Source organism: Bradyrhizobium sp. SZCCHNRI3043 (genome assembly GCF_032377735.1).
Taxonomy (GTDB): domain Bacteria; phylum Pseudomonadota; class Alphaproteobacteria; order Rhizobiales; family Xanthobacteraceae; genus Bradyrhizobium.
Map to the genome: position 1 here is coordinate 56221 of NZ_JAUHID010000007.1, position 55772 is coordinate 111992.

A 55772-nucleotide genomic window follows, 5' to 3' on the forward strand; every position below is an offset into this window, starting at 1 on the left:
TCAGGGTCGCCGCGGCCGCCTCGACCTTCTGGGCGATCTCGGCCTTCGGCAGCCCGGCCATCTTCAAGCCAAAGGCGATGTTGCCGCGCACGCTCATATGCGGATAGAGCGCATAGGATTGGAACACCATCGACAGCCCGCGCTTGGCCGGCGGCACATCGACGACATTGTTGCCGTCGATCAGGATGCGGCCGCCCGAGACGTCCTCCAGTCCTGCGATCAGCCGCAGCAGCGTGGTCTTGCCGCAGCCGGAGGGGCCGACGAACACCACGAACGCGCCGTCGGGAATGTCGAGATCGGCGCCCTTGATGATGTGGACCGGCCCGAACGATTTCTGCACACCTTCCAGCGTGATCCGTCCCATGATCCCAGCCTTTCGTTACTTCACTGCGCCGAAGGTCAGCCCGCGCACGAGCTGCTTCTGGCTGAACCAGCCGATGATCAGGATCGGCGCGATCGCGAGCGTGGAGGCCGCCGACAACCGCGCCCAGAACAGGCCTTCCGGGCTCGAATAGGAGGCGATGAAGGTCGTCAGCGGCGCCGCATTCAGGGTCGACAGGTTCAAGGTCCAGAACGCCTCGTTCCAGGCGAGGATGAGATTGAGCAGCAGCGTCGAGGCGAGGCCTGGGATCGCCATCGGCGTCAGCACGTAGATCAGCTCGCGCCCGATCGTGGCGCCGTCCATCCGCGCCGCTTCCAGGATGTCCTTCGGGATCTCCTTGAAGTAGGTGAACAGCATCCAGATCACGATCGGCAGGTTGCCGAGGCAGAGGATGAAGACCAGCCCGGTGCGGGTGTCGAGCAGACCGAAGTTCTTGTAGATCAGGTAGATCGGCACGAGCACGCCGACCGGCGGCATCATCTTGGTCGAGAGCATCCAGAGCAGGATGTCCTTGGTGCGCTTGGTCGGCGCAAACGCCATCGACCACGCCGCGGGAATGGCGATCAGCATCGCGATCAAGGTCGAGCCGCCGGCGATGATCAGCGAGTTCAGCGCGTGGTGCAGATAGTCGCTGCGCTCCTGCACCGTGGCGTAGTTTTCGGTTGTCCAGTGGAAGAACAGGAACGACGGCGGCGTCGCGAACGCCTCCAGCTCGGTCTTGAAGCTCGCCAGCACCATCCACAGGATCGGGAAGAAGATCACGAACCCGGCGAGCCATGCGGCCACGGTGGAGATTGCGACATGACGTCCGGTGACCTTGCGCGCCATGGTGTCACGCCTCCAGATTGCGGCCGACGATGCGGACCAGGAAGAAGGCGACGATGTTGGCGATGACCACGGCGACCAGGCCGCCGGCCGAGGCGGTTCCGACATCGAACTGGATCAGCGCCTGAGAATAGACCAGGAAGGCGATGTTGGTGGTCTGCAGGCCCGGTCCGCCGCCGGTGGTGACGAAGATCTCTGCGAACACCGTGAGCAGGAAGATGGTCTCGATCAGGATCACCACCGTGATCGGGCGCGCCAGGTGCGGCACAGTGAGATAAATGAAGCGCGACACCGCGCCGGCGCCGTCCATCTCGGCGGCCTCCTTCTGCTCCTCGTCGAGCGACTGTAGCGCGGTCAGCAGGATCAGGGTCGCGAATGGCAGCCACTGCCAGGCGACGATGAAGATGACCGCGAGCAGCGGCGCATCGGTGAACCAGTCGATCGGCGTCATCCCGAGCGAGGTCGCGATCCAGGCGAACAGGCCGGACACCGGATGCATCAAGAGGTTCTTCCACACCAGCGCGCTCACCGTCGGCATCACGAAGAACGGCGCGATCACCATCAGGCGGATGATGTTGCGGCCAATCACCGGCTGGTCGAGCAGCAGCGCGAGGGGAATGCCGAGACCGATGGTCAGCAGCAGCACCGAGCCGACCAGGACCAGCGTGTTCTGCAGCGAGGCGAGGAAGGCGGGGTCGGTGAGGAAATATTCGAAGTTTTCGAGGCCGACGAAGCGCTCGGAGCCGGGATCGAGCAGGCTGTAATGCAGCGTGGAGAAATAGACTGTCAGCGCCAGCGGCACGATCATCCAGATGAACAGCAGGATGACCGCGGGCGACATCAGCGCGCGGGCCAGGATTTGCGTCTGTCTGGTGGCCATGACCGCCGTTCCTTGTTCGCTCGACAGATATTGCCGTCATTGCGAGCGAAGCGAAGCAATCCCGAACACGGGCGGGACTCTGGATTGCTTCGTCGCCTTCGGCTCCTCGCAATGACGAGCTGATGGCTAGTCGTAGGGTGGGCAAAGGCGCGGAGCGCCGTGCCCACCGTCTTCACGGTTCGCGGCCCGACGGTGGGCACGCTTCGCTTTGCCCACCCTACGGGTCTCGCATGTCGCGTTCGAGCAGAGAAAAAATGCGGCCATCCCTGTGGGGAGGGATGGCCGCCAGTGATCAGCTCGGGAGGAGTTTTGGCTTCGAGCTGATGGACGTGGCGCGCCTATTTGATGTAGCCGGCGCGCTTCATCTCGCGTTCGGTGGATGATTGCGCCGCCGCGAGCGCCGCGTCGACCGTCATCGAGCCGGCCAGCGCAGCCGAGAACTGCTGTCCGACTGCGGTGCCGATGCCCTGGAATTCAGGGATGGCGGCGTATTGCACGCCGACATACGGCACCGGCTTCACCGTCGGCTTGTTCGGATCGGCGGCATCGATCGAGGCCAGCGTCAGCTTGGCGAACGGCGCGACCTTCAGATACTCCTCGTTCTTGTAGAGCGAGGTGCGCGTGCCCGGCGGCACGTTGGCCCAGCCGTCCTTGGACGCCACCAGCTTCAGATAATCTTTGCTGGTGGCCCAGGCGATGAACTTCTCGGCCGCCTCGACCTTCTGTGAGCCGGCGGGCACCGCGAGGCTCCACGCCCACAGCCAGTTGGCGTTCTTGCCGAGGCCGGTGTTCGGCGCCAGCGCGAAGCCGACCTTGTCGGCGACCTTCGACTCCTTCGGGTTGGTCACGAACGAGGCCGCCACGGTGGCATCGATCCACATCGCGCATTTGCCGGAGTTGAACAGCGCGAGGTTCTCGTTGAAGCCATTCGAGCTGGCGCCGGGAGGGCCGGCCTCCTTCATCAGCTCGACATAGGTCGACAGCGTCTTCTTCCATTCCGGCGTGTTGAACTGCGGCTGCCATTTCTCGTCGAACCAGCGCGCGCCGAACGAGTTCGACATCGCGGTCAGGAACGCCATGTTCTCGCCCCAGCCGGCCTTGCCGCGCAGGCAGATGCCGAACACGCCGCCCTGCTTGTCGGTGAGCTTCTTGGCGGCATCGATGACGAAGTCCCAGGTCGGGCTCTCCGGCATCTTCAGCCCGGCCTTGTCGAACAGGTCGGTGCGGTACATCACCATCGAGCTCTCGCCGTAGAACGGCGCGGCGTAGAGCTTGCCGTCGACGGAGACCGCATCCTTGATCTTGGGCAGGATGTCGTTCGCGTCGTAGTCGGCGCCGAGCTTGTCGAGCGGCACCAGCCAGTTCTTCTTGGCCCAGATCGGCACCTCGTAGGTGCCGATGGTGAGGATGTCGAACTGGCCGCCCTTGGTAGCGATGTCGGTGGTGACGCGCTGGCGCAGCACGTTCTCCTCCAGCGTCACCCATTTCACGGAGATGTCGGGATTGGCCTTGGTGAATTCGCTGGTGAGGCCCTGCATCCGGATCATGTCACCGTTGTTGACGGTGGCGATGGTCAGACTTGTCTCCGCCAGTACGGGCGCATTTGTCAGCAGCGCGGCGGCGCCCATCAGGGCGGCAAGCGTGCTCGTCCGAGTGAAGATGGTCTTCACGGTCTCCTCCCTTCCCGTGTCTTTTGAACATATGCTCACGGGCTGGGCTGATGTTCACTATACGGATCAGACTTTGTCAAGCATGCGCCGGCGCGCACAGGTTGTGCGGCGCGACAGGGATCCGACCTTTGATAGAAGACTGCGCAGCAGCGCCTAAGGCTGTCACGCCAGGACGGCGCGCGCCGTGGCCTCGTCGGTGATCAGGCCGTTGATCAGCCGCCCCTTGAGCGCAGCGCGGATCGCCGGGACCTTCGCCGGACCGAGCGCCGCCGCGATGGTCATGGCGCGCGCCGGCACCTCGGGTGGAATGCTGGTGAGCCTGCGGTTGGTGCCGCCGGCGATCAGCTTGCCCTTGGCGTCATAGGCCCAGCCGGTGATCTCGCCGATGGCGCCGAGCCGCATCATCTCGGTGAGCTCGTCGCGGGTGACGAAGCCGTCGACATGCATCTGCGCCTTCTGGTCCATCTGGCCGATGCCGACCAGCTTGAGATCGGCCTTGTCGGCCACCGCCTTGACCTTGGCGATGGCATCGAGCCGGACCATGCGGTCGCGCTCGTCCTCGGTGCCCATCAGGAACGGCAGCGGCATCGGATAATGCCGCGCACCGGTGCGGTCGGCGAGCCGGCCGACGGTGTCGAAGAAGCTCGCCGAGCCGTCGGCCAGGATGTTGCCGACCAGCGAGACGATCTGGTGCTCGGGGCGGTCGATCGGCGTGACGCGCTCGACCGCGGCCCGCACCGCCCGCCCCGTTCCGAGCGCGATGATGACCGGCGTCTCGGCCCGCAACGTCGTCTCCAGCAGGTTGGCGCAGCGTTCGGCGATTCCTGCAGACCCGGTGGGCGCAGCCGGGTCGGTCGGCACCACCTCGCAATGCACCAGCGCAAACCGCTCCTTGAGCTGGGCGGCGAGCGCCATGCAGGACGCGATGGGGTGCTCGAGCCGGAAGGTGATCAGTCGCTCGGCGAGGCACAGCGACACCAGCCGCTGCGCGGAGGCGCGCGACACCTGCAGCATCCGCGCGATCTCGTCCTGGGTATGGCCGGCGATGAAATACAGCCAGCCGGCGCGGGCGGCGTCGTCCAGCCGTGATTTGTCGCTGTCGCTGCCCGCCATGACGCCGCGCGGTCTCCTTCCAGTCGCTGCTACCCCGGCCAAGCAGAGGCTCGACGCGGATCGGCCAGCACTATGGCATGGCGGCCGCGGCGCCGGGAACCGAAGCCCGCCGCCATCCCCAGGCGGGCGCAGCAGCCTCGCCCAGACCAGATCATATGCTCGGACCATGGGCAATAGCCCAACCTCGGCAGGTTGCGGCGCAACGACCGGCGCGCTGGCCCCGGAACCTCGCCGGCCGCACGACGGCTCCCCATCAGGGATGCGGCGTCTCGGGAGGCCGCTTAGCTGGGAGGCCTGGCTGTCCCTCCCCTCGTCCGCCCCAACCGCGCCGCGCCGGTGCTCGTCTGCCGCAAATGCCTGAAGCGCAGCGATGACCCCAAGGCCACCAAGAAGGCCATCAAGAAGGCGATCAAGCATGCGCTGACATCAGAGCGTGAGCGCGGCAGTGGCGCTCGCGAGAAGCCCGCGCGCGTCGTCATGACGAGCTGCTTCGGCCTGTGCCCGAAGCGGGCGGTCGTCGTCACCGGCGGCGTCCGCGCGGCGCGCGGCGAATATGTGCTCGTCTCCGCCGCGGACGACGCGGCGGGCACCCTGGCGCTGCTGCGTGACGATCAGAACAGATCGTCCTGAGCGTCGTCGGCCGCCGCTGGCGACCGGCCGATGGTCAACGAAACCTTGCCGCGGACGATCGAATGTCGCGGCCGATGTTGACGCTTGCTTGGCACGCGCAGGGCTTAGCTGCGGGGATCATCGTCGTCGGCAAGTGTCCCATGAGCCCCACCGCAACCATCGCAGTTTCCGGCATGAACGCGGCTTCGCGCCGCCTCGAGGTGTCCGCCTCGAACGTCGCCAATGCACGGAGCACCGGCGCGCTGCCCAATGCCGACGGCACGCTGCCGGCGGGCGCCCCGAAAGCCTATGTGCCGCTCGATCTGGTGCAGAGCGACGTCGCCGGCGGCGGCACGCAGACGACCATCACCCGTGCAGGCTCCGGGACCACAGCGAGCTACGATCCCTCGGCGCCGTTCGCCAACAAGGACGGCCTGGTCGCGGCGCCCAATGTCGATCTCGCGCAGGAGATGATCAGCCAGCTCGTCGCCAAATACAGCTTTGCCGCGAATGCAAAAGTGCTGAAGGCGAGCGACGAGATGAGCCGGACCGTGATCGACATGAAGGTGTAGACCGGCCTCGGCGGCTCGCGCCGCGTCAGCGCGAGAGTGCGGCGACCAGCCAGTGGATCAGCGTGGCACCGCCGATCGGCGCGACCATAAGCAGCATCATGTTGAAGCCGATCAGCACCAGCAGCAGCCTTTCACGCCGCGGCGACAGCCGCCGCTTCGGCGGCTCCGGTTTCGGATCATGCGGCCAGCCACCGGGCAAGTCGACGAACATTGCGGCCTCACCTGTCGCAGCAGAACGCCGGAGCAGGCGCATCGGATGCCCCGCTCCGGACGAGCATCGTAGCACGGCGGGATCATGGAGACGATCGGCGGCGCGTCCTGCGCCGTGCTCACGCGGTGTCCTTGCCCAGCTCGGCCAGCACCTGCGGCTCGACCAGCAGCCCCTGCCGCTCGTATCGCCCACGCGTCCGGCTGAAGCGCACCACGACCGCATGGCGCTTGCTCTTCGCCTTGGCCCGCCGCGACAGCAGCGCGTTGCCCGCGGGCAGAAAGACGAGATCGCCGAGACCAACGCATGAGAGGCATGCCGGACCACCGTCCTCCATCATCAGGAAATCGCCGGTCCCGCCGCAGCGATGACAGCTCCAACCGTCCCGCGTCGGCAGGATCGCCACCAGCTCCGGCACCCGGCTCGCCTTCGCTGCCACACGCTCGCGCTTCTTCTCGGAGAGCGCCGGCGAGACCCAGTGCGTCCGGAACAGCTCTTCAAGTTGCGGATCATTGCTGCGGCTGAACCGCAGCGGCTGCCGGCGTGGCGTCTGTGCGACATAGGCGGTCTCGCTCGGGCTCAGCCCCTTGGCGAGCGCCCAGGCACGAACATGCGTCATCGCCTCCTTGATGCGCGGGAGACCGGAGCGCGTGACCTCCTCCAGCGAGCCGACCTGCCCGCGCCGCCACTGCTCCAGCAAGCTCGCATCGAGCCAGCCGAGGCCACAGAACAGGTCGGCGATGCTGACGTAGTGCTGCTCGGCCAGCAGCGCCTCGGCCGCCCTAGCGACGCGATCGGACACCGGCTCCTTGTTCCCCCGGCTCATCACCGCACCTGCAAGATCGTGAACGCTGACAAGGCGCGCATTATCCAACAGAGCCGGCGGCGATCAAGAGCGGCGCGACCGCGGCATCGGCCGTGACGCGGCCCGATCCAACCGCGTGAGGAGATCTTCCTAGGCGCTTTTCGCGACCGCGCCCTGCCCCGTCCGCTCGCCGGTCACCTCGCCGGCCGGCTCCGGGCTCAGCCAGCGATAGATGAAGCCGCCGGCCGCGCCGCCGAGCAGCGGCGCCACCCAGAACAGCCAGAGCTGCGCCAGCGCCCAGCCGCCGACGAACAGCGCCGGCCCGGTGCTACGCGCCGGGTTCACCGAGGTGTTGGTGACGTGGATGCTGATCAGGTGAATGAGCGTCAGCGCAAGCCCGATCGCCAGCGGCGCAAATCCCACCGGCGCCTTGCCATGGGTCGCGCCCATGATCACGAACAGGAACATCATCGTCAGCACGAACTCGCTGAGCAGGCAGGCCCCTAACCCATATTTGCCGGGCGAATGCTCCGCATAGCCATTGGCGGCAAAGCCGCTCGCCGTGCTGAAGTCCGGCGCGCCGCTCGCGATCGCGTACAGCACGGCAGCAGCAACGATGGCGCCGACCACCTGCGCGACGATGTAGGGCACAATCAGCCCGGTCGGGAACCGCCCGCCGCAGGCCAGCCCCACCGTGACAGCCGGATTGAGATGACAGCCCGAGATGTGCCCGATCGCATAGGCCATGGTCACCACGGTGAGCCCGAACGCCAGCGACACGCCGAGCATGCCGATCCCGACATTCGGCACGCCCGCCGCGATCACCGCACTGCCGCAACCGCCGAACGTGAGCCAGAACGTCCCGATCGCCTCCGCCACGAGCTTGTTGTTGTTGCCGTTCATCATCGCCTCCCTGGGTGCGTGTGATTGGCCCACATTGATCGCCCCGCCATCAGGTGCAGATCATCACTTCTACAACCCAGAGTCAAAGACGCAGTCGCGGCTGCGGTGAGGGAGTTCCCTGCCCGGGGCATGGGCCTCAACACGACGAATGGCCGCGCCAGCGCGTTTAATCCGACGCGCGCTCTGCCTGTGGCTCGCGACACGCCGGCGAGAGCATCGGCACGTTCGCCCACGGCCAATTGTGCCAGCGCCCGTCTTCGTCGACGCAAGCGGAGGATGTCGGGGGCGGGCTCGTTGTCGCATCCGCGGATGCTTCAAGCGCGGCAAATCGGTGGTCGACATAGGTCGTGGACAGGCATCCCGCGACGGTCACCACCAGGACGACCGCAAATCCCTTGGCTGAGTCACTCCAGCGCATGTCATCAAATCCCTTGTTCGGCGTGCGAGGAAACACATGGGACGACCTTGCCGCGCAGTCGCGCGGCGCGGCTGTGAGATAGGTCACATCGGCAACTAGCCGATATTTCAGCTCCTGATCGGCCGGCCTGTTTGCGGGGATGGGCCTCGGCTTGTCCGCATGCCTCGGCGCCCCTGGCGGAGTTAGTATAGCGTTACTGTAATTCCCCAATCGAGCAAGCAGCATGGCGTGGATAGCGTGTGGTCGTGCAATCGCACATGCTATATAGTAGCAGCACATGGAAAATCCTGCTGTTATCAGCCCGCGCGTCTTCAAGCGACATCGCGTCATTATCAAGAAAGCATCTCGCAAACTGAAAGTGAGCGAAGCCGAAGTGGTTCGCCGCGCGCTCGAAGCATTTTCTTTCTAGGGGGAACCGGTGGCAATTTCGATCAATTCGTTTTGGACCCGTAGGGCATTTGCCATTGCCTGCTCGGCTTTGACTATGGTGTTCACCGTCCTGGCCGTCATCGGGTGGTTCGAGCCGCAATACTCCTTCATGTTCTCATTGATCTTCAGCTTCTTCGCTTGGCTCTTTCTGTTCCACGCCGTATTCGGATTCGCCAATCTGTTGTCAGCCGCGCAGGCCCGCGCCATAGACTATGTGTACCTTGGTGTTGCGGCCGTTGGTGTCTTTGTATTGGCTTTCAATTACGAGGGCCGACGGCAAGACTACGACTTCAGCGACAGGAGAGAGCAGTTGCAAAACAAACTTCTGTCTGCGAGCGGAGACGTCAGCCTGCAGCTCGCAAGGATAGATTCCGCTGTCTGCGGGAGGTCATCTAGAGACAAGCCCCCCTTCTCGTCCCATTGCGAGTTGATCGAAAAGCTGGATTGGGAGAAATTGAAAATTGGGAGCATTCCCGAGAACGGAAAGATATCGCTCGAAGAGTTCATGCGACAATTTCCAGTAGCTCCCAGCGGACAGGAGGTAGCGTTTGAGCGTGCGCAACGGAACTTCGATATCTTAAAGGAGGCAAGAGAAAGGGAGTTTGCGGCGGCGGACGACCTCCGATTTCACGAGTCACGAGCAAGGACGGACCGAGACGTTCGCGAGGAAGGCCACGGCCTTTTCACTTGGCCATTTATTCTTGCGTTCGCTTTTGCGTTACGGCTGACTCGCACGACTATTGAAGTGTTCGAGTGGACGCGCCGGCCATTGCCTGCGACACAAACGAGCTGAAGGCGTTATGTCCAGGAATGTGTCCTCCGTACCTCGCCAGCACCTCGGCGTCTTCATAGGTGCATCCCACAGCCTCCGTTTCCATGAGCAGGCACATCTGCCGGAGCTTTTCGTCGAGCTTTGAGAGTGTGTAGACGCCGGCCATGAGCCGGTGTTCTCGGATTAAACGGGTGTGGAATGGGCGGGCATAAAAGCCGAAATCCTCAATGACAATTGGCCCCTTGAATTCGGATATGAGGATACTGGCAATGAGCCGGGCATCCTCGTCTCCGATTTCCTTCCGATTGAGCCGCACCATGAATGGTGGCGCCAGAATAAAACCAGCGCGGGATCGGCTTCTGCAGCGCCGTCCTCAGCAAGGGTGACAGCAGGAGACCCTCCACCACTCCCCTCGCCTCTTGGTCGTCGTCACCCCGGGTGTAAGTCAGTTTGTCCTGGCGGGCGGCATTCATCACCAGACGGGTGAGCGCCCGGGGGCCGTCGGGGTAGGTCATCAGATCCTTGTCGGGAAAGACTGCGGCGGCAAACTCGCGAGCCTCCCGGTATTGCATGGGAAGAACATTCAAGCCGTGCTTGGCGGGGGTCATAAACTTTCGCACCCCGCTTCGAAATGGACTCGTCGGTAATCACGAGCGAGCCCTTTGGATATTCAAATATCTTATCGGCAAGGCCGATTTTCAGGAGTTTCATGGCCGGCAGTCACGGCAGACCTAGTCTCCGTGCCGTGACAGGACAAAGCCTGCGGGACCGCCGACCGGAAATAGAACTGCCAAGCTCTATTGTAACGCGTCGCGTACCATCTCCCCGGCTTTCGCCAGCCCCTTCTTGATGACCTTCCCACCAATCAGCGCGCCGGCAACCGCCAACGCTGCCGGTGTGTTCGCTCCCATCAGTGCCAGAACACCAGCCGACGAAACGAATAGGGCCGATTTAGCTGTGGTTGTGAGGAGACTGTCGTGGCGCTTTTCCCACCATCCGTTCAGACTATCTTTGAACGTCTTGACCGATTTGACAACTTCCCTTTCCGGGGCTTTCCCCTTGGTGAAGGCGGTAACGAGCTCGCGGATTCGTTCGAGCTCGGCCCTCATGCGTTCAAGATCGGAAATCTCTTCAGCTGCATTCGCCTTCGCATCTTCAGAGTTCGGCCTCTCTTCTTTCAACTTGTCAAGCTTGTCGTCGATCTGAAGCATTAGCCCGGCGATGGCGAGCATGATTTCTTTATCGTTCGCCTGGACCGCTTTTCCTACGGTCGTCTTCGCGGTGCCCTTTTTCTTCTTCGGCGGTTGCGGTTTTTGAGGTGTGACCCGCGCGAGCATTCGCTCCAGTTCTTTCATCGCAAATGCACGTACGCTCTCGAACCGGCGTCTTCGCTTGCGGTCGCCAGCCAGATGCGGATACGAAAGGTTCGAGACCAGCCAATATTCGTCGAAGTCCCTGCCTTTTTGCCGTTCGGCAAATTCCTGCAAAGTGTCGAGCGCATCCACCAACCGATTCGCATCAGAGACAATCACCACGTCAATCGCGTATCTGCGGTACCGGCCGAACTCTTCTCGCTCGGCTACCAAGTCCGGCTTTACAGATTTCCCGAGATCGAGCTGGTGCTGAACATTGAAATTGGCGGCTGTCAGCATGTCCGACAGCCGCCAGACCATCTGCTGCTCTTCAGTCCGTCCCCGCGCCTTTTTCGCCATTTCCGCCCCCAAACTGGGTCAAATACACACGCAGAACGACAAATTGGCAATCCCCACAATTCACAGGACTGCCACTGACCGAATCAGGGTACTTTCTCCGTGTGGGGCTAACGGAAGGATCGCTGATGCTTCTGCTCATCCGCCTGCTGAATATGTCACCGAAGATCGCGCGGGCGTTTCGCGACTTCGCCATTGGCTTCGCGGCGTGGACCCATGCGGACCTCGACGCGCTCAAAAAATGGTTCGATAGTACGCCAAAGCAGCAGCAACAAATGCTGCAAGAACAGTCGACGCTGAACCAGAACATCGAGGCGGTGTTTGCTTCGTATCAAAAACACGTCGATACCCAGCATGAAATCTTGGCCCTCAAACGGGAGATAGGAAAGATGCCCGCTCTACCAGACGAGGGATATTGACGGCTCACGTGACGCCGCCGGCATATTGGACGGCTCTGCCGTTCCAATATCGACGCTGGTGTTCGTGAGGCGGGAGCCTGGGCGAGCGGAGCGAGCTCCGTTTTTGGACGTCCATTGCCGTGCTTTACGCAGGCGTCCGATAAGCGGATTGGTTGGACTTACGGTGACGCTACACGTTTCTCCATCCTCGGCGGACTCCAATTTGAAGTGCAACACCCCATATAAGGGGGTGAGCATGGGACGTCACTACAGTCAGTTGAACGCGACGGAGCGCAACGATCTTCATAGCCGGATGCTGAACGGCGAGAGCCTGCGTTCAATTGCCCGGAGTCTCGGTCGAGCACCTTCGACGCTCTCACGGGAGATTTCGGGATTACGGTGACGCTGCAGTTTTCTCGCCACGCGTTTTGTGGCGAGCGCCAAGCGATGATTCGGCGCGCTCGGGAAGCAGGTCGTCATCAATGGTGAGTTTGATGGCGGCCAACTCATGTGATCAACTGATGCGGCACGACAGCGGCGCAAGCCATAAATTCTGAATACCAGAATATTTATTGACACCACCTCCAAATCAGTGATTTTATTCCCGCCATCCTGCTTCGCCGAGAGGGGCGTATCGCGATCGTCACGGCACGTGAGGCGGGGATGCGGTGGCCGCGGCTTCGTCAGGCGCTTTTGCGCGACGACTGATGAGCTGCGGACGGCGAAGTCGCGTGGTCCTGGCGCCCCGATGCTGGCGTCAAGGTCGCGGCGCTCATGACGAGCGCAGCGGGCGACGGGGGCAAGACAGCCGGTCCCCGGGGAGATCGCGTATAAGCCGTAAAGCCATCGCGCGGGGAAGGCCGGATGTTCGGCCGTACCTGTGGTTCTGCCGCGTGCTTTTTTGCTGCACGCGGACCGCGGGTGCGACCAGCACCCGGCCTTCCCCGCGCCCTCTCGTCTGACGAGGACGCCAACTGCAGCAGAGCTCGGGCCGACACGGCCGCGGGATCGCGGCGGCATGACCGTGAGCAAGGCTGCGGCGAGCGACAGGCTGTTTGACAGAGTTGATTGGGATTAGAGAGCGCGGCTCAGTCGAGACGCGCGACGCTCGTGGATACGAAGATGCCGAGATGCCCGACATGCGGGTTGATGAGATAGACGATGCGCTGGCCCGCCCGCTTCAGGTCGTCCGTGTCGGAGTAAACACTCGGAATCCAGCCGAGCGCCTGATGGGGCGGCGTGATGTTGTCGCCAGGCCACACGCCGATGGCGGCCGTCGGAGCGGCACCGGCGGCCGGCTCGGAAGAATCCGCCAATGGCCTGACCACTGGACCAGCCTGCGATCTGTGTTCGCGGAGGGTCTCAGGGAGGAAAGCGTGGGCCATGGCAGCCCTCCAATGGGCGAGTCGGAGCCTTACCGTCCCTGACCCTGCGTCATCATTCCCGGTTGCATCTGGCCGGACGGCATCATGCGCGCCATCGCGTTCATGCCCATATGTGGCGCCAGGAGTTCGTCGGCGGTTTTCTTCTGTTCGTCGGAAAGGGTGCCGACGAGGTTTGTCAGCGCCGACTTCATCGCGCGGGTGCCTTCCAGGCGCGCAGCCAGCCACTTCTCCTGCAGCGCAAGACGATCGACCAAGCCTTGCTGCCCAGCCCCCGTCTGCGGCATCATCGAGGCGCGCACCTCGCCAAGGCTCTTTGCGTTGGTGCGGAGTGCGTCGGCGAAGGCATTCCAGGCGGCGTCCTGCGCATCGGTGATCTTGAGCTCGGTCTTCAGGAAGGCGATCCGGCCCTCGACCCGGTCGATGGTGGCCAACCCGCTCATGCCAGCGCAGCCCCCTTCAGCGCCCGATTGCCCCATCATCCCCATCATGTTCGCCATGGGCATGTTGCCGCCCATCATGCCCCTGCCACCCATCATGCCTTGTCCCATCATTCCGGGCTGGCCGGCAGGCGACTGAGGTTGTGCGGCGGCGGGCGCCCCCTTCTGGTCAGGATGGTGCGCTTCGTGATCGGCGGCCGATTGCGCCCAGGACGTTGTGCTCGCCGTTGCAAGCAGCAATGCGACAGGCAGTGCCAGACGTTTCATGGAACCCTCCCGCTGATCAGTTGATTGGTCGCAATGAGTGCCGATTTTTACCGGCTACCGATTGATGCAAGTCAATCTCAGAAGCGATCCCAACTCTAAATTGCTTCCTGCGCGGTTTCTTATCGTCAGCGATCCGTTCGCTGATGTGGATTTTTTCACAGCGCAAACGAGCTTCGTCTGGGATCTTCACGCAAGACCGCGACCCGACATCTGTCGTCCAAGTTTCACAATGGAGAAGCCAATATGACCCTTCCCAAAATTCTTGCCGCTGCCGCGGCCCTGTCGCTCATTGCGTTGCCAGCGATGGCGCAGACCGGATCATCCGACACCGAAAAGAACGGCCATCACTATCAGGGAGGGCCGAAGACCGAAGTCCCCCACCATATGGGCAAGAAGGAGACGGTCGGCGTCTCCACCAAGACCCAGGGCACCGGCGGTCATCACTACCGCGGCGGCCCCGCGACGTCGACGCCGCATCACATGGGCGACAAGGAGCGGTGAGCTTCGAGGTTGAGTAGGTGCGACGCCCCTGCGGGTCGCCGCACCCAATCAGCCGATATTGATTCCGACTGACACCAAGTCAGGCGCGAGCCATTTTTGAGCCTACGCCATCAGATGTCAGCAAATGTCGAAATCATCCAAAAGACGACCCGCACAACACGAAAGCGGCAAGACTTATCGCGCCGCGCTGCACGACCTACAGGTCGAGCTCATCAAAGTGCAGCGGCACGTCACGCACCTCGCACTCGCCGCGCCTCCAGCAATGGATTATAGGCGGCTGACTTCGCGATGGTCGGATCGAACAGCAAGACCCGGCCGTGTTGGGCTCGGAAGCCCGAGGTCAGGGTCCAGTTCTCGCCCTTGATGTCGTGAACGATGCAGCTGCCCGGCCAGGTCAGCAGCGTTGGCACCACCGGACCGACGCCTTTACCGGACCTGGTCGGCGCGAAGCACAGCACATGTTCCGGTCCATCATGACGCAGGTAATTTTGCTCGAAACGCCCGAGCACGACACCATCAGGGCCGGTAAGGCCGGCAGCCCGAATCTCCTGATGCGTCGCCCAGCGAGCTGAACCGTAGGTCGCGGCAGTCTTGGCTTCGCGCGCCCGCCATACCGACATGCCAACGGCAACCGTGATCGAGATGAATCCGCCAGACGACGCGATGTAAGCCCCCTCTACGAAGACCTGCGGCGCATACGCGTCATAGGCGTACCACCACCAGAAGAATGCTGGCGGGAAGTAGATGGGTACTCCCGAGATCAGCTCGAACCATGGTTGTCCAAGCTGAGGTTGGTAACCGAGCCTCCAAGCCACCCACTGCGTGGCCGCCCACTTCGATCTCGCCGCCGGTCGCGTAGGTCGGGAGACGCCGTCATCACGACAGCGCCGCAAGCTCCCTCACGCCAACAGGAGACTTGGTTCGCCAACCGACCATGAATGCCCGCTCTGCGAGGCCGTTCCGAACGCGAGCGATCTGAGTCCGCTCTCTGACGAGTCGCGATCGCAGCAGGGGATCGTGAGTTCCCGATGCAATCAGGCATTTGTTGATTACCCAGCCGAATGGCTCAATGCAGGCGCGCCGCAAGTCCTCCTGAAGAGCAGCGGCCTCTGAAACCGGAGTCGTCTCCGGCAGCGTCACCAGGATCACCCTTGTGTAGGTGGGGTCTTGCAGCCTCATTAGCGGGGTGACGATACGCCCGGCTCCGCTTGGCGCAAGTTGGCTTGTCATCTGGCGATGATAGGCCCCGGTCGCATCCAGCAGGAGTAGCGTGTGGCCTGTGGGCGCCGTATCGAGCACGACGAAGTCGCTACGCGCCTCCGCAACAATGTGCGAGAAGGCATGGAAGACGGCGACTTCCTCGGTACATGGCGAAGCGAGGTCCTCGAGCAGCAGAGCTTTGCCTTGCTCGTCCAGATCACGACCCCGACTTGCCAGGATTTTCGCGACATACCGCTCCGTCTCGACCCGAGGGTCGATCCGGTCAACGGTGAGGTCAGGCATGGCGCCATCGACCACGAAAGCGACATGAGCTGCGGGATCGGTGGTGCTGAGGTGGACGGCATGACCCCGCTTGGCCAATCCCACGGCAATGGCGGCAGCAATCGTCGTCTTTCCGACGCCGCCCTTGCCCATGACCATGATGAGGCCGTGCTTATCCCGCGCGATGTCATCGACCAACCGGTCCAGGCCCGGCAGGTCAACCGGTTCCAGGTTCGGCATGCTCGCAGCTACTGAAGGCTGGCTGGAGGACGGCAGAAGCGCCCTCAGAGCCGTCAGACCCACGATGTCGAAACCAAGCAACGGGATTTCGTCTCGCGGAAGTTTCGTGAGCGACGCAGGCATTGCCGCTAGTGCCTCGTCCTGATCCCGCTCAAGGGCAGTCGCGACGACATCAGTTCGATCCGCCGCGTGGAAGCGCCCGTTCACCATGAGGAGCTGGTTCGAGAGATTGAGCGCATCGAGTTCGCCCGATGTTCTGGCCGCCTCACGGATGGCCCCCTTGTCGGCGCGGGTGACGAGAACGATAGTGGTCCGCTCGGAATCGCCCAAGGCCTGGAGCGCCTTGCGAAAGCGGTCCTCCTGCATCTTCAAGCCTGAATGCGGCCCGAGGCAGGACGCTCCTCGGTCATTGTCCTTGAGAAAGCCGGTCCATGCCTTTGGCAGGCTGAGCAGCCGTAGAGTGTGGCCAGTCGGGGCCGTATCGAATATGATGTGATCGAATCCTGCCATATCGCCGTCCAGCAGTCCCACGAACTCGTCGAAGGCGGCTATTTCGGTGGTGCAAGCTCCGGAGAGCTGCTCGCGCACAGTCGACCGCTCACCGGCGGTGACTTCCGGTCCGAGCTGTTCGAGGACCCGGGTGCGATAGCTCTCGGCAGCAGCTTCGGGATCGATATTCATCGCCGAAAGTCCGGCCACGTTTGCCACCGGCGCTGGGCGATCAGTCAAAGTGACTTCGAGCATCTCGTCCAGGTTCGACGCCGGGTCGGTACTGACGAGAAGAACGCGTAGTCCACGGTCGGCGAGGCCAACAGCGGTGGCACATGCAAGCGACGTCTTACCGACACCACCCTTCCCGGTGAAAAACAGATACGGCGTCGGGGCGTTCAGCGCGCGAAAGTGAGACATAATAAGCTGTCCTGCAGACGCAGCAGTCATGCAATTGCCGTCAGTCCGATGGGTGCGACGAGCGTTGCGTTCAAAATGACCGCATCGTTGCATCGCTTTGCGATGGGATACCTGCGGAGATTCAATAGCAACGCCGCGAGCTCCTCTGTTGCGATGGAATCAACGAATGGGAGTGACCAACGGGCTACGAGGCAACAACAAAATAGGTATCGATGGTGTGTTCTGGGCACGCCTGAGGCCGGCCCTCTGGCGCTTAAGCCGTCGGACACTGCGCCCCGCATCGCCTTCGACCGAGCGATCTAATGCGGTCGTTGTACCGGCTCATCTGGGCTCGATGACCTCGCCATCCTCCTTGACGAACCGCCCGAACGGGCCGTTAAGGAGATCGATGACCGCTTCCGACGGTCTGCACAACCGGACGCCCTTCGGCGTGACGACGATCGGGCGATTGATTAGGATCGGGTGCGCGATCATGAAATCCAGCAGTTCGTCGTCGGTCCACTTCGGATCGCCGAGGCCAAGTTCTTTGTAGGGCGTTCCCTTCTCGCGCAACAGGTCGCGAACCGGAATTCCCATGGTGGTGATGAGCTCCTGGAGCTTATCGCGCGACGGCGGCGTCTTGAGGTACTCGATGATCTCAGGCTCGATGCCGCTTTGCCGGATCATAGCGAGCGTGTTGCGGGACGTACCGCAATCTGGATTGTGGTAGATTGTAATGGTCATCTGTGAGCCTCCATCGCGGGCTTGGCCGCATTCGCTCCGGATTCATACCAGCCGCGAGTCGCCTTCACGATGCGGACCACCGACAGCATCACGGGCACTTCGACCAGCACGCCCACCACGGTCGCAAGCGCAGCTCCGGAGTCGAGTCCGAACAGGCTGATGGCAGCAGCAACCGCGAGCTCGAAAAAGTTGCTGGCGCCGATCAGCGCCGCAGGTGCAGCGACACACCAGGCGACGCCGAAGCGCCGGCTCAGCCAGTAGGCGAGACCGGCGTTGAGATAGACCTGGATCAGAATCGGCACGGCGAGGATCGCGATCACGACCGGCTGCTTGACGATCTGCTCACCCTGGAAACCGAACAGCAGAACTAGCGTCGCCAGCAGAGCAACAAGCGACAATGGCTGCAGCCTCCGCATGGTCCGCTCGAAGGCGCCACCGCCAGCGGCGAGAAGGGACGTCCTCCAGGCCTGCGCTACGACGACCGGCACAACGATGTACAGGACGACCGAGAGCAGAAGCGTCGCCCAGGGAACGCTGATGGAGGCTACACCGAGCAGAAGCCCCACCAGCGGCGCGAACAGGAAGACCATGATCACGTCATTCAATGCGACCTGGCTGAGCGTGTAGTGAGGCTCCCCTTCGCACAGGTTCGACCAGACGAACACCATCGCGGTGCAAGGAGCGGCTGCGAGCAGGATCAGACCCGCGATGTAGGATGGGATCTGCGCGGACGGCAGCATCGGCGCGAACACGTTGCCGATGAAGAAGGAGCCGAGAAGCGCCATCGAGAACGGTTTGACGGCCCAATTGATGAACAGGGTAACCCCCACGCCGCGCCAGTGCTCTCGGACCTGGCTCAAAGCACCGAAGTCGATCTTCAGCAGCATCGGCACGATCATCAGCCAGATCAGGACTGCCACCGGCAAATTGACCTTGGCCACTTCCGCGGCTGCAACCACTCCGAAGAAGCTAGGCATGAAGTGGCCGAGCACGACGCCGGCGACGATGCAGAGGGCAACCCAAAGTGTGAGGTAACGTTCGAAGATGCTCATGTGTCAGGCCACGTCGTTGCGGGATGAACTCGCGCCTTCCGACCGGCCGATCTCGCGCAACTTGGTGCCGAGCGACAGTTTGTCGATGCTGCGCAGAGGAAGATTGGTGAAGGTACCGATGCGATTCTTCAGGTACCGGAAGGCGGTCACGAATGCCGCCTCCTTCTGGAGATCAGTACCTTCGACTGCGGCGGGATCCTCGATGCCCCAGTGAGCGGTCATCGGCTGTCCAGGCCACACCGGACAGGTCTCACCGGCGGCGTTGTCGCAGACCGTGAAGACGAAATCCATGACGGGTGCATCGGGGGCGGCGAACTCGAGCCAGCTCTTCGAGCGCAAGCCGTCGGTCGGATAGTCCAGGCTTTGGAGAGTGCGTAGCGCCAGCGGGTTGACCGCGCCCTTCGGCGTGCTGCCTGCCGAGAACGCCCGGAAGCGGCCGCCGGCATCCTTTCGCAGGATCGATTCCGCCATGATTGAACGGGCAGAGTTGCCGGTGCAGAGGAAGAGAACGTTGTAGAGGTGATCAGACACGGCTTCGCTCCCTTTTCTTTTTCGGAGGACAGCAAGGCGCAAGGCTTTCAATCAATGGTGCGCAGACTTCGGGCCGGCCGCCGCAGCAGTCCTGCAGCAGAAACAGCGCCACCTTCTGGAATTCGGCAAGATTCGCGCGATAGATGATCGACCGGCTGTGTCGCTCCGAGGTGACGAGGTCCGCCCTTGAAAGGATCGAAAGGTGCGCCGAGAGCGTGTTCTGGGGGACTTCCAGGGCGCGAGCAAGCTCTCCGGCCGACAGACCCTCCGGCTCATGACTTGCCAGAATACGAAATGCGTTCAGCCGAGTGGGCTGAGCGAGCGCGGCGAGCGCCAAGACCGCTTCTTCATTATCCATATTTCTAGACTTATGGATATTACAGTACTCTGTCAACCACAGAGTGGCGCTGAGCTCCCGCAGGTCCTTGAGACGCGCGCCGGTGAGCTGTTGCTTGAGCTATCTCAATACCTCACTGTCACATGCCTGTCATATTCGTTGCCGCGCCAGACGCCATTCGATACTCTCTAAGAAAAAAGGGGCGACGATGCTCTAGGAGGGATCGCCATGGGTTTGCGTCAAAGGCAGGCCCCTGCATCACATGCGAATAGAACGCGAGTCACGAGGCGCGCAGTCCTATCCGGACTAGCGGCGAGTACGATTGCTCTTAAGGGCAGACGCGCCGTAGCGGCTGATCCGCGGCCGGTGCAGATTGGGCTCACGCCCGTGCTTCTGACTTCCGACCTGGAGCTGTTGGCGACACTTCGCTCTTATCTTGAGCGCATTTGGAGCAGGGAAGTCCAGATCCTCACGCGCCGAACTTACCAGGAAATCACGCTTCTTCTGGTGAACGGACAAATCGATGCGGCCTGGATCTGCGGCTATCCCTACGTTCAGTTCCGCGAGCAGCTCGAACTTGTCGCGGTCCCGGTGTGGAATGGCCGGCCGCTGTACCAGTCCTACGTGATCGTCGATGCCCGCCGTAAGGCCGAGTCCTTTCCCGATCTGAAAGGCGACACGCACGCGTTCTCCGATCCCGACAGCAATTCCGGCTTCCTCGTCACTCGCGCCCTTCTGACCGATATGCACACCAAGCCGGAGGATTTCTTCAGGCATCACTTCTTCACCTATGGTCATCGCAACGTCGTCCGCGCAGTCGCCTCCGGGCTGGCGGATAGCGGATCCGTCGATGGCTACGTGTGGGAAGTCCTCAGCATCGTAGAGCCCGATTTGACGGCTCCAACTCGCGTGTTGCGACAATCGGAATGGCTAGGATTTCCGCCGGTGGCGTGCGGAAAGAACCGCCCGAGCGGGCTTTCGGTCGATGACCTGGCCGCCGCATTCGTCGGGATGTCCTCCGATCCAGAAGCCCGTCGAGTGCTGCAGATGCTGCATCTCGATGGATTCACGAGAAGCGATCCATCCCTGTTCGACACAATTGCGGCGAAGATGAACTATGTTCGGAGCCTCGGATGAGCGCTCGCTTCGACCTGAGATCGAATCTGCCGGTCGTGATCAAGGTCCCTGCGCTTGTGGCGCTGCTCATGATCGCCATCGGGGTGGTGCTCACAGATCAGGTGCTCAAGAGGCTCGCCGAAACCCAGGATCGCCATTTCCGGGAATTGACCGCCGCCTACCTGGACGGGCTTTCGTCGTCGGTGATGCCTGCGGTGATCCGTGGGGACGCCTGGGAGACGTTCGACAATCTCGACCGCGCTCGTTCACTGTACCGCGGCTTGACGATTCTCGAGACGGTGGTGGCGGAACCCGACGGCATCGTCCTGGCTTCCTTCGATCCCCGTACCGTGCCGGCCTTTGCACCCGTGCCGAAGTCGATCGTCGATCGGTTTGCGGACGCAAACGATAGCTGGCTTGACGAGCAGGCCGAGCGTGCCGGCGTCCGCCGCGTGCTGCTCGATCAGGGGCGTCGCATCGGGGTGATCTACACCCAATTCGACGTCGGCGCTCGATTCAAGGAGCGGCGGGACGTGCTCTGGACGTTGGTCGCGACCAATATCGCCATCACTATGCTGGTCGCGGCGGTCGGCTTCATCGCAGTGCGCAGAATGCTGCGACCGGTGCAGCTCTTGACCACGCATTTCAGGCGGGGGCAGTCCGGCGAACTGCTGTGCATCGCAGATGAGGATGTCGGACCGCCCAGTTCGGAGTTCGGTCGCCTATTCAGACACTACAACATGATGGTGCGATCATGGAACGAGCGTGAGGCGCTGGCTGCTCGCGTCGCGGAAGAGCAACGCCTCACTAGCCTCGGCCGTCTTGCCTCCGGGATGGCCCACGAAATCAACAATCCCCTGGGAGGCATGTTCAACGCGATCGAGACGCTTCGGCGACATGGCCATCAGCTCGGGGTTCGGGAGCGTGCACTCTCTCTTCTCGAGCGGGGGCTCGCGGGCATCCGCGACGTCGTGAGGTCCGCATTGGTGACCCACCGTGTCGACACCGCGATGCGTCCGCTCAAGCCAAGCGACATCGAGGATCTGCGTCTTCTGATCGGTCCCGAGCTCGATCGCAGAAACCTTTCGCTGTCGTGGGCGAACGAGCTTCCCGGCGAGATTCCCGTCAGAGCGAATGCCGTCCGTCAGGCCGCGCTTAATCTGCTGCTCAACGCGTGCCAAGCAAGCGCGCCCGCCGGCCGTATCGCATTCGAAGCGGGACTGGTGGACGGCAGCCTAGTCCTGACAGTGAGCGACGAAGGCGCCGGACTCGACCAGGATAGGGTCAGCTACCTCGAAAGCCGTGAAGCGGATGCCGCGCCGCGGCCCGGAGAGCCCGGCCTTGGCCTTTGGATCATTCGGCGTCTCGTTCTGGAAGTCGGCGGCTCCATCCGAGTCGAGCATCCGGCCGGCGGCGGAACGGCGATCTCCATAGCGATACCCGATGGCTCGGGGGAGGAGCAGCGCAATGTTGCCTGAGTCAGTGTCCATCGCTGTGATCGAAGACGATCCGATCATGGGAGAATCCCTCAACCAGTACCTGGAGCTGGAAGGCTGCAAGGTCGAGTGGTGGCGCAGCGGCCAGGAAGCTCTCGCGGGCCTGAGGCGAGGTGCCCCCGATCTTGTCATCTGTGACATCCGTTTGCCGGACATGTCGGGTGAGGACATCTTCCGGAAAGTGAGCGGCGAAAGTGCCGCCCCGCCGTTTCTGTTCATGACCGCATACGGCCAGATCGACCATGCGGTGGCTCTCATCAGGGCCGGCGCGGGCGACTACGTGACCAAGCCATTCGAACTCGACGATCTGATATCGCGCGCCCGCGCTCTGATCGGCCGTAGGCCGGCGGTTCCGGACGGCGTATTGGGACTGTCGCAGCAGATGCGCCGCATCGAGGAACTGCTCGCCCGCATGGCCGGCCGCAATACGCCTGTGCTGTTCACCGGCGAGACCGGCTCTGGCAAGGAGGTCTGCGCACGCCACCTCCACAACATTTCGGATGCCGCTTCCCGGCCATTCGTGGCAGTCAACTGCGCCGCCATCCCGGACAGTCTGCTCGAGAGCGAGGTCTTCGGACACGAGAAGGGCGCCTTCACGGGGGCCAACAGCAGGCACCTCGGGTATGCGGAGCGTGCCCAATCCGGGACCCTCTTTCTCGACGAGGTCGCCGAGCTGCCACTGCAACTTCAGGCAAAGTTGCTTCGGCTGCTTGACGAGCGCCGCTTCTACCGCCTGGGCGGCGAAGCCATCGTCCCGTTCCGGGCGCGCGTCGTTTGCGCCACCAACCGGGATCTCGCGGCGGAAGTCGCTGCGGGGCGATTTCGCGAAGACCTGTACTACCGCATCAACGTCGTCGCGGTCGCTATTCCGCCGCTTCGCGAGCGGCCCGAAGACATTCAGCTTCTCATGCATCGCTTCTTCACCGAACTTGCCAGCGCAAATCCGGACCTGCGCGGACTGAGTAGCGGCGCCGAAAGTGCCGCTCTGGCTCACCCCTGGCCCGGCAACGTGCGCGAGCTGCGGAATCGGCTCGACAGGGCGGTCGCGTTGGCGACGGGCCCATGGCTTATGCCGGTCGATCTGTTTCCCGAGACGATGCGCAGCGCGAGCCAGCCGTCCGGAAGATCGCTCGCCGAGGCGCGTGACGCCGCGGAACAACAGGAGATCGAGCGCGCGCTCAAGGATACGGGCGGGCAGATCGCCGAAGCGGCGAAGCTGCTCGGTGTCTCGCGAACCACGCTGTGGGATCGCATGCGCCGTTTCGGCATCAACGCGGCCTGAGACGTTTAGTTTTCTGAACATCTCGTTTGTGGATGTTCGGAGAATTGGACAGCTTGCTGCAGTGCGTCCTAGAGACTTCAAGAGCTTAGAGCGTCAACGCTTCTGGCCCGGGAATTGGACTCCAGAGATGAACGGATCAGCCCAATGATCCGCGCATCACCCGGGAGAAGCCCTCATGAAAAAATGCGATCTGATGGTCGACGCCGGCAGGCGCCGATTTCTAAGCGGCGCAACGGTGGCCGCCGCCGGCGCCGTGGCCGCGAGCGCGATGTCGACGCCCGCTCAGGCTGCCCCGTCCCAAGCCCGCGTCGCATATCCATCGAGCCGCCTGGCCAACGTGTCTCAGCTCAAAACGAATGAGCCCATGGACGTGGCGTATCCGGATGCGGACGCGCCGGGCGTGCTGATCAAGCTCGGCACCCGCGTCGAGGGCGGAATTGGTCCCGACGGCGATATCGTTGGGTTCTCGACCGTGTGCCCGCACAAGGGCTTCCCTCTGAGCTACTCGAAGGAGGATAGGTCGCTGAGCTGCCCCGGTCACTATGGACGCTACGACGTCGAAAAGGGAGGACAGCAGATCTGGGGTCACGCCACCCAGAACCTCGCGCAATACCAGCTCCGGATCGACGGCAAGGGCGACATCTACGCCGACGGTGTGGACGAGCTCCTGTACGGCCGGCTTTCCAACGTTCTGTGAGGGAGGGACAACATGACCTATAAGCGCCAGACCGACCGCCTCCCGATCATCCCGGCGGATGCCAAGGAGCACAACGTCACCTGCCACTACTGTATCGTCGGATGCGGCTACAAAGCCTACACCTGGGCGATCAACAAGCAGGGTGGCTTCGATCCGAAGTCCAACAAATTCGGCGTCGACCTGTCCAAGCAGCAGGGCGCGGAGACCGCGGCCTGGTATTCGCCGTCCATGTACAACATCGTCAAGCAGGACGGTAAGGACGTTCACCTCGTCATCAAGCCGGACACGGACTGTGTCGTGAACTCCGGTCTCGGTTCGATCCGCGGCGCGCGGATGGCCGAGAACCACACCTCCCAGCAACGGAACACCCAGCTGCAGCGTCTGACCGACCCGATGGTCTGGCGCTATGGCTCGATGCAGCCGACGAGCTGGGATGACGCGCTCGATCTGGTGGCACGCGTCACGGCAGCTGTGATCAACGAACAGGGCGAAGACGGCCTCTTCGTGTCGATGTTCGACCACGGCGGATCGGCCGGAGGATACGAGAACACCTGGGGTACCGGAAAGCTCTACTTCGGCGCCATGAAGATCAAGAACGTCCGCATTCACAATCGGCCCGCCTACAATTCCGAGGTGCATGCGACGCGCGACATGGGCGTCGGCGAGCTCAACAACTGCTACGAGGACGCCGAGCTTGCGGACACGATCGTGGCGATCGGCACCAATCCGCTCGAGACCCAGACCAACTACTTCCTCAACCATTGGATACCGAACCTGCGCGGCACCACGATGGACAAGAGGAAGAAGGAATTCCCCGGCGAACCCGTCGAGGCCAGCCGGATCATCATCATCGATCCACGCCGCACTGCGACTACGGCTGCCTGCGAAGCCGAGGGCGGGAAGGATCGCGTCCTCCACCTCGCGCTTGAGCCTGGCACGGACCTCGTGCTGTTCAACGCGCTTCTGACCTACGTGGCCGACAAGGGGTGGATCGACAAGGAGTTCATCGCGGCAAGCACGTTGCCCTCGGGTCAGGCCGCCGGCCTGATCTCCCGTCCGGGCGGCACGCCGGCCGATCAACCGTTGACCGATTTCGCGTCGGCCTTGGCTGCGAACCGCACGTCGATCGAGGACGCGGCGAAGATCACCGGGCTCCGCGGAGAGGACATCGTCAAGGCAGCCCAGTGGATCGCGGAGCCGAAGGCCGGCGGCAAGCGCCGGCGGACGATGTTCGGATACGAGAAGGGCATCATCTGGGGCAACGACAACTACCGCACCAACGGCGCCATCGTGAACCTCGCGCTCGCGACCGGCAACGTCGGCCGGCCGGGCGGCGGAGTCGTGCGCCTGGGCGGCCACCAGGAAGGCTACTCGCGTCCATCCGACGCCCATGTCGGGCGGCCGGCCGCCTACGTCGACAAGCTCCTCATCGAGGGGCGCGGCGGCATCCATCACATCTGGGCCTGCGACCACTACAAGACGACGCTCAACGCGTTCAAGTTCAAGCAGGTGTACAAGCGCCGGACGGACATGGTGAAGGACGCCATGAACACCGTGCCCTGGGGCGACCGCAAGGCCATGGTCGACGCCATCATGGTCGCGATCCGGCAGGGCGGCCTGTTCTCGGTCGACGTCGACATCGTGCCGACCCAGATCGGACAAGCCTCCCACGTCTGGTTGCCTGCAGCCATCTCCGGCGAGATGAACCTGACATCCATGAACGGCGAACGACGAATGCGGCTGACCGAGCGCTACATGGATCCGCCCGGCAACGCGATGCCGGACTGCCTCATCGCCGCCCGGTTTGCGAACACGATGGAGCGCGTGCTGCGCGAGCAGGGCAATGCCTCCTACGCCGATCAGTTCAAAGGGTTCGATTGGAAGACGGAGGAAGACGCCTTCAACGACGGCTACCGCAAGCACGAGAAAGGCGGCGAGAACGTCACGTATGCACGCCTCCGCGCGATGGGCACGAACGGCTTCCAGGAGCCATCTGTCGGCTTCGCCGACAACAAGATCCAGGGAACCAAGCGACTGTACACGGACGGAAAGTTCTCGACCAAGGACGGCAAGGCATTCTTCATGGCCGCGCCCTGGCGCGGGCTTCAGGCCGCGGGCAAGGCCGAGCAGAAGGCCAAGTACAAGTTCCTGGTCAACAACGGACGGACCAACCTCGTTTGGCAGAATGCGTTCATGGATGCCCAGAACGACTTCGTCATGGACCGGACGCCGTACCCCTTCATCGAGATGAACCCGAACGACATGAAGGAACTCGGCCTGGGCGAAGGCGATCTGGTCGAGGTCTATAATGATGCCGGTTCGACCCAAGCGATGGTCCAGCCAACGCCGTCGGCGAAGCCAAAGCAGACGTTTATGCTCTTTGGGTTCCCGACCGGCGTGCAGGGCAACGTCGTCAACGCCGGAGTGAACGAGCTCATCATTCCCAACTACAAGCAGACGTGGGCGGACATCCGCAAGATCGCTTCGGCTCCCGAGACGACGAAACGGCTATCGTTCAAGTCGCCCCACTACAAGGCGTAGAGAACCGGGACCGGGCGGCGTGAGCCGCCCGGCCCCGATTCAAGTGTGTTGATCTCGGTCATGTCGCTGCCGGTCAGCCGAGGTCAACATGGTGCCGGGCTCGGCAAAATGCCGGATGCTCGACCTGTTGGACCTTCGCACCGGGGAGCGGGCGAGGATCACCCAGGATCGCGGAAGCGAGTCTCGCGGCTGCAAGCTGGACGAACAGGCCCTGCTCTCGATGGCGCATTGCATAGAATCCGCGATCAGGGATGCAGTGGATCTCGTCGTCATCAGTCGGTTTGGCAGAGCCGAGGCCGCAGGACACGGGCTGCTCGCTTCCTGCGCGGACGTCGTCTGCGCGGGAACCCCCGCTCCTGACAGCGGTGCGGGAGCCCTACGTGGAACGCTGGCGCCAGTTTCACGGCGGCTTGGGAGCTGAGCTCCCCTGTTCGGCCGAGGCCGTTCTTGCCTGGTTCGACGCGATCCATCGCACTCCACAACACCGGGAGCAGAGCGTGCACGCTGAACCCGCCGGATAGAGGTGCAATCGATGCCGCCCCGCTAAACCTGCGCCGGCTCTAGGTCTTGAAAGGCGAGAGGGCTATAATCGGCGGCCCGGAACGCCCGTCAGACCGCCATGTCGCGTACTCCATCGCTGTACGACCCGATTAACGAATACAAGCCCTTCGCGCCAGGAATCGGGGTCGTCGACGGGCCATTCGAGTACCTGACGATGGCTGGCGTGACGCTGCCACTGCCGTTTTCGACGCGCATGACCGTCGTGCAGCTTCAGAATGGTGAACTATTCCTCCATTCACCCATCGCGCTCGATCTCGAACTCGCGCGCCACCTACGATCGATCGGTTCGATCAGCCATCTCGTATCACCAAACCAATTTCACTATGCTCACATCGGGGAGTGGTCGCGAGCATTCCCCGATGCCACTACGTGGGGGTCTCCGGGCGCACGCCGACGCGCACGGGCGCGAGGAATTGACGTGCGGTTCGATGATGAGCTTACGTCGACGCCGCCGCCGGCGTGGGGAGGTGAAATCGACCAAACTGCCATCCCAGGAGGCATTTTCGGAGAAATCGTCTTCTTTCACAAGGCGTCCAGAACGCTCATTCTCACCGATACAATCATCAACCTTGAGCTGGACAAGATTAGCGAGCCCTGGCGCTCGGCTGCGCGCCTCACGGGAATGTACCATCCCAATGGCCAGATCTTTTTCGGAATGCGCTTGCCACTCTTGTTGCACCGAAGAAGAGCCCGAGCCGCAATTGACAGAGTCTTGTCTTGGGACCCCGAGCGCATAATCGTGAGTCACGGGCGGTGCTTCGAGGCGAATGGCCGTCAAGTTCTCGATCGCTTCTTCGCCTGGTATGCCTGAGAGAACCAGAGCACGCGTTATTTCGACATTTCTAGAAATACCGTTGACTCTTCCTGCGCGCCGGCGCATATTTGCTACATGAAGATCGAAGACGTCGCAGCGCGCCTGGAAGCGCTTGGAAACCGGACCAGGCTCCAGATCTATCGGGCCCTCGTGAGAGCCGGCAGGGCCGGTCTGCCGGTCGGCCGGCTCCAGGAAAAGCTCAAGATTCCTGCGTCCACGCTGTCGCATCACATCAAGACGCTGGTTTCCGTCGGCCTGATCACGCAGGTCCGCGAATCCACCACGCTCGTTTGCCACGCCAACTACGAGATCATGCGCGGGTTGGTCGACTTCATGGCGGCCGAGTGCTGCGCCGACGAAGTGGAGTGCCGGAGCAAGAAGTCGGCGGCTTGATTTCTGATCGATCAATATTCGATAATTCTAGAAGGATAGGAGACGATCATGACGGAGAAGAAGAAGGTGGCGATCGTGGGGGCAGGCCCCGTCGGTCTCGCCGCGGCTGCGCACGTTCTCGAGCGTGGAATGGAGCCGATCGTGCTCGAGGCCGGACCCGAAGCGGCACATGCCGTTCGCCAGTGGCAGCATGTCCAGCTCTTTTCGCCCTGGGAGTACAACGTGGACAAAGCCGCGCAGCGTCTGCTCGCGCCGACCGGATGGAACTCTCCGGACCCTCAATCCTACCCCACCGGCGGCGAGCTCATCGACCGCTACCTGGAGCCGTTGGCGACGAGAACCGCGCTCCGCGAGTCGATACGCACCTCGAGCCGCGTGACCGCGATCAGCCGGGTCGGATTCGACAAAGCCAAGACCAAGGGTCGCGAGGGCGCTCCTTTCGAGATCCGCTATCAGAACGGCAAGGGGCCCGAGGTGCTGCGGGCTGATGCCGTCATCGACGTGTCTGGCACCTGGTTCTCTCCCAATCCCGCGGGCGCAAACGGTCTGCCCGCCCTCGGAGAACGGGAGTACGGGGGCAAGATCGCCTACGGCATGCCGGACGTCCGCGGCGCCGAGCGAGCCAGATACGCTGGGAAGGCGGTCGCCGTCCTCGGCGCCGGCCATTCGGCCGTCGGTACACTCATCGACCTCGCCCACCTCGCCGAAACGGCACCTGGCACTGAGCCGGTCTGGCTCTTGCGCGGCGCCGACCCTGCGAAGGCGTTCGGCGGCGGCCGCAACGACAAGCTCGCGGCACGCGGCGAGCTAGGCGCCGCCTTCGCCGCGCTCGTCGCCTCCGGCAAGGTCCGGGTCGAAGCCGAATTCGGCGTCACGCATATCTCGGAAGTTGAAGGCCGGCTACGGATCGCGACCGGCGCGTGCTGCGGGGCGCGCAGCGTGGTCGCCGATGAACTGATCGTCTCGACGGGCTTCCGTCCCGACCTGTCGTTCCTGTCCGAACTGCGCCTAAAACTCGATCCGGCCATCGAGGCGCCCGTCGCTCTCGCTCCCCTCATCGATCCGAACGAGCATAGCTGCGGAACGGTACGCCCCCATGGTGCGCGCGAACTCGCACACGACGAGCCCGGTTTCTACGTGGCCGGCATGAAGTCCTACGGCCGCGCCCCCACCTTCCTCATGATGACCGGCTACGAACAGGTCCGCTCGATCGCAGCCGACCTTGCGGGCGACAAGGCCGCCGCGGCGAGGGTCGAGCTCGTGCTGCCGGAGACCGGCGTCTGCACGCGTGGAAGCGTCGCGGCGGCCACGCTCGCGACGGCCTGCTGCGGCGGCCCTCCCAAGGAGGATGCATCGGCCTGCTGCGGCGCCGACGAGGCGGCCAAGAAGACGGGAGCTTCGGGCTGCGGGTGCTCATGAATCGAATTCCTGCGGGCCAGGCTGCAGGTCCGGTCGCGGTCGTCGTTGCACTCGGCACCACGCAAACCATTGCGTGGGCCTCGAGCTATTACCTTCCGGCCATCCTCGCAGCGCCAATCGCGCGGGATTTGGGTCTTGCACCCACCCATGTCTTGGCGGCGCTCTCGGGCGCCCTCGTGATCGCGGGACTTCTGGGGCCACGGGTGGGGCATGCCATCGACACGTTCGGAGGCCGAGGCCTGCTCGCGGCCTCGAACCTTGTTCTGTCGGGCGGCTTGTTCGTGCTCTCGATCGCAGAGGGGCCAGCACTCCTGGTCGTATCCTGGGTGCTGCTCGGGATCGGCATGGGAATGGGCCTCTACGAGGCGGCGTTCGCAACGCTCGCGCGCATCTACGGCAGCAAGGCGCGACGCTCCATCACCGGCATCACGCTGATCGCCGGGTTTGCCAGCTCCGTCGGCTGGCCCTTGTCGACGTGGCTGGATGCCCAATACGGCTGGCGAGTGGCGTGCCAGGCTTGGGTGCTGATCCATTTGGTCCTGGCGCTTCCTCTCAATCTCTACTTGCCGCGTGCCGCGCCCCTACGACAGGAAGCCGGGACGGTGGATCATCCTCAACTCCCCTCGCGTGAAAGCGAAACGTTCGCGATCGTGGTGCTGGCCTACTTGTTCGCCGCCGTCGGGTTCGTCAGCTCGGGGTTTTCGGCCATCCTGCCGACGATGCTGGTGTCCCTGGGTGCCTCACCGGCTGCCGCGTTGTTCGCAGGAACGTTGGTGGGGCCCGCCCAAGTTGGTGCCCGGCTTCTCGAAGCGGGTTGGCTCGGTCGCTTCCGCCCGCTGCTCTCGGCGAGACTTGCTACACTGATGAATCCAATCGGCGTCATCACGCTGATCCTGGGAGGTCCTCTGTTCGCGTCTGCCTATGCGGTCCTGTACGGCGCTGGCAACGGGATCATCACCATCGCGCGCGGCACGCTGCCGCTGGCTCTGTTCGGACCCGCCGGCTTCGGGAGACGGGTCGGCATGATTTCGCTTCCGGCACGGGCAACGGGAGCCGTCGCACCGCTCGCGATGGGGCTCATGGTAGAACATGTCGGTAGCGTCGCGCTTTGGGTCAGCGCTCTCGCATCGCTGTCTGCCTTCGTCGCGCTGCTGCTCCTGCAGCCTGGGCGAGCCGCATGAATGCCCACAAACTCGAGGGGAGGCGAGCATCCGCAACTTGACCGGCCGGCCGCTGATCACGGTGATGTGTCTCGGACAGGTGGGCAACCTGCTGCCGCACGTGACCCTTTCGGCAAATCTGGCTCAACACCTGATGCCGGCATGGGGGCTCAGTGCCGCCGAAGGCGGCTTGATGGCAAGCGGCTACGCCTTCGGCTACATGCTCGCGGTGCCCCTACTGACGACGCTGACGGACCGTATCGACGCGCGCTTGGTGCTCCTCTGCGGATCGGTCGTGAGCGGACTTGCGACCATCGCCTTCGGCTTGTTTGCGCAAGGATTCTGGTCGGGCACAATCATCTGGTCGATCGCCGGACTCGGCTTTGCGGGGGCGTACATGCCGGGCCTGAAGGCGCTCACCGACCGGCTCCCGGCAGGAGACAGTTCGCGTGCGGTCACGCTGTACACATCGAGCTTCTCGTTCGGGGTGGGCATCTCTTTTCTGGTGGCGCAGGTGACGGCGGACAAATGGGGCTGGCCTGCTGCGTTCGTGATCACCGGAATCGGACCCATTGCAATGGTGATGGCGTGCGCGCTGATGGTAGCTCGCCGACCGGCGTCCAAGACGGGGCGTCTTTTGAACTTCAAGCCGGTGTTCGCCAACCGAGAGGCCCTCGGCTACATTTTCGGCTACGGTGCCCACTGTTTCGAACTCTACGGCATCCGTACCTGGCTCGTAGGTTTCTGGACGTTCGTGGTTGCGCACCAGGACGCGCCATCATGGCTGTCGCCAGTCGTAGTGAGCTTCTTCTTTGCAATCATCTCGATGCCCGCCAGCATTTTGGGCAACGAAGCCGCGCTGAAGTTCGGGCGGCACCGTGCGATTATCGCGGTGATGATCACGTCCGCCTGCGTGGCGACCATCATCGCCTTCAACGCAACCGCCCCGGCCTGGGCGCTGGTGCTGCTGCTGCTGATCTACGGCGTAACGGTCCCTGCCGACTCTGGAGCGTTGACCGCGGGAATGAGCGCAGCGGCCGACCCCAATTATCGGGGAGCCACGTTGGCGCTGCACTCCACTGTGGGCTTCGGGTTGTCGGCCCTCGGAGCCTGGGGCACGGGCGTGGCCCTCGACGCGGCGGGAGGACCCCAGAGCGCCGGCGGGTGGTGGCTTGCCTTTATGATGCTGGCCGTCGGGATTCTCATGGGTCCGCTTGCGCTGCTCCTGTCCCGGGCGGCTCGACCGAAGAGGCACGTCCCTGCGCAATAGGGCGAAGCACCTCGAGCGCCCTGGGCTTCTAACGATTTTGATCACCTCCACCAGTGTGATCAGGGAGAGTTCCTTGTGCTCCGGTCTCGTATCTACATCGCGCTCGCGCGCATTTGTCGCGAGTCGGCGCTGACGCGCGGAGACACGAACCAGATCCAAGCCACGACCTGGAGCGCGAGATTGAGAGCAAAGGCTGTCCGATAGGCGATTTCGGGATAGTGTCCCGCTTGAGGTGTCCAATACTGAAGTACAACGCCGGTCGCGTATTGCACAACGAAGGCCGCGGCAATGTGGAACAGATTCAGCGCGCCGTTGGCCCTTCCGGCGAGCTGTTTCGGGAAATACTCGGCCAGAGTCGCGAAGCTCAGCACTGTAGCCGCGCCGACGGCCGCTACAACGGCCCACTGCAAATATGACGGCAAGGGCAAGCGCAGGATCAATGCGAACTGAGTTGCAATAAAGACAGCCGCAACAAGCCCCAGGAGCACCTCCGGTCCAACACCGCGCCTTCGCAGCCGATCGGTAGCGACCCCAAGCAGAATCGCACCCAGGCTGAGCGCGGCCGCCATCGCAAACAAATGAAATACCACGCTCGCACGATCGAGGCCCTCAACGTCCTTGAGCCACTGCGCCGCCCAGAGCCCTTGGAGAGCCCAGGCCGTTCCAATGCAGGATGCCGAGAGCGGCGCAACGCGCCAGAATCGCGGATCGGCATAGACCTCTTTCAAACCGGCTGCGATCGCGCCGCCCGGAACTGCAGTCCTCTCGGGCACGATCAGATAAATCGTGACCGCACTGGCGACAGTCAGCCCAGCGAGCAGACCAAATAGTTCACGTCAACCAATCCACTCCAGCAACAGGTCGGCCGGCAATGTCGCCGTGACCGCACCCAGCGCGCCCAGCATCACCATCAAGCCGTTCGGGAGCGGGACGCGATCCCCGGGAAACCAGAGAACGAGTGGCACGGGGATTTTTGGCCGCTTCTGCCAACCGCGCAGCCATGCCCTCGGAGAGGTAAACGCCAACTCTGGGTTTCATGAGAGAGACTTGCTCTGAGAGCGACTAGAGAGTCGTTAGTCGTGCAAACAAATCACGCTGGCATCAGCGGTCTGGTGCCGCGGCCGACGAAGGTCAGGATTTCGTAGGGCGTTGCCGCCATCAGACGGGACGTCTTCAGTCCGCCATCGCGAGCTTCAACGATTTGCGAAGCAGCCCAGATCAGGACGTCGGCGTCCCAAATAGTCGCCATGCCGTGCTCCGGAACGGCTTCGACACGAATGCTGATCTCGCCGGCGCGGAAGAGCACCAATCCATGGGATGAAGTTGCCGCGTGATTAAATGGACTCGCAGTGACCACTCTGCGTATCAAGTACGTATACGAGGACATGGATCGACACGGTAATGTGCGCCGGTATTTCCAGCGCAATCGAGGACCCAAGATCCGTCTTCGTGCCGTGCCAGGTACCGACGAATTCGGGAGAGAGTACCAGGCCGCTCTGAATGGCAAGATCGAGGCCAGAGAGACCGAACAACCGCAGGGCTCGCGCGCGAAGAATGGGTCGCTGCGATGGCTGATTGAGCAATACTACGCCTCGGCGGAATTCACGAGACTCGACACCAGCATCAAGTCAGCCCGACGCGGCATTCTCGATAATTTGTGTAGCGAACCGGTCTCGGACGAGAATTCAAATTTGATCGGTTCCTTGCCCTACGCCTCGATGCCGAGCAGCAAGGTGCGCGCGCTGCGCGATCGCAAAGCGGAATTTCCCGAGGCTGCCAACGGTCACATCAAGGCGCTGCGCCAAGTCGTCAAGTATGCAATCGCGGCGGAGCATCCCGGCGCCGAGCGAAATCCGGCCCGGGATGTGCCGTACATGAAGACCGGATCGCAGGGCTTCCACACTTGGACGATTGCTGAAGTGCTGCAATATACCAAGAAGCATCCAATCGGCACCAAGGCGCATCTCGCACTCGCGCTATTCTGTTCACCGGTCAGCGAAGATCGGACGTCGTTAAATTTGGCCGACAACACATCAAGAATGGCTGGCTTACGTTTACGGGCGCATGCATTGCGGCCGAGAACGGCGCGGCCGAGAAGCAGCTGATGGCGATCTTCGGATGGCAGACGATGAAGGAGGCCGCGCACTATACCAAGATGGCCAACAAAAACGTCTCGCCGCGAGCGCGATACCGCTCCTGTCCCTCGATCAAACCGCGAACAATAGTCTCCCACTTTTGGGCCCGGTTGAAGAAAGTGGGAGTAAAAGGGGAAAAAACCGAGGAAGATCAAAGCCTGATTTGAGACATGGTGCCCAGGGGCGGAATCGAACCACCGACACTGCGATTTTCAGTCGCATGCTCTACCAACTGAGCTACCTGGGCAGGTCTCTTGCGGGCAAAAAAGCCCGGCGAGCCGGCGGGTTATAGTGGGACCGGACCGCGCTGTCTACCGCCCTGAGGGCAAGTTTTCACATTCCTTGTGCGGTTGCGCGGCGGCGCGGGACGCCCGTCCCGACCGGCCGGCACCGCAGGGGCAAGATGATGAAAACACGGCGCTATTCGACGTCGTCCTCGTCGCCTTCGGCGGCCGGGATGACATAGGAGCCGCTGAGCCAGCGATGCAGGTCGACGTCGCGGCAGCGCGGCGAGCAGAACGGGCGGACGGCCTCGGCCGCGGGCCGGTTGCAGATCGGGCAGCGGCGGATGGGCTTGGCGGATTTCGAAGCGGGGGCGCTCCGGTTGGGCGATTCGTCTGACATCGGCGGCTATTTAATGGGCTGGACGCGCGGATGCACCCCCGCACGCGAATGGTCAGACGCCGACCGTGTTGAGCCAGCCGAAGCGGATCGGGAAGCCCTCGCCGGCGAGCAGGGTCGTGGTCTCGTAGAGCGGCAGGCCGACGACGTTGGTGTAGGAGCCGACCATCTTGACCACGAACGAGCCGGCGATGCCCTGCACGGCATAGCCGCCGGCCTTCCCCCGCCATTCGCCGGAACCGATATAGGCCTGGATGTCGTCCTCGCTGAGCCGCTTGAAGCGGACGCGGGTCTCGACCAGGCGCTGGCGGAACGCCTCCTTCGGCGTGACCAGGGTGATCGCGGTGTAGACGCGATGGTTGCGGCCCGACAGCAGCCGCAGGCACTGCGAGGCCTCGTCGACCAGATTGGCCTTCGGCAGAATGCGGCGGCCGACCGCGACCACCGTGTCGGCGGAGATGATGAACGACCCGCGCAGCTCGTCGTCGAGCTGGACGGATTTGAGCGCGGCATCGGCCTTGGCGCGGGCGAGGCGATTGGCGCAGGCGCGCGGCAGCTCGCCGCGCCTCGGCGTCTCGTCGACATCGGCCGGGCGCAGCGCGTCGGGCTCGATGCCGGCCTGGTTGAGCAGCGCCAGACGCCTGGGCGAACCGGATGCAAGAACGATTTTGGGACGGCCGAGCATGCTGATTTCGCTAGGGGATTCGGAAGCTGTGGGGCGGGCGCGCGGAACCTATCGGAAGGGCTGCCATTCCACAACCCGCGAGGCGTGCGACAAGGCCGAGACGGGCCTGCTCTACGGCCTCAGTTTGAGCGGCGGACGACGTTGGTATTTCGGTTCGATGACACCTGTGCAGGAACCGGGACCCTACAAGCCCGCCGGCCCGGGCTTGCCGAAACGCTTGCGGATCCGCGTGAACAGGCCGTCGCAGACTTCGCGATAGGCGGCGAGCTTCTGCTCGCGGTTGCCGTCGGCGCCGGTCGGATCGGGCGTCGGCCAGTATTCGACGTCGGCGGCGATGGTGCGGGTCAGCTCCAGCGCCTTGTGATGGGCCTCGGGAGACAGGGTGATGATGAGGTCGAAATTCAGCCCCTCCCAGTCCTCGAGCTCCTCGAAGGTCGTCGGCTTGTGCTGCGAGATGTCCTGGCCGAGCTCGGCCATCACCGACACTGCGAACGGGTCGAGCTCGCCCTTCTTGACGCCGGCGGAGCGGACATAGAGCGCCTGCGGATACATCTGGCGCAGCAGGCTCTCGGCCATCGGCGAGCGCACGCTGTTCTGGCCGCAGGCGAACAGCACCGCCTGCGGCTGGCGCGCGCGCGGCGGCACCTCGGCCATGCGCCTAGGCGCCCTCGGCCGCGAAGGTGGCCGGGCCCGGCAGCAGGCGATGACGCAGCGCGGACGGCATCACTGGCCCTCGCCCTTCCAGTGCAGCACGGTGATCAGGGTGAACAGCCGGCGCGAAGTCTCGAAATCGACCCGCACCTTGCCCTTCAGCCGCTCCTGCAGGGTGCGCGAGCCCTCGTCATGGATGCCGCGGCGGCCCATGTCGATGGCCTCGATCTTGTCGGGCGTCGCGGTGCGGATCGCCTGGTAGTAGCTGTCGCAGATCATGAAATAGTCCTTCACGATCCGCCGGAACGGCGACAGCGACAGCAGATGCGTCACGACAGGCGTGCCGTCCTCCTTGCGGATGTCGAACATCAGCCGGTTGGCGGTGATGCCGAGATGCAGGGTGAACGGACCGGCGCCGTCGGCGCCCTCGGGCGCGAACAGATTCTCCTCGACGAGGTCGTAGATCGCAATCGCCCGCTCATGCTCGATGTCCGGACCGGAGCGGCCGATCGACTCCTCGTCGAGCGTCACCGCCACGATGCGATTGGTCCGGTCGTCGCCTGGCGGGTGCTGGGTCATGGCAGGTTGAGGCGTATTCCCACGGAGCGTGAATGGGCGTCGAGACCCTCGGCCTTGCCCAGAGTCATCGCCGCTGGCCCCAGCGCGCGCAACTGCTCGGGGCCGCATTTCAACAGCGACGTGCGCTTCATGAAGTCGAGCACGCCGAGGCCCGAAGAGAACCGCGCCGAGCGCGCGGTCGGCAGCACATGATTGGAGCCGCCGACATAGTCGCCGATCGCCTCCGGCGTGTGCGCGCCGAGGAAGATGGCGCCGGCATTGCGGACTTTGGCGGCGAACGCGTCTGGATCGGCCGTCATGATCTCCAGATGCTCGGCGGCGATGGCATCCGCCAGCGGCACGGCCTGGTCGAGATCGTCGACCTCGATGATGGCGCCGAAATCGGCCCAGGACGCGCCGGCGATCGCGGCGCGAGGCAGGGTCTTGAGCTGGCCCTCGACGGCGCGGGCGACGTCGTCGGCGAGGCGGCGGCTGTCAGTGATCAGGATCGACTGCGCGCTGGCGTCGTGCTCGGCCTGCGCGAGCAGATCGGCCGCGATCCAGTCGGCATTGCCGCTGTCGTCGGCGATGACAAGCACCTCGGACGGGCCCGCGATCATGTCGATGCCGACTTTGCCGAACACCAGCCGCTTGGCGGCGGCGACATAGGCATTGCCGGGCCCGACGATCTTGGCGACGGGGGCGATCGTCGCCGTGCCATGCGCCAGCGCCGCCACCGCCTGGGCGCCGCCGACGCGGTAGATCTCGGAGACGCCGCCGAGATGGGCGGCGGCCAGCACCAGCGGATTGAGCCTGCCGTCCGGCGCCGGCACCACCATCACGAGGCGCGCGACGCCTGCGACCTTGGCCGGAATGGCGTTCATCAGCACCGAGGACGGATAGGCCGCAGTGCCACCCGGCACATAGAGCCCTGCCGATTCGATCGCGCTCCAACGCCAGCCGAGCTCGACGCCGGCTTCATCGGTGAAGCGCTGGTCCTGCGGCAGCTGCTTGAGATGAAAGGCTTCGATGCGGTCGCGGGCGAATTTCAGCGCGTCCAACGTGGCCGTATCGCAGGCCTTGAAGGCGGCCTCGATCTCGGCAGGCTTGACGCGCAACGAGGAGGCGTCGAGCTCCAGCCGGTCGAACTTGCGCGTTGCCTCGAGCAGCGCCGCATCGCCGCGTTTGGCGACGTCGTCGACGATGGCGCGCGCGGCGGCTTCGACGTCGGCGGAGGTCTCGCGCTTGGCGGCGAGAAACTGCCGAAACTGGGTGTCGAAATCGGTGCTGGCGCGGGACAGGCGAATGGGCATCTCTGGCACTTTCCGAAGGGGTGGCTGCCCCCGACCCCCTGCTCAATGGCGCGGCAGCGCGGGGCCGTCAACCCTTTGAACAGGCGCCTACCGGGTCAGCGGCGGACCGCCATCGATATCGCTGGTGCCGAGATCGTCCTCGCCAAGATCGGTCAGCTCGCATTCCAGACATTCGACATCGAGCCGCAATGCGCCGCCATGGGAGAACAGCAGCAGCGCGCTGCCGGCGGGCGGCTCGGCGCCGGCATGGAATTCGATGCCGATCAGCTCCAGCACAGTATCGGGCGCATCGACCTCGATCCGCCGCGACTTGCAGGCCAGCACCCGGTCGAACCGCAACGCCGCGAGCAGCCGGCGCGGCTCGCTCTCGCCATGCAGCGCCTGATCCCAGTCGAGCCGGTTCATGCCGATCACCAGCCGCTTCTCGGCCTGGCGCCAGATGATGTCGGCCGCCTGCACCCGCGCGTCCTGCACATGGGCCGAGATGACGGCGAGATCGTCGGCATCGAGCGCGATCAGTTTGAGCCGGTCGGTCACGGTCTCATCCTCTTGGCAGCGCCCTCACTCGCGGATGCGCTCGATCGTGGCGCCGCAGGCCTTCAGCTTGTCCTCCAGCCGCTCGAAGCCGCGATCGAGATGATAGACGCGATTGATCATGGTTTCGCCTTCCGCGGCAAGCCCGGCAATCACCAGCGACACCGAGGCGCGCAGATCGGTCGCCATCACAGGCGCGCCACGCAAGCTCGAGGTGCCCTCGATCCGAGCGGTCTCGCCATCGAGACTGATCCGCGCGCCGAACCGCGCGAGTTCCTGCACATGCATGAAACGGTTCTCGAAGATGGTCTCGGTGATCGCCGAGGCGCCCTGCGCGCAGACCATCAGCGCCATCAGCTGGGCCTGCAGGTCGGTCGGAAAGCCGGGGAACGGCGCGGTCGTCACCTGCACCGGGCGGATGCCGTGGCCGTTTCTGACGACGCGGATGCCCTCGGCGTCGCTCGTGATCTCGGCGCCCGCCTCGATCAGCACGTCGAGCGCGGACTGCAACAGCTCCGGCCGCGCGCCGGCGAGCCGGACATCGCCGCCGGTCATCGCCGCGGCGATCGCATAGGTGCCGGCCTCGATGCGGTCGGGCAGCACGGTGTGACGCGCGCCGTGCAGAGACGCCACGCCCTCGATCTCGATGCGTGGCGTGCCGGCGCCGGTGATGTGCGCGCCCATCTTGTTGAGGCAGTCGGCGAGATCGGTGATCTCCGGCTCGCAGGCGGCGTTGGCGATGACGGTCGTGCCCTTCGCGAGGCTCGCGGCCATGACCGCGACATGGGTGCCGCCGACGGTGACCTTGGGGAAATCGATCGTGCCCCCGCGCAGACCGCCCGGCGCCTTGGCGACCACGTAGCCGGCGTCGATGTCGATATTGGCGCCGAGCTTTTCCAGCGCCATGATCAGGAGGTCGACCGGCCGCGTGCCGATGGCGCAGCCGCCCGGCAACGACACCCGCGCCTCGTGCATCCGCGCCAAGAGCGGCGCGATCACCCAGAAGCTGGCGCGCATCCGCGACACCAGCTCATAGGGGGCCGTGGTGTCGATGATGTTGGCCGCCGAGATCTGCAAGGTCTGGCCCTGGTACTGGCCATCGCCGGGACGCTTGCCGACCGACATGATGTCCACGCCGTGATTGCCGAGGATGCGCTGCAGCTGCGCGACGTCGGCAAGGCGCGGGACGTTGTCCAGGATCAGCGTCTCCGGCGTCAAAAGACCCGCGATCATCAGCGGCAGGGCGGCGTTCTTCGCGCCCGAAATCGGGATGGTGCCGCGAAGCGGGTTGCCGCCGACGATGCGAATGCGATCCATGCTGGTCCTGTGGGGCTGGCCGGGAAATTGGGCTAAGGTCGGCGCAACAGGACCGACATTACGGCGATTTGATGGGTTCGCAACGGCAGGTCGCATCGCCGGGGAATTCATCCCCTGACAGTGCGGCCCCCCGCGGCGGGAACGCGCGAATCAGACCGGCGGGACGAGCGCATCGGCCAGAAACCCGTGCAGCGCGGCGACGACCTGGGCGCCCTCGCCGATCGCGCCGCCGACGCGCTTGACCGAGCCGGAGCGGACGTCGCCGACCGCATAGACGCCGGGCACCGAGGTCTCGAGCGGCGACACCATCCGCCCGGCATTCTGCTCCGACTGCGCGCCGGTGACGACGAAGCCGGCACGGTCGAGCGTGATGCCGCAGCCGTCGAGCCAGCCGGTGGCGGGATCGGCGCCGACGAACAGAAACAGATTGCTGATGTCGGCCGGCGTCTCTTCGCCGGACAGCCGGCTCTTCAGGGTGATGCGTTCGAGCCCCGTGTCGGCCCCGCCATCGAGCGCGACGACCTCGGTGTTGAACAACAGCTCGATGTTCGGCGTCGCCTCGATGCGCTCGATGAGATAGCGCGACATCGACGCGGCAAGCCCGCCGCCGCGGATGATCATCCGCACCTTCTTGACGTGGCCCGACAGAAACACCGCGGCCTGCCCCGCGGAATTGCCGCCGCCGACCAGCGCAACCTCCTGTCCAGCGCACAGCCGCGCCTCGATCGGCGAGGCCCAGTACCACACGCCGCGGCCCTCGAACTCCTTGAGCCGGTCGAGATCAGGCCGGCGATAGCGCGCGCCGCTGGCAACCACCACCGAGCGCGCCCGCACCTCGTCGCCGCCCTCGAGCGCCAGCACGAAGGCGCCGGCCCTGCGCTCGCAGTCGAGCGCATTGACCGCCACCGGGATCATGATCTCGGCGCCGAACTTCTGCGCCTGGTTGAAGGCGCGCGCGGTCAGCGCCAGGCCGGTGATGCCGGTCGGGAAGCCGAAATAGTTCTCGATGCGGGCGCTGGCGCCGGCCTGGCCGCCGAACGCGCGCGAATCCAGCACCGCGACGGAAAGACCTTCGGAGGCGCCATACACGGCGGTGGCCAGGCCCGCCGGGCCGCAGCCGACGACCGCGACATCGTAGACCTTCTCGCCGCGCGGCCCGCCGATCATGCCGACGGCACGCGCCAGCTCGGTCTCGCTGGGATTGCGCAGCACGCTGCCGTCGGACACCACCACCAGCGGCAGCTCGGCCGGCGTCGGCGAATAGCGCGCGATCAGATCGGCCGCGTCGTGATCGACAGCGGGATCGAGCAGATGATGCGGAAAGCCGTTGCGGGTGAGGAAGCTCTGCAGCCGCGCGATCGCGGCCGATTGCGGCGGGCCGATCATGACCGGGCCGCCGGCGCCGCCCTGAATGAGATTCACGCGGCGCAGGATCAGTGCCCGCATGATGCGCTCACCGAGCTCGGCCTCGGCGATCAACAGCGCGCGCAACCGTTCGGGACGAATCAGGATGACCTCGACGTCGCCTTCGGCATGGCCGTCGACCAGCGCGACACGGCCGGAGAGCTGGGCGATCTCGGCCAGAAACTGACCAGGCCCCTGGTCGATGACCGGCGTGACGTGACCGAGGCCGTCACGCTGGGTGATCGCGACATGGCCTTTGAGAATCACGAACATGCCGGGGCCGGGCTTGCCGGTCTCGAACAGCAGCTCGCCGTCGCGATAGGTCTGGATCTCGCCGAAGCCGCGCAGACGCGCGATCTCCTGGGGCGTCAGCTCTGGAAAGGTCTGCTCAAAGCGGGGCAGCGTCTTCGCCAGCTCCGCCCGCTGTGCCCCTGCCTCCACCGTCATCCCTTCATCCGCTGCCATCACGCCCACCCCGCTTGCAATCTGCTCAACGCTTCGAATCGTCCGGACCGCCGGCAGCGGCCTCGTCCGAGCCGCCCTCCTCGGCCGTCACCGCCTGGCTGCGCTCGCGGCTCTGCGCCTTGCGCCGCTTCAGGTTCTCGCGCAGCGCCTGCTTCAGCCGCTCCTCGCGCGCGCCCTTCGGCGCCGCCTTCCCGGTCTTATCCGTCATCCCCTTCCCCCGGTCACCCGATACCAGAGGCACAATTGGGGCCCCAGATGCGAAAGCCAAGAGGCGTTGGCGACGCAGACGCTAGGTTCCGCCCGACCGGCCGTCGCCTGCCCGGATGGGGAGTTGCCGGCGCGACCCGGGCATTGGGGACGCCAAGGGCGGCCAACCGCGAGAATCCACCGTGAACGGGTGATTTCGGTCCGATTTCGGAGGTCTTTCGCTCCCTTTCGATGCATCACGCTGACGTCTTTCCCCGAAAACCGGACGAGCCGCGCTTGCGCAGGCGGGGACCTTGTGGCAAGAACCGCCCGCGTTCGGTCGCGGCCTTCGGGCCGGTCCCCGCTAGTCCCTTTGCTGCCGTAGCTCAGTGGTAGAGCACTCCCTTGGTAAGGGAGAGGTCGACAGTTCAATCCTGTCCGGCAGCACCAGGGCATTCTTCCCCGACATGATCTTCGGCGACGCCTCGGGACCGCAGGCCACGCACAGATGCGCGTCATCGGCCTCGCGGCGCAATTTGCGTCCGAGCTCTGCTGCAGCACCGCCCTCTCCGGAAAATCGAGGGCGCAGGGAAGGCCGGGCGCTGGCCGATCGGGATAGGGGGGAGTCTCGCGACTCCACCCCTCCCACACCACCGTACATACGGATCACGTATACGGCGGTTCGGCGGATTAAGCGGCTTTGCGGGCTGCGAGGAAAGGCAGGCCGAGTGAGGCGAACAAGGACCTTGGCAGAGCGTTGGCCAGTGCGGCGCTGTTGGCGAGCCGCCAGGGACCACGTGGGTTGCCGGCGGTTTTAAGCGCCGTCTCCCGGTCGACGCCGCGGCGTCGCAGCTCGTCGAAGCGAGTAGGACCGCACTTCCATTGGGTCCAGACGACGGCGCGCAACCGCCGCCTGATCCACTCATCGAGCTTGCGCAACACCGACGGCGTCTCGCAGAACCCGAAGTAGCCGCGCCATCCCTTCAGATACAGCGCCAGCTTCTCGATGATCTGCTCCAGGCTTCGGCCAGATTGTCGCCCCGTCAGCTCCCGAACTCTCGCCTTGCAACGGGCAATGGCCTCGGGCGCGATGCGCCGGCGCGGCTTCTTCCCCTGCGTAAAGCTGAAGCCCAGGAACTTGCGGTGGCTCGGTCTGGCGACCGCGCTCTTGGCCCTGTTCACCTTGAGCTCGAGGCGCCGTTCCAAGAATCTCTCGATGCTCGCCATCACCCGCTCGCCCGCCTTCCGACTGCGCACATAGATGTTGCAGTCGTCGGCATAGCGCACGAAGCGATGACCTCGCCTCTCCAGCTCCTTGTCCAGCACGTCCAGCATCAGGTTCGACAGCAGCGGCGAGAGCGGCCCGCCTTGCGGCGTTCCTTCCTCCGTCGGGCTGACCAGCCCTCCCTCCAGCACGCCCGCAGTCAGGAAGCCGCGGATCAGCTTCAGGAGTCGCTTGTCGGCAACCCGCTTGGCGACCAGCCCCATCAGGATGTCGTGATTGACCCGGTCGAAGAACTTCTCCAGATCGATATCCACCACGACCGCGTGCCGGGACGCAATGTAGGTCTGCGCCTTCGCCACCGCCTGATGCGCCGAGCGGCCCGGCCGGAAGCCGAAGCTCGTCTCGGAGAACGTCCGATCCCATTCGCTTTGCAGCACCTGCAGAACCGCCTGCTGGATGAAGCGGTCGAGCACCGTCGGGATGCCGAGCAGCCTGACGCCGCCCGATGCCTTTGGAATCTCGACACGCCGCACCGGCTGCGGCTTGTAGGTGCCGTCGAGCAGTTGGGCGCGGATCGCGAGCCAGTTCACCTTCAGGTAGGCCGGCAGATCATCCACGGTCATCCCGTCGACCCCCGCCGCGCCCTTGTTGCGCTTCACTCGGTCCAATGCCTTCTTCAGGTTCTCACGTGCGACGATCCTTTCCATCGACGGTCCCGCGACCGCCGTCTGATCGAGACAGGCTTTCGCCGCGCGAGCTTCGGCCGCCCCGGCGCCGGCCCGCGGGGCTTCACCCCTCGGTCCGGGGCGAGGGTTCAGATTGCTCTGAGCTTCCTGCCGCATTGGGTCGTGCGAGATCACCGCTCCACCAGAACTTCCATCGTTCGGGCCTTCGGCGGTACGCTGCCGCCTACTATGCCCTCTGCTGACTTCTGCGTCGCGTTCAGATCGCCTTGCAACGACCTCAGTCCCGTTGCCGGGACACGACGCAGATCTCCCGAGGTAAGACCGACCGCCTTCACCGCATGCCCGTCGGATCTACCACCCCGCCCCTTGATGACCGTGGACTTCGCGATTGGTGGCTCGCTCGTCCGGCCGGGTAGGCCTCACATCCGATGTTTGTTCATCGGGCCGCGGCTTTGCTCCACGCTGTCTTCAGACCCCACCTCGCGATGACGCCCTTGCGCTTCGCTAATCCTTCGCCGCCATCAGGCTGGATAGAGGACTTCCACCTCCAAGCTGTCGTTCATACTCGGCACACCGCCCGTGGCCCGCCTGCGGAAAAAAATGCAGGCGGCAGGTACCACAGGTCTGGCCGAACACACCCGGCCCTCCCTGCGCGATGGGCTTACGATTTATACGCGCTCTCCCTGGGGACCGGGCTTTGTTGCCCCCATCACCCGCGATGCACTGACGCACATCAGCGAGCTTGACCTCAGCATCGGGAGGCCAGGACCACGCGACTTCACCGTCCGTATCGAAGTTGTTCGTCCGCTCGCGAATGCGCGCTGCAACTCCGACCCGGCCACCGCATCCCACACCCAACGCTCGTGACGACTCGCGAACGCCCCTCTTTCGATGAGCACGGGACGGCCGGAAATGTGCAGGTGATTTGCCCGACGACACAAGGGGAATTGTTGCGGCAAACTAGCACGACGGGCAGTTTGGGCATGGCCGGCATGCGGGAGCTTTGTTGTTTGGTGCAGCGTCACCGTAATCCCGCTCGCCCGAGCTTGAGGTGGCCATGCTCCCGTAAACTCGACGCACATCAGCATGCCTCTCAAGCTGATCTGACCTTAAGGTCGCTATCGCGGTCGACGCCAACCTCAGGAGCTTGACAAGAGCTAGGCGCTGGCGGCGTCGGCGTTTCGCCTCCAGTTTCGAGCGAATCGTGCGCAGACGTTTCGGCTTCATCGGGAGCTGAATTATCAGTAGATGCCTCACCCTTGCTCGACGATGAGTTGGTTGCTCGAAAACGACGCAGCTCTTCTTCATCGGCGGCGGCAAGCATTCGTTCTCTTTCCTCTATTTCTTTGCGAGCATCAGCCAAGTCCTTCTTGGCAAGATCACCTCCGCCAATTATGCCGCCCAAAATGCCGAGCATAAGAAAACCGACGCCGATGGAGTTCACCGCATTGTCCGAGAGAGCAAATAGGTACTTTGAACCAAATGCTATTCCGGCGCCGATAATCCCGATCATCGGGGTCGTAATCATTATTGCGAAGGCGACATTACCAAAAGCAATATCGAAAGATCTTTTAAAGCCGACCCCTTTACTGAGATATGCTTCATTGATTTGCGCGTCGACGTGACGCTGTAACGGAAGAAAGTTCGCCTTTGCTTCCCGAGCTAGTTTCAGAAGTTCGAGATCACGCTTCAGGCGATCAACGGATCGCGGCATTAGCTTATAGGCCAACCCCACCACGGCTGAGGCGACGCCGGTCAAGACAGAGAAAGTTTGAAGGTCAAAGTTCATAATCCCCTCCTTTGCCCACAGGAATCCTGCGAGCATCTATCGGCCCACCGGGGGACGATGGACGGAATCAGCAGTGAATTGATCATCACTTGTTTCGTCCGATGGACATAGCCGAACAAAAAAATTTGGAAAACTTTTGAGACGATAGCGAGAGTTGTGGCGGCCGAAATTTCCCCCGGTGGGCTACCCTGTTCGCTTTAACTTTGGACGGGCCTACGTGAGCCCCAGCCGATTGGATCCGCTCTGCATAGGCATCATGTAGGCCGCCGCTCGTGCGGGAGGCGATCGCCAATCTGCAACAGCCCCGAGCGAGCGCTCATATGGGTACGCTCCAGCGAGCAGACCCACAAAAGCAAAAGAACCTCGGCGCGGCGCTGCCTAGGGCGGCGTCATTCATGACACGCCTCCTTGTCACAGCTCAGCCCGGTGGCGTTCGCACGCCGAAGCTCGTGCTCGGCTTCGTGGCCGAGCCAGAGAGGGAGATGACGCGGCTCGTCACCGAGACGCGCGTCTACTGTCCCGGCCGCACATCCTTCTTCATGCTCCCGCCGTACTGGCTCGTGATCCGGTGAGCGGCCTCATCCGCCGGCGTATGCTCGGCGCCATCAGGCGTATGGCGGAAAGACAGAGGATGGATCGGGGCACAGCCGGCATTTGAGCCGACTTGTTGACTCCAACTATTCCATCATGGAGCTTACCGACCGCAGGGAGCGATGAGATGGTGAGTCCGGAGCTGGCGGCACGATGGATGGCGGTCAGAGCCTTGCTCGGGCGGGCCCAGACAGCGCTGCCAGCGCCTCCGCTCCGGCACGTGCAGGCGTGCGCCAAGCTGTACGAGGAATTTGCCGAATATCTCGAGCACAATGAGCTCGCGCTCGCGCTCGACGCGCTCATGGAGCTCGGCCGTCTCACCGCGCCGCGCGGCGGCTTCTGGCGTGACCTGGAGCGCGCCGCCGAAATCATGAACCTCGACGATCGGATTCTGGCCTCGCGAGAGGCGTTCCGTGCGGCGCCGATTTCGCCGGACGACGCGTCGTCCGGTGGTCCATAGCTCGATCACACCTGGGGAATCGCGACCCTGCACGTCACTTGCGGCTTCGCGGCCGCGCGGCGGAGGGACATCGGGGCACGAGCCCCGATGCTCACATGCGCGGATTGTCTTCTGCAATGCCCCGCGGGCCCGATGGGCGGCGGGCTGATCGCGGAAGCCCGGCCGGCTAGCCAATCGACGCCTGTGGAGGTGATCGATCGGCCTCGACGGAGGCGCCGCTGCCTCTGATGGGTTACGCCGCCCGCACTGAGTCCAGGAAGCGGCTGACCTCGTCGCGGAGGCGGCTGCTCTGGCCGGACAGCGACTTCGCGGCGGACAGCACCTGCGACGAGGCCGAGCCGGTGTCGTCGGCGCCCTGCCGGACGCTGGCGATGTTCGCCGACACCTGCTGGGTGCCGTGAGCGGCCTGCTGGACGTTGCGCGAGATTTCGCGCGTCGCCGAGCTCTGCTCCTCGACGGCGGAGGCGATGGCCGAGGCGATCTCCGACATCCGGGCGATGGTCTCGCCGATCTCCTTGATCGAGCCGACCGACTCCTGGGTCGCCGCCTGGATGCCGCCGATCTGCTGGCCGATCTCGCCGGTCGCCTTCGCGGTCTGCTCGGCCAGCGCCTTCACCTCCGAGGCGACCACCGCGAAGCCGCGGCCGGCCTCGCCGGCGCGGGCGGCCTCGATGGTGGCGTTGAGCGCGAGCAGGTTGGTCTGTCCGGCGATCGCATTGATCAGCTCGACGACGTCGCCGATCCGCGCCGCGGCCTTGGCGAGCTCCGCGACGTTGTCGTTGGTCTTGCGCGCCTGCGCCAGCGCCTCGTTGGCGATGCGCGCGGAGTCCTGCACCTGGCGGCTGATCTCGGTGACCGACGAGCTCATCTCCTCGGCGGCCGCGGCGACCGAATGCACGTTGGTCGAGGCTTCCTCGGAGGCCGATGCGACCACGGTGGCGAGCTCCAGCGAGCGACCCGCCGTCGTCGTCAGCGATGAGGCCGAGCGTTCCAGATCGGCCGACGCCGACGACACGACGCCGACGACCTCGCCGATCGCCATCTCGAACTCGCGGGTGAAGCGCTCGACGCGCTGGCCGCGCTCGATCTTGGCCTGCGCGTCGGCTGCGGCCGCCTGCTCGGCGCGCTTCTTCTCCAGCAGCGCCTCCTTGAACGTCTGCAGCGAGCCGGCCATCGCGGCGATCTCGTCGTCGCGATTGATCGTCGGGATCGTCACGTCGTCATGGCCGGCCGCCATCTGGCCGATCAGGCCGGTCAGGTTCACGATCGGGTTGATCACGCGGCGGCGCAGCAGCATGGTGACGAACACGAGAATGCCGGCGAGGGCAACGACCACCGCCGTCGCCAGCGCGAGCATCAGATAGGCTGCATCGCGCGCCGCGACGGCGCGGTCGCGCGCCTCGGCGATCGCGGCGTCGCGCACGACGAAGAACTTCTGCACGGCCGGGACGACCGCATCGGCCAGGGTGTCGGCGGTGAGTGCGTAGTTGAGATCGCCGAGCCCGGCCGCGATGTCCTTGTCGACGATCGGAACGGCGCGTCCGAAATAGGCCTCCCGGGCGTCCTTGAAGGCCGTGAGCAGGCGCTCCGGATTGCCGAGCTGGTCGATGCCGGCCTCCAGGCGCTCGCGATCGACCTCGGTGCGGCCCTGAGCGCGATCCATCGCCGCCTTCTCGGCCGGAGCCACGGCGCGGCGGGCGCTGAGCGCCGGCGACAGCGCGGCGGCTCGACCGCCGGCGGTCACGCGCAGGTCTTGCGCCGTGCGTGCCACGTCGAGCAGCGTCGTCAGCGACGCGTCGGCATTGGCGATGCGGTTCTGCAGACGGTTCAGAATCGGCTCGATCGCAAGAGCCACCTGGGTGACCCCGGGGAGAAAGCTCTTGATCGCAGCCGGGTCGCGCGCGCTCAGCGGCGCGGTCAGCGTGGGGTCCACCTTGGCAAGGATCTCGGACAGCTTGGACGACGCCTGGTCCAGGCTGCGGGTGATCGCCTCGCTATCGGACACGCTCGTCAACTGTGCGCGCGCTTTCGCGAAGGACGCCTCGGACGACTGCCTGATCTTGCGCACGCCTTCGAGCTGCGCGGGGGTTGCGGGACCTTCCTGGAAGATCGGCGTGATGTAGGGCGCGCGGTGACCCACGACATCCTGGGCGAACAGCAGCACCGCGCCGAAGGCCTCGACGGTCTTGATCGCTTCGGCCTTGTCGCTGACCGCCTTCACCTGCTCGATCACGACTTGTGCAGCAGGGAGGACGGCCAAAGCCGTCACGGAAAGCATCGAAATTGCAAAAAGTCGGCCGATTTTCATCATTGCCCCCGGATTACGCGGGCCCACGCTAGGTTCCTTATGATTAAGGTTGTGCTTAAATCGAATCCCGTATTTCAACGGGGGCTGGCCCCAGCGCATGTGCACCAGGCCATCCGAGCGGGCTGCTGTTCGAGCCGCGAGCGGACCGAGCGCCCGGCCCGCCCCGCCTACAAATCAAAGTTCGTCGGCAGCATCACGACGTCGCGAATGGTCATATGGCGCGGGCGGGTCAGCATGAACAGCACGACGTCGGCGACTTCGCCCGGCTCCAGCAGGCTGCCGGACTCGCGCGCCTCCTTCAGCTTCTCGGCCGGCCAGTCCGCGATCAGGGCGGTCACCACCGGGCCCGGCGAGATCGCGCCGACGCGGATGCCGTGCTTGAACACCTGGCGGCGCACCGTCTGCACGAAGCAGTCGATCGCCCATTTCGACGACGCATAGACCGGCTCCCACGGCGTCGGGTAATGCGCCGCGAGCGAGCTGGTGACGATGATGTCGCCCGTCCCGCGCGCGATCATGTGCGGGAGAGCGTCGCGCACATTCTTCATCACGACGTTGACGTTGAGGTTCAGCATGCGGTCGATCGCGTCGGTCCTGGCGTCGACGAGATCGCCGCCGAGATAGCTGCCGGCATTGGCGTGGAGGATGTCGAGCCGGCCGGCCGCATCGAGGACGCGCGGCAGCAGGGTGGCGCAATCCGTGGGATCGAGCAGGTCGATGACCACGGGGATCACGGCGTCGCCGTGCCGCGCGCGCAGGCTCGCCAGCGCCGCGGCGTCGCGATCGATCATGACGACGCGCGCGCCGGCCGCCAGCATCGCCGCGCTGCTGGCGAGGCCGATGCCCGACGCCGCGCCGGTGACCGCCGCCACCTTGCCTTCGAGTTCCCTGCTCATCATCTCCTCTTCGTCCGGCCAGACTACAGCAAATCGCGCGGCATTGCCGCGCTCCGTTGGATCCATGGAAGTTCCTGCGCGTTGCATCCCGGCCGCATCACCCGTGAAGAGCCCGATGGAGACGATCGAAGCCTATCTCGCCCGCAAGCATCAGGAGCTGCAGCTCCTGAACGGCTGCCTGCGGAGACCGCATGCGCTGCCGGCGCCGCGCGCCGTGATGGAGGTCATCCGGCGCAAGTTTCAGCTCACGGCCGCGCTGAAGGCAGAGCACGCGCTGGGCGACTGGACCGCGACGGAGACCGCCTGGGCGGATGCCGCCGATCATCGCGCCGGCCCGTTCGCCTTCAGCTACGACTATCAGCGCGCGGATCTCGACGTGCGCGGGCCGTCATTCTATGCGGTGGGCGAGAGCCGCCATGACACGATCTACACCATCTCCGGCATGGCCGCGATCGCGGCGCTGCTGCTGGCGACGCGGCCCGTTCTCGGCAGCACGGCGGACCTGCTGATGCTGCCGGGCTCCTATGGCGAGACGCAGGAGCTGGTCGCGGCGCATGCGCGGCATCTGCGCCCGGTGACGCTGACCCGCGGCCTTGCCGACGCGCTGGCGCAGCCCTCGCCGGCGCCGCGGCTGCTGCTGATCGATTCCAGCGCGACCGCGCCGCGCTTCGAAGCCGTGCTGAGTTGCGACCGCCCGGCGATCGATCTCCTGATCTTCGACACCACCTGCTTTGCCAATGGCTCCGGCCGCATTCGCCGCGTGCTGGCCTGGGCGCGGCGCTGGGACGTGCCGGTCGTGATGGTGCGCAGCCACACCAAGCTCGACTCGCTCGGCGCCGAGTACGGCCGGCTTGGCTCGGTCGCTTTCAGCGATTGGACCAATGCCGGCTCTGCAAGCCGCGTTGCGCTTCAGACGCTGCCGGACGAGACGCGCAACGCCGTCAGGCTGCTCGGCGGCGCCGCGCTGCCGGCGCATTTCCCGCCTTATGTCGGCCTGCCCGCCTATCGCGAGCTGACCGCGCGCCGCGTCGCCGCCATCCTGCGCAACAGCCGGCGCGCGCGGCGCCAATTCGCAACGACGCTTCCCGAACTGACCGCGGAGCTCGACTTCGCGCACGGCCTCTACGTCACGCTCGCCGGTCGCGCGCCTCTGGACGAGGCCACCGCGCGGCAAGCCGCGACCGCCATGAGTGATGATCTGCGGCGCGCCGGGCTGCCGATCCGCCACGCCGGCAGCTTCGGCTTCGATTTCGCTGCGACGGAATGGTTTCACGACGCCACCACGGATCGCTACAGCGTGCGCGTCGCCGTACCCGACCTGCCGACCGCGATCTGGGACGAACTGACGGACGCCATCGCCGCGTGGTGGTTCGCGCATCAGGGGCGATCCGCGGCGGCGTGACCGCTGCGCCATGGCACGCGCCTGCCTCCTCAACGGCAAACCTATCATGCCGCAAGCGGGGTTCAATGAGCAGCTCGGATTTCGATGTCACACGCCGCCACGTCGTGCTCGGCGGTCTCGGCGCCACCGCACTCAGTGCACTGGCATCGCGCATCGCTTTGGCGCAGGGATTCCGGGCAACGCCTCGCGCCGCTCGCAAGTGACCGGACCCGCTTCGGGAAGAGGGACCAACGGTCCGTCAACTCACAGCCACCCGCGCCGCCTGAACTGCCAATACAGCACGCTGCAGACAGTGGCGATGAAGCCGAGCACCGCGTAGTAGCCGTATTGCCATTTCAGCTCCGGCATGTGCTCGAAGTTCATGCCGTAGATGCCGGCGACCGCGGTCGGCACCGCAAGGATCGCAGCCCAGGCCGTGAGCCGACGGGCGATGTCGGTCTGCTGCGCCTGGCCGGCCATCATGCTGGCCTCGAACACGAAGGCGAGGATCTCGCGCAGGGAATCCGCATCCTCCTCGGCGCGCTTGGCGTGGTCGAGGACGTCGCGAAACAGCGGCGCCATCTCGGCATCGATCGCGACGTTGTCGACGTGCTCGAGCCGCTTGCAGACGCCGACCACCGGGCCGACGGCGCGGCGCAGCCGCAGCAGGTCGCGCCGCAGGCGATACAGAAGGTCGACCTCGTGGCGCGCGAGCGGCCGCTGCAGCACGACCTCCTCCAGCGTCTCGACCTCCGCCATGATGCTCTCGGTCACCGGGCGGTAGTTGTCGACGATGAAATCGAGGATCGCATAGAGGATGTAGTCCTCGCCCTTGGCGAGCGAGCCGGGACAGCTCTCGCAGCGCTCGCGCACCGCGCCATAGGAGGTCGAGGCGCCGTGGCGCACCGAGACGACGAAGCCGGGGCCGACGAAGACGTGGGTCTCGCCGAACACGATGTGCTCCTTGACGAGCTGCGCGGTGCGGGCGACCACAAACAGCGCATCGCCGTAGCGCTCGACCTTGGGCTGCTGATGCGCCTTCGACGCATCCTCGATCGCGAGCTCGTGCAGCCCGAACTGCTCGGCCACGCGCTGCAGCAGCGCAGCATCAGGCTCATGCAGCCCGATCCACACCACATGGCCCGGCCGCCTGCTCCAGGCGCCGGCCTCCTCGATGGCGATGTCGGCGACGCGGCGGCCATCGGCATAGACGCTGGCCGCGACCACGCCGGGCTCGCGCGACGCGCCGCGCGTGGGCACGGCCGGCGCATCGGCCGCTGTCTGCATCGTGACGGGACGCATGGCTGAATCTCCGCTTTCCGGGCCGACTTTCGACGCGAGGAGTCGCCGGGTCAAGCGTCGCATCAGGTCACGCCGGTCGGGCCGTCGAGCAACTGCCTGACGCGGCGGACCAGATCGGTGCGGCGGTACGGCTTGTTGATGATCTCGAACTCGCCGATGTTGGCATCGGCGCGCTCGACCGCAGCATCGGAATAGCCGGTGGTGAGCAGCACCTTCAATTTCGGCTGGCGCCTGCGCGCCTCACGCGCCAGCACGGTGCCGTTCATGCCGCCGGGCATCACGAGATCGGTGAACAGCAAATCGAAGCGGGCCTCCGAATCCAGCAGCTCGAGCGCGGCATGCGCATTGGCGGCGACCTCGATGCGATAGCCGAAATCCTCCAGGATCGAGCGCGCGAGCTCGGCCACGTCCGGACGATCCTCGACGATCAGAATGCGCTCGCTGCCCGACCGCTCCATCGCCATCTGCGTCCGGATCGAGGGCGCGGCGATCGCCTGCTCGGTCGCCGGAAACAGCAGCTGCACGGTCGTGCCGAGCCCGACCTCGCTGTAGATATAGGTGCTGCCGCCGGACTGCCGCGTGAAGCCGTAGACCATGGCGAGGCCGAGCCCGGTGCCCTTGCCCTCCTCCTTGGTGGTGAAGAACGGCTCGGCGACCCGCGCGAGAATATGGTGCGGAATGCCGACGCCGTCGTCGGACACTTTCAGCACGACATAGCGCCCGCCCTTGGGCACGCCGAACTGCACGATGTCCTCCTCCGCGATCTCCTTGTCCTCGGTGCGGATGGCCAACGTGCCGCCGTGCGGCATCGCATCGCGCGCATTGACGAACAGATTGAGCAGCGCAACCTCCGCCTGGGTCTGGTCGACGCGGCTGTTCCACAGGCCCGGCTGCGCCTTGACGACGATGCGCACGCTGTCGCCGAGCGTGTGGCGCGCCATCTGCACCATGGTCTCGATCATGTTGTTGAGGTTGATCGGCCGGCTGTCGAGCCGCTGCTTGCGCGCGAACGACAATAGCTGCTGCGTCAAGGTCGCGGCCCGGTTGGCGGCCGTGCGGATGTTCTCGACGGCGCGGCGGTGCCGCGGGGCCAGATCGGCGACGGCGCCCTGCAGGGTCTCGGTGTAGCCGATGATGACCTGCAGGATGTTGTTGAAGTCGTGCGCGATGCCGCCGGTGAGCTGGCCGATCGCCTCCATCTTCTGCGACTGCACCAGCGCGCTCTCGGCGTCGCGGCGGCGCGACACGTCGAGCTGCGAGCCGAAATAATAGACCAGCTCGCCGTCGCGGTTGTAGACCGGGCTGACGAACAGCGCATTCCAGAACGCAGCACCATTCTTGCGATAATTGAGGATCTCCACCGCGATGTCCTGGCGGTTGGCGATCGCCGTGCGGATCGCTGCAATGGTGTCGCGGTCGGTGTCCGGCCCCTGCAGGAAACGGCAATTGGTGCCGACGATCTCGGAGATCTCGTAGCCGGTCATTTCCAGGAACGCCCGGTTGGCGAACAGAATGGGATTGTCGTTCTGGCGCGGATCGGTGACGATCATCGGCATCCGTGTGGTCTCGACGGCCGCGAAGAAGATGTCGTGGCGCTCCGACGACAGATCGGATGCATCGCCGCTGTCGACGACCGCGCGATCGCGCTGCGGCTTGTGTTCCAACATGCTTCCTTGCTCCGCCTTCTCTCTCCATGACATGCAGGGTCGCGCCGGCACCGGCGTGAGTTGCGCAACGCGCCCCTTCGATATGCCGATGGATGGGATCGGGTTCCCGCAGGCATGCCTGCACGCGGGACGGCGCACACAGGGCTCACGAAAATGCGAGGAGGCGGCGGGGGAACAAATCCGGCGGATATGGAAATGCCCGCGCCGCATCATCGTCGGCGCATTGCGCGCGCGACGAGGATGTTGCGCGTCCGCCGACGGAGCGCGGCCTACATCACCGGGCAGAGCATCCGGGTCGACGGCGGGCTGACGCGCAGCGTGCGATGCGCTGCATCGTGGTCAGAACATCTCGAAATATTCGCGCTGCTCCCAGTCCGACACTTCGGCCTGGAAGCGCTCGAGCTCGGCGGTCTTGAGGAAGGTGTAGTAGTCGATGAAGGTCGAACCGAAGGCTTCGCGGAAGAACGCGTCCTGCTTCAGCGCATCGACCGCTTCGCCCAAGGATTTCGGCAGGAGATCTGCCTTTGTCTCGTAGGGAACGTCAGCGGACGGGCCGGGATCGATCTTGCGGTCGATGCCGTCGAGGCCGGCTGCGATCTGCGAGGCCATGTAGAGGTAGGGATTGGCGGCGGGCTCGCCGATGCGGTTCTCCAGGCGGGTGGCGCGGTCGCCGGGGCCGCCGAGCACGCGGATCATGACGCCGCGGTTGTCGCGGCCCCAGATGGCGCGGTCCGGCGCCAGCGAATAGGCGCGGTAGCGCCGGTAGCCGTTGATCGTCGGCGTCGAAAACAGCGCGGAGGCGCGCGCATGCGCGAGCAGGCCCGCCATGTAATGGCGGCCGAGCGCGGACAGTCCTTCGGCGTCCTCCGTCATGAACGCGTTGCTCCCGTCGCGCGCCACCAGCGACTGGTGCAGATGCCAGCCCGACGACATCACATTGGGGATGCGCGGCCGGCACATGAAGGTGGCGTGATAGCCGTGGCGCTGCGCGATCTGCTTCACGGCGCTGCGGAACAGCACCATCGTATCTGCAGGCGCCAGCCCGATGCCCGGCTGCAGCACGAATTCGCACTGGCTCGGCCCGTATTCGAGCTCGATCGAGCGCAACGGCAGGCCGAGCGCGACGAGGTTCGCCCGGATGATCTCGAGCGCCGGCTCCATCTGATCGAAGCGCTGCTCGGTGAGATATTGATAGCCCTGGGTCAGCAGGCTGACCGTCGGCGGCACGCCGGGCTGACCGGGCGAGCCGGCGTCACCGGGCGCGAGCCTGGGATCCTCGACCTTGAAGATGT

General features: G+C 64.5%; 56 protein-coding genes, 2 tRNA genes and 4 pseudogenes (2 of these 62 only partly in view). 25 read left to right on the top strand and 37 right to left on the bottom strand.

Annotated features, from left to right (window positions below):
- From QX124_RS16515 to QX124_RS16535, 5 genes are all read right to left on the bottom strand, one after another.
- On the bottom strand, positions 1 to 364 hold the 5' portion of the coding sequence (locus QX124_RS16515; RefSeq protein WP_315797726.1) for an ABC transporter ATP-binding protein. It extends 641 nt beyond the left edge of the window; only the first 364 of its 1005 coding nucleotides appear in the window; it begins with the start codon at positions 362 to 364; its stop codon lies beyond the left edge, outside the window.
- Positions 365 to 379: 15 nt separating this feature from the next.
- On the bottom strand, positions 380 to 1210 hold the full coding sequence (locus QX124_RS16520; protein WP_315736062.1) for a carbohydrate ABC transporter permease: 831 nt from the start codon (positions 1208 to 1210) through the stop codon (positions 380 to 382).
- Between the two features lie 4 nt (positions 1211 to 1214).
- Positions 1215 to 2087, bottom strand: coding sequence for a sugar ABC transporter permease (locus QX124_RS16525; protein ID WP_315736061.1), 873 nt, complete (start codon positions 2085 to 2087; stop codon positions 1215 to 1217).
- A gap of 338 nt (positions 2088 to 2425) precedes the next feature.
- Positions 2426 to 3715 (bottom strand): sugar ABC transporter substrate-binding protein, encoded by a 1290-nt coding sequence (locus QX124_RS16530; RefSeq protein ID WP_315737014.1) that lies wholly within the window; start codon positions 3713 to 3715, stop codon positions 2426 to 2428.
- A gap of 204 nt (positions 3716 to 3919) precedes the next feature.
- Positions 3920 to 4870 (bottom strand): sugar-binding transcriptional regulator, encoded by a 951-nt coding sequence (locus tag QX124_RS16535; protein WP_315736060.1) that lies wholly within the window; start codon positions 4868 to 4870, stop codon positions 3920 to 3922.
- Between the two features lie 336 nt (positions 4871 to 5206).
- On the opposite strand from QX124_RS16535, the gene QX124_RS16540 reads away from it, so the two are divergent.
- Entirely contained in the window at positions 5207 to 5500 is a 294-nt protein-coding gene (locus QX124_RS16540) for a hypothetical protein (RefSeq protein ID WP_315736059.1), read from the top strand.
- A gap of 140 nt (positions 5501 to 5640) precedes the next feature.
- Complete coding sequence (locus QX124_RS16545) at positions 5641 to 6051, top strand: flagellar basal body rod protein FlgC (protein WP_315736057.1); 411 nt, start codon at positions 5641 to 5643, stop codon at positions 6049 to 6051.
- Positions 6052 to 6076: 25 nt separating this feature from the next.
- On the opposite strand, the gene QX124_RS16550 is transcribed toward QX124_RS16545, so the two are convergent.
- From QX124_RS16550 to aqpZ, 3 genes are all read right to left on the bottom strand, one after another.
- Entirely contained in the window at positions 6077 to 6262 is a 186-nt protein-coding gene (locus QX124_RS16550) for a hypothetical protein (RefSeq protein WP_315736055.1), read from the bottom strand.
- 118 nt (positions 6263 to 6380) lie between these two features.
- Positions 6381 to 7085, bottom strand: coding sequence for a hypothetical protein (locus QX124_RS16555; protein WP_315736053.1), 705 nt, complete (start codon positions 7083 to 7085; stop codon positions 6381 to 6383).
- A gap of 129 nt (positions 7086 to 7214) precedes the next feature.
- Positions 7215 to 7967: an aquaporin Z gene (aqpZ, locus tag QX124_RS16560; protein ID WP_315736051.1), complete on the bottom strand. Its 753-nt coding sequence runs from the start codon at positions 7965 to 7967 to the stop codon at positions 7215 to 7217.
- A gap of 695 nt (positions 7968 to 8662) precedes the next feature.
- On the opposite strand from aqpZ, the gene QX124_RS16565 reads away from it, so the two are divergent.
- Both QX124_RS16565 and QX124_RS16570 read left to right on the top strand, forming a co-directional pair.
- Positions 8663 to 8794 (top strand): hypothetical protein, encoded by a 132-nt coding sequence (locus QX124_RS16565; protein ID WP_315736048.1) that lies wholly within the window; start codon positions 8663 to 8665, stop codon positions 8792 to 8794.
- A 9-nt stretch (positions 8795 to 8803) separates the two neighbouring features.
- On the top strand, positions 8804 to 9607 hold the full coding sequence (locus QX124_RS16570) for a hypothetical protein (protein WP_315736046.1): 804 nt from the start codon (positions 8804 to 8806) through the stop codon (positions 9605 to 9607).
- 203 nt (positions 9608 to 9810) lie between these two features.
- On the opposite strand, the gene QX124_RS16575 is transcribed toward QX124_RS16570, so the two are convergent.
- Both QX124_RS16575 and QX124_RS16580 read right to left on the bottom strand, forming a co-directional pair.
- Positions 9811 to 10194 (bottom strand): hypothetical protein, encoded by a 384-nt coding sequence (locus tag QX124_RS16575; RefSeq protein ID WP_315736044.1) that lies wholly within the window; start codon positions 10192 to 10194, stop codon positions 9811 to 9813.
- A 189-nt stretch (positions 10195 to 10383) separates the two neighbouring features.
- On the bottom strand, positions 10384 to 11298 hold the full coding sequence (locus tag QX124_RS16580) for a hypothetical protein (protein WP_315736042.1): 915 nt from the start codon (positions 11296 to 11298) through the stop codon (positions 10384 to 10386).
- Positions 11299 to 11423: 125 nt separating this feature from the next.
- On the opposite strand from QX124_RS16580, the gene QX124_RS16585 reads away from it, so the two are divergent.
- Positions 11424 to 11714: a hypothetical protein gene (locus QX124_RS16585; protein WP_315736040.1), complete on the top strand. Its 291-nt coding sequence runs from the start codon at positions 11424 to 11426 to the stop codon at positions 11712 to 11714.
- Positions 11715 to 11949: 235 nt separating this feature from the next.
- Positions 11950 to 12096, top strand: a complete 147-nt coding sequence (locus QX124_RS31875) for a helix-turn-helix domain-containing protein (protein ID WP_409997707.1) — start codon at positions 11950 to 11952, stop codon at positions 12094 to 12096.
- A gap of 688 nt (positions 12097 to 12784) precedes the next feature.
- Here the strand turns inward: QX124_RS31875 and QX124_RS16590 are convergent.
- Together QX124_RS16590 and QX124_RS16595 are read right to left on the bottom strand one after the other, a co-directional pair.
- A pseudogene (locus QX124_RS16590) lies at positions 12785 to 12946 on the bottom strand (DUF3141 domain-containing protein); the annotation flags it as partial.
- Between the two features lie 161 nt (positions 12947 to 13107).
- Complete coding sequence (locus QX124_RS16595) at positions 13108 to 13782, bottom strand: Spy/CpxP family protein refolding chaperone (RefSeq protein WP_315736038.1); 675 nt, start codon at positions 13780 to 13782, stop codon at positions 13108 to 13110.
- 243 nt (positions 13783 to 14025) lie between these two features.
- On the opposite strand from QX124_RS16595, the gene QX124_RS16600 reads away from it, so the two are divergent.
- Positions 14026 to 14283: a hypothetical protein gene (locus QX124_RS16600; protein WP_315736036.1), complete on the top strand. Its 258-nt coding sequence runs from the start codon at positions 14026 to 14028 to the stop codon at positions 14281 to 14283.
- A gap of 226 nt (positions 14284 to 14509) precedes the next feature.
- On the opposite strand, the pseudogene QX124_RS16605 reads toward QX124_RS16600, so the two are convergent.
- The 6 genes and pseudogenes from QX124_RS16605 to QX124_RS16630 form a co-directional block, all read right to left on the bottom strand.
- Positions 14510 to 15116: pseudogene (locus QX124_RS16605) on the bottom strand (type IV secretory system conjugative DNA transfer family protein); the annotation flags it as partial.
- 43 nt (positions 15117 to 15159) lie between these two features.
- The gene (arsA, locus tag QX124_RS16610) at positions 15160 to 16914 is read right to left on the bottom strand and encodes an arsenical pump-driving ATPase (RefSeq protein ID WP_315797727.1); all 1755 of its coding nucleotides are present in this window, start codon (positions 16912 to 16914) and stop codon (positions 15160 to 15162) included.
- Between the two features lie 321 nt (positions 16915 to 17235).
- Entirely contained in the window at positions 17236 to 17637 is a 402-nt protein-coding gene (gene arsC / locus QX124_RS16615; RefSeq protein WP_315736031.1) for an arsenate reductase (glutaredoxin), read from the bottom strand.
- A complete protein-coding gene (gene arsB, locus QX124_RS16620; RefSeq protein ID WP_315736029.1) occupies positions 17634 to 18689 on the bottom strand; it encodes an ACR3 family arsenite efflux transporter in 1056 nt (351 codons plus the stop codon). The genes arsC and arsB overlap by 4 nt, the downstream gene beginning before the upstream one ends.
- A gap of 3 nt (positions 18690 to 18692) precedes the next feature.
- Positions 18693 to 19220, bottom strand: a complete 528-nt coding sequence (locus QX124_RS16625; protein ID WP_315786165.1) for an arsenate reductase ArsC — start codon at positions 19218 to 19220, stop codon at positions 18693 to 18695.
- Entirely contained in the window at positions 19213 to 19578 is a 366-nt protein-coding gene (locus QX124_RS16630; protein WP_315736027.1) for a metalloregulator ArsR/SmtB family transcription factor, read from the bottom strand. The genes QX124_RS16625 and QX124_RS16630 overlap by 8 nt, the downstream gene beginning before the upstream one ends.
- A gap of 366 nt (positions 19579 to 19944) precedes the next feature.
- Here QX124_RS16630 and QX124_RS16635 point away from each other — a divergent pair, with 366 nt between their 5' ends.
- From QX124_RS16635 to QX124_RS16680, 12 genes and pseudogenes are all read left to right on the top strand, one after another.
- Entirely contained in the window at positions 19945 to 20694 is a 750-nt protein-coding gene (locus QX124_RS16635) for a PhnD/SsuA/transferrin family substrate-binding protein (RefSeq protein ID WP_315797728.1), read from the top strand.
- Complete coding sequence (locus QX124_RS16640) at positions 20691 to 22151, top strand: HAMP domain-containing sensor histidine kinase (RefSeq protein ID WP_315797729.1); 1461 nt, start codon at positions 20691 to 20693, stop codon at positions 22149 to 22151. The genes QX124_RS16635 and QX124_RS16640 overlap by 4 nt, the downstream gene beginning before the upstream one ends.
- Entirely contained in the window at positions 22141 to 23451 is a 1311-nt protein-coding gene (locus QX124_RS16645) for a sigma-54 dependent transcriptional regulator (RefSeq protein WP_315797730.1), read from the top strand. The genes QX124_RS16640 and QX124_RS16645 overlap by 11 nt, the downstream gene beginning before the upstream one ends.
- A gap of 175 nt (positions 23452 to 23626) precedes the next feature.
- On the top strand, positions 23627 to 24148 hold the full coding sequence (locus QX124_RS16650) for an arsenate reductase (azurin) small subunit (RefSeq protein WP_315736019.1): 522 nt from the start codon (positions 23627 to 23629) through the stop codon (positions 24146 to 24148).
- A 12-nt stretch (positions 24149 to 24160) separates the two neighbouring features.
- Entirely contained in the window at positions 24161 to 26689 is a 2529-nt protein-coding gene (locus QX124_RS16655; protein ID WP_315797731.1) for an arsenate reductase (azurin) large subunit, read from the top strand.
- A gap of 115 nt (positions 26690 to 26804) precedes the next feature.
- A pseudogene (locus tag QX124_RS31880) lies at positions 26805 to 27011 on the top strand (DUF2478 domain-containing protein); the annotation flags it as partial.
- Positions 26941 to 27210, top strand: a complete 270-nt coding sequence (locus QX124_RS31885) for a DUF2478 domain-containing protein (protein WP_409997708.1) — start codon at positions 26941 to 26943, stop codon at positions 27208 to 27210. The pseudogene QX124_RS31880 and the gene QX124_RS31885, both read left to right, overlap by 71 nt.
- A gap of 98 nt (positions 27211 to 27308) precedes the next feature.
- Complete coding sequence (locus QX124_RS16660) at positions 27309 to 28061, top strand: DUF4336 domain-containing protein (RefSeq protein WP_315736012.1); 753 nt, start codon at positions 27309 to 27311, stop codon at positions 28059 to 28061.
- Positions 28062 to 28139: 78 nt separating this feature from the next.
- Positions 28140 to 28457, top strand: coding sequence for a metalloregulator ArsR/SmtB family transcription factor (locus QX124_RS16665; protein WP_315797732.1), 318 nt, complete (start codon positions 28140 to 28142; stop codon positions 28455 to 28457).
- A 48-nt stretch (positions 28458 to 28505) separates the two neighbouring features.
- Entirely contained in the window at positions 28506 to 29876 is a 1371-nt protein-coding gene (locus QX124_RS16670; protein WP_315797733.1) for an NAD(P)-binding domain-containing protein, read from the top strand.
- Positions 29873 to 31057: an MFS transporter gene (locus tag QX124_RS16675; RefSeq protein ID WP_315797734.1), complete on the top strand. Its 1185-nt coding sequence runs from the start codon at positions 29873 to 29875 to the stop codon at positions 31055 to 31057. Before QX124_RS16670 ends, QX124_RS16675 begins: the two co-directional genes overlap by 4 nt.
- Before the next feature lie 64 nt (positions 31058 to 31121).
- Positions 31122 to 32306 carry an MFS transporter gene (locus tag QX124_RS16680; RefSeq protein WP_315797828.1) on the top strand — a complete coding sequence of 395 codons (1185 nt, stop codon included), beginning with the start codon at positions 31122 to 31124 and terminating at the stop codon, positions 32304 to 32306.
- Positions 32307 to 32398: 92 nt separating this feature from the next.
- On the opposite strand, the gene QX124_RS16685 is transcribed toward QX124_RS16680, so the two are convergent.
- A complete protein-coding gene (locus QX124_RS16685; protein ID WP_315797829.1) occupies positions 32399 to 33127 on the bottom strand; it encodes an MFS transporter in 729 nt (242 codons plus the stop codon).
- 290 nt (positions 33128 to 33417) lie between these two features.
- A pseudogene (locus QX124_RS16690) lies at positions 33418 to 33693 on the bottom strand (replication initiator protein A); the annotation flags it as partial.
- On the opposite strand from QX124_RS16690, the gene QX124_RS16695 reads away from it, so the two are divergent.
- Together QX124_RS16695 and QX124_RS16700 are read left to right on the top strand one after the other, a co-directional pair.
- Complete coding sequence (locus QX124_RS16695; protein ID WP_315797837.1) at positions 33656 to 34411, top strand: hypothetical protein; 756 nt, start codon at positions 33656 to 33658, stop codon at positions 34409 to 34411. The pseudogene QX124_RS16690 and the gene QX124_RS16695 overlap by 38 nt on opposite strands.
- Positions 34411 to 34608 (top strand): hypothetical protein, encoded by a 198-nt coding sequence (locus QX124_RS16700; protein WP_315736001.1) that lies wholly within the window; start codon positions 34411 to 34413, stop codon positions 34606 to 34608. Before QX124_RS16695 ends, QX124_RS16700 begins: the two co-directional genes overlap by 1 nt.
- Before the next feature lie 4 nt (positions 34609 to 34612).
- Here QX124_RS16700 and QX124_RS16705 read toward each other — a convergent pair.
- The 10 genes from QX124_RS16705 to QX124_RS16750 all read right to left on the bottom strand — a co-directional run bounded on the left by QX124_RS16705 (position 34613) and on the right by QX124_RS16750 (position 42197).
- Positions 34613 to 34688 (bottom strand) — tRNA-Phe (locus QX124_RS16705).
- Between the two features lie 173 nt (positions 34689 to 34861).
- On the bottom strand, positions 34862 to 35065 hold the full coding sequence (gene yacG, locus QX124_RS16710) for a DNA gyrase inhibitor YacG (RefSeq protein ID WP_315735999.1): 204 nt from the start codon (positions 35063 to 35065) through the stop codon (positions 34862 to 34864).
- A 52-nt stretch (positions 35066 to 35117) separates the two neighbouring features.
- Positions 35118 to 35747: a Maf-like protein gene (locus QX124_RS16715; protein ID WP_315735997.1), complete on the bottom strand. Its 630-nt coding sequence runs from the start codon at positions 35745 to 35747 to the stop codon at positions 35118 to 35120.
- Between the two features lie 183 nt (positions 35748 to 35930).
- On the bottom strand, positions 35931 to 36401 hold the full coding sequence (locus tag QX124_RS16720) for an arsenate reductase ArsC (protein ID WP_315735995.1): 471 nt from the start codon (positions 36399 to 36401) through the stop codon (positions 35931 to 35933).
- A gap of 69 nt (positions 36402 to 36470) precedes the next feature.
- Positions 36471 to 36977, bottom strand: coding sequence for a UPF0262 family protein (locus QX124_RS16725; RefSeq protein ID WP_315717869.1), 507 nt, complete (start codon positions 36975 to 36977; stop codon positions 36471 to 36473).
- Positions 36974 to 38269 carry a histidinol dehydrogenase gene (hisD, locus tag QX124_RS16730; protein ID WP_315797735.1) on the bottom strand — a complete coding sequence of 432 codons (1296 nt, stop codon included), beginning with the start codon at positions 38267 to 38269 and terminating at the stop codon, positions 36974 to 36976. The genes QX124_RS16725 and hisD overlap by 4 nt, the downstream gene beginning before the upstream one ends.
- 87 nt (positions 38270 to 38356) lie before the next feature.
- Positions 38357 to 38806, bottom strand: a complete 450-nt coding sequence (locus QX124_RS16735) for a DUF2948 family protein (protein WP_315735991.1) — start codon at positions 38804 to 38806, stop codon at positions 38357 to 38359.
- 24 nt (positions 38807 to 38830) lie between these two features.
- Positions 38831 to 40120, bottom strand: coding sequence for a UDP-N-acetylglucosamine 1-carboxyvinyltransferase (gene murA / locus QX124_RS16740; protein WP_315797736.1), 1290 nt, complete (start codon positions 40118 to 40120; stop codon positions 38831 to 38833).
- A gap of 150 nt (positions 40121 to 40270) precedes the next feature.
- Complete coding sequence (locus QX124_RS16745; RefSeq protein WP_315797737.1) at positions 40271 to 41971, bottom strand: FAD-dependent oxidoreductase; 1701 nt, start codon at positions 41969 to 41971, stop codon at positions 40271 to 40273.
- 43 nt (positions 41972 to 42014) lie between these two features.
- Complete coding sequence (locus QX124_RS16750; protein ID WP_315773782.1) at positions 42015 to 42197, bottom strand: hypothetical protein; 183 nt, start codon at positions 42195 to 42197, stop codon at positions 42015 to 42017.
- Positions 42198 to 42550: 353 nt separating this feature from the next.
- Between QX124_RS16750 and QX124_RS16755 the strand changes: the two genes are divergently transcribed.
- Positions 42551 to 42625: transfer RNA gene (locus QX124_RS16755), tRNA-Thr, on the top strand.
- Positions 42626 to 42865: 240 nt separating this feature from the next.
- Here the strand turns inward: QX124_RS16755 and ltrA are convergent.
- Entirely contained in the window at positions 42866 to 44242 is a 1377-nt protein-coding gene (gene ltrA / locus QX124_RS16760; RefSeq protein ID WP_409997696.1) for a group II intron reverse transcriptase/maturase, read from the bottom strand.
- A 937-nt stretch (positions 44243 to 45179) separates the two neighbouring features.
- Positions 45180 to 45875, bottom strand: a complete 696-nt coding sequence (locus tag QX124_RS16765; RefSeq protein ID WP_315773780.1) for a hypothetical protein — start codon at positions 45873 to 45875, stop codon at positions 45180 to 45182.
- Between the two features lie 395 nt (positions 45876 to 46270).
- Here QX124_RS16765 and QX124_RS16770 point away from each other — a divergent pair, with 395 nt between their 5' ends.
- Both QX124_RS16770 and QX124_RS16775 read left to right on the top strand, forming a co-directional pair.
- Complete coding sequence (locus tag QX124_RS16770; protein ID WP_315797738.1) at positions 46271 to 46447, top strand: hypothetical protein; 177 nt, start codon at positions 46271 to 46273, stop codon at positions 46445 to 46447.
- 146 nt (positions 46448 to 46593) lie between these two features.
- Positions 46594 to 46926 carry a hypothetical protein gene (locus QX124_RS16775; RefSeq protein WP_315797739.1) on the top strand — a complete coding sequence of 111 codons (333 nt, stop codon included), beginning with the start codon at positions 46594 to 46596 and terminating at the stop codon, positions 46924 to 46926.
- A gap of 232 nt (positions 46927 to 47158) precedes the next feature.
- Here the strand turns inward: QX124_RS16775 and QX124_RS16780 are convergent, their stop codons facing one another.
- The gene (locus QX124_RS16780; protein ID WP_315797740.1) at positions 47159 to 49234 is read right to left on the bottom strand and encodes a HAMP domain-containing methyl-accepting chemotaxis protein; all 2076 of its coding nucleotides are present in this window, start codon (positions 49232 to 49234) and stop codon (positions 47159 to 47161) included.
- Positions 49235 to 49401: 167 nt separating this feature from the next.
- A complete protein-coding gene (locus QX124_RS16785) occupies positions 49402 to 50130 on the bottom strand; it encodes an SDR family oxidoreductase (protein ID WP_315797830.1) in 729 nt (242 codons plus the stop codon).
- Between the two features lie 115 nt (positions 50131 to 50245).
- Between QX124_RS16785 and QX124_RS16790 the strand changes: the two genes are divergently transcribed.
- Positions 50246 to 51532 (top strand): hypothetical protein, encoded by a 1287-nt coding sequence (locus QX124_RS16790; RefSeq protein WP_315797741.1) that lies wholly within the window; start codon positions 50246 to 50248, stop codon positions 51530 to 51532.
- 243 nt (positions 51533 to 51775) lie between these two features.
- Here the strand turns inward: QX124_RS16790 and QX124_RS16795 are convergent, their stop codons facing one another.
- From QX124_RS16795 to QX124_RS16805, 3 genes are all read right to left on the bottom strand, one after another.
- On the bottom strand, positions 51776 to 52813 hold the full coding sequence (locus QX124_RS16795; RefSeq protein WP_315797742.1) for a magnesium and cobalt transport protein CorA: 1038 nt from the start codon (positions 52811 to 52813) through the stop codon (positions 51776 to 51778).
- Positions 52814 to 52875: 62 nt separating this feature from the next.
- The gene (locus tag QX124_RS16800) at positions 52876 to 54480 is read right to left on the bottom strand and encodes a hybrid sensor histidine kinase/response regulator (protein WP_315797743.1); all 1605 of its coding nucleotides are present in this window, start codon (positions 54478 to 54480) and stop codon (positions 52876 to 52878) included.
- A 339-nt stretch (positions 54481 to 54819) separates the two neighbouring features.
- A protein-coding gene (locus QX124_RS16805; RefSeq protein WP_315797744.1) for a glutamine synthetase family protein crosses the window boundary here: on the bottom strand, positions 54820 to 55772 show its 3' portion. The gene runs 487 nt beyond the window's last position; 953 of the gene's 1440 nt are visible here — the last part of the coding sequence; the start codon falls outside the window, past its right edge; its stop codon occupies positions 54820 to 54822.

Bases quoted from the DNA above. Each gene is read 5' to 3' on its own strand.
- QX124_RS16700 (WP_315736001.1), top strand. From the start codon at position 34,411: ATGGCGATCTTCGGATGGCAGACGATGAAGGAGGCCGCGCACTATACC.
- QX124_RS16660 (WP_315736012.1), top strand. From the start codon at position 27,309: ATGTCGCGTACTCCATCGCTGTACGACCCGATTAACGAATACAAGCCC.
- QX124_RS16680 (WP_315797828.1), top strand. From the start codon at position 31,122: ATGTGTCTCGGACAGGTGGGCAACCTGCTGCCGCACGTGACCCTTTCG.
- QX124_RS16720 (WP_315735995.1), bottom strand. From the start codon at position 36,401: ATGGCCGAGGTGCCGCCGCGCGCGCGCCAGCCGCAGGCGGTGCTGTTC.
- arsA (WP_315797727.1), bottom strand. From the start codon at position 16,914: ATGTCTCACTTTCGCGCGCTGAACGCCCCGACGCCGTATCTGTTTTTC.
- QX124_RS16745 (WP_315797737.1), bottom strand. From the start codon at position 41,971: ATGACGGTGGAGGCAGGGGCACAGCGGGCGGAGCTGGCGAAGACGCTG.
- QX124_RS16775 (WP_315797739.1), top strand. From the start codon at position 46,594: ATGGTGAGTCCGGAGCTGGCGGCACGATGGATGGCGGTCAGAGCCTTG.
- arsC (WP_315736031.1), bottom strand. From the start codon at position 17,637: ATGACCATTACAATCTACCACAATCCAGATTGCGGTACGTCCCGCAAC.
- QX124_RS16545 (WP_315736057.1), top strand. From the start codon at position 5,641: ATGAGCCCCACCGCAACCATCGCAGTTTCCGGCATGAACGCGGCTTCG.
- yacG (WP_315735999.1), bottom strand. From the start codon at position 35,065: ATGTCAGACGAATCGCCCAACCGGAGCGCCCCCGCTTCGAAATCCGCC.
- QX124_RS16800 (WP_315797743.1), bottom strand. From the start codon at position 54,480: ATGTTGGAACACAAGCCGCAGCGCGATCGCGCGGTCGTCGACAGCGGC.
- QX124_RS16555 (WP_315736053.1), bottom strand. From the start codon at position 7,085: ATGAGCCGGGGGAACAAGGAGCCGGTGTCCGATCGCGTCGCTAGGGCG.
- QX124_RS16770 (WP_315797738.1), top strand. From the start codon at position 46,271: ATGACACGCCTCCTTGTCACAGCTCAGCCCGGTGGCGTTCGCACGCCG.
- QX124_RS16595 (WP_315736038.1), bottom strand. From the start codon at position 13,782: ATGAAACGTCTGGCACTGCCTGTCGCATTGCTGCTTGCAACGGCGAGC.
- QX124_RS16565 (WP_315736048.1), top strand. From the start codon at position 8,663: ATGGAAAATCCTGCTGTTATCAGCCCGCGCGTCTTCAAGCGACATCGC.
- QX124_RS16630 (WP_315736027.1), bottom strand. From the start codon at position 19,578: ATGGATAATGAAGAAGCGGTCTTGGCGCTCGCCGCGCTCGCTCAGCCC.
- QX124_RS16750 (WP_315773782.1), bottom strand. From the start codon at position 42,197: ATGACGGATAAGACCGGGAAGGCGGCGCCGAAGGGCGCGCGCGAGGAG.
- ltrA (WP_409997696.1), bottom strand. From the start codon at position 44,242: ATGCGGCAGGAAGCTCAGAGCAATCTGAACCCTCGCCCCGGACCGAGG.
- QX124_RS16765 (WP_315773780.1), bottom strand. From the start codon at position 45,875: ATGAACTTTGACCTTCAAACTTTCTCTGTCTTGACCGGCGTCGCCTCA.
- QX124_RS31875 (WP_409997707.1), top strand. From the start codon at position 11,950: ATGGGACGTCACTACAGTCAGTTGAACGCGACGGAGCGCAACGATCTT.
- QX124_RS16575 (WP_315736044.1), bottom strand. From the start codon at position 10,194: ATGACCCCCGCCAAGCACGGCTTGAATGTTCTTCCCATGCAATACCGG.
- arsB (WP_315736029.1), bottom strand. From the start codon at position 18,689: ATGAGCATCTTCGAACGTTACCTCACACTTTGGGTTGCCCTCTGCATC.
- QX124_RS16640 (WP_315797729.1), top strand. From the start codon at position 20,691: ATGAGCGCTCGCTTCGACCTGAGATCGAATCTGCCGGTCGTGATCAAG.
- QX124_RS16725 (WP_315717869.1), bottom strand. From the start codon at position 36,977: ATGACCCAGCACCCGCCAGGCGACGACCGGACCAATCGCATCGTGGCG.
- QX124_RS16785 (WP_315797830.1), bottom strand. From the start codon at position 50,130: ATGAGCAGGGAACTCGAAGGCAAGGTGGCGGCGGTCACCGGCGCGGCG.
- hisD (WP_315797735.1), bottom strand. From the start codon at position 38,269: ATGCCCATTCGCCTGTCCCGCGCCAGCACCGATTTCGACACCCAGTTT.
- QX124_RS16585 (WP_315736040.1), top strand. From the start codon at position 11,424: ATGCTTCTGCTCATCCGCCTGCTGAATATGTCACCGAAGATCGCGCGG.
- QX124_RS16670 (WP_315797733.1), top strand. From the start codon at position 28,506: ATGACGGAGAAGAAGAAGGTGGCGATCGTGGGGGCAGGCCCCGTCGGT.
- QX124_RS16795 (WP_315797742.1), bottom strand. From the start codon at position 52,813: ATGCGTCCCGTCACGATGCAGACAGCGGCCGATGCGCCGGCCGTGCCC.
- QX124_RS16655 (WP_315797731.1), top strand. From the start codon at position 24,161: ATGACCTATAAGCGCCAGACCGACCGCCTCCCGATCATCCCGGCGGAT.
- QX124_RS31885 (WP_409997708.1), top strand. From the start codon at position 26,941: ATGCAGTGGATCTCGTCGTCATCAGTCGGTTTGGCAGAGCCGAGGCCG.
- QX124_RS16530 (WP_315737014.1), bottom strand. From the start codon at position 3,715: ATGGGCGCCGCCGCGCTGCTGACAAATGCGCCCGTACTGGCGGAGACA.
- QX124_RS16580 (WP_315736042.1), bottom strand. From the start codon at position 11,298: ATGGCGAAAAAGGCGCGGGGACGGACTGAAGAGCAGCAGATGGTCTGG.
- QX124_RS16675 (WP_315797734.1), top strand. From the start codon at position 29,873: ATGAATCGAATTCCTGCGGGCCAGGCTGCAGGTCCGGTCGCGGTCGTC.
- murA (WP_315797736.1), bottom strand. From the start codon at position 40,120: ATGGATCGCATTCGCATCGTCGGCGGCAACCCGCTTCGCGGCACCATC.
- QX124_RS16520 (WP_315736062.1), bottom strand. From the start codon at position 1,210: ATGGCGCGCAAGGTCACCGGACGTCATGTCGCAATCTCCACCGTGGCC.
- QX124_RS16550 (WP_315736055.1), bottom strand. From the start codon at position 6,262: ATGTTCGTCGACTTGCCCGGTGGCTGGCCGCATGATCCGAAACCGGAG.
- QX124_RS16790 (WP_315797741.1), top strand. From the start codon at position 50,246: ATGGAGACGATCGAAGCCTATCTCGCCCGCAAGCATCAGGAGCTGCAG.
- QX124_RS16645 (WP_315797730.1), top strand. From the start codon at position 22,141: ATGTTGCCTGAGTCAGTGTCCATCGCTGTGATCGAAGACGATCCGATC.
- aqpZ (WP_315736051.1), bottom strand. From the start codon at position 7,967: ATGAACGGCAACAACAACAAGCTCGTGGCGGAGGCGATCGGGACGTTC.
- QX124_RS16650 (WP_315736019.1), top strand. From the start codon at position 23,627: ATGAAAAAATGCGATCTGATGGTCGACGCCGGCAGGCGCCGATTTCTA.
- QX124_RS16600 (WP_315736036.1), top strand. From the start codon at position 14,026: ATGACCCTTCCCAAAATTCTTGCCGCTGCCGCGGCCCTGTCGCTCATT.
- QX124_RS16535 (WP_315736060.1), bottom strand. From the start codon at position 4,870: ATGGCGGGCAGCGACAGCGACAAATCACGGCTGGACGACGCCGCCCGC.
- QX124_RS16715 (WP_315735997.1), bottom strand. From the start codon at position 35,747: ATGCTCGGCCGTCCCAAAATCGTTCTTGCATCCGGTTCGCCCAGGCGT.
- QX124_RS16665 (WP_315797732.1), top strand. From the start codon at position 28,140: ATGAAGATCGAAGACGTCGCAGCGCGCCTGGAAGCGCTTGGAAACCGG.
- QX124_RS16525 (WP_315736061.1), bottom strand. From the start codon at position 2,087: ATGGCCACCAGACAGACGCAAATCCTGGCCCGCGCGCTGATGTCGCCC.
- QX124_RS16780 (WP_315797740.1), bottom strand. From the start codon at position 49,234: ATGAAAATCGGCCGACTTTTTGCAATTTCGATGCTTTCCGTGACGGCT.